At 48.1% G+C, this 54,159-nt stretch carries 46 protein-coding genes, 1 tRNA gene and 1 pseudogene; 19 read left to right on the forward strand and 29 right to left on the reverse strand.

All coding sequences use genetic code 11. The features are described from left to right. Positions 1-233: 233 nt before the first annotated feature. The 6 genes from JKP77_RS18340 to JKP77_RS18365 form a co-directional block, all read right to left on the reverse strand. Positions 234-1,334, reverse strand: a complete 1,101-nt coding sequence (locus tag JKP77_RS18340; RefSeq protein WP_218312622.1) for a GGDEF domain-containing protein — start codon at positions 1,332-1,334, stop codon at positions 234-236. A gap of 223 nt (positions 1,335-1,557) precedes the next feature. Then, entirely contained in the window at positions 1,558-2,754 is a 1,197-nt protein-coding gene (locus JKP77_RS18345) for an ABC transporter permease (protein WP_218312623.1), read from the reverse strand. After that, positions 2,751-3,953 carry an ABC transporter permease gene (locus JKP77_RS18350; RefSeq protein WP_218312624.1) on the reverse strand — a complete coding sequence of 401 codons (1,203 nt, stop codon included), beginning with the start codon at positions 3,951-3,953 and terminating at the stop codon, positions 2,751-2,753. Before JKP77_RS18350 ends, JKP77_RS18345 begins: the two co-directional genes overlap by 4 nt. Further along, entirely contained in the window at positions 3,950-4,615 is a 666-nt protein-coding gene (locus JKP77_RS18355) for an ABC transporter ATP-binding protein (protein ID WP_218312625.1), read from the reverse strand. Before JKP77_RS18355 ends, JKP77_RS18350 begins: the two co-directional genes overlap by 4 nt. Further along, on the reverse strand, positions 4,612-5,739 hold the full coding sequence (locus JKP77_RS18360) for an efflux RND transporter periplasmic adaptor subunit (RefSeq protein WP_218312626.1): 1,128 nt from the start codon (positions 5,737-5,739) through the stop codon (positions 4,612-4,614). Before JKP77_RS18360 ends, JKP77_RS18355 begins: the two co-directional genes overlap by 4 nt. Before the next feature lie 211 nt (positions 5,740-5,950). Then, positions 5,951-6,502: a coiled-coil domain-containing protein gene (locus JKP77_RS18365; protein ID WP_218312627.1), complete on the reverse strand. Its 552-nt coding sequence runs from the start codon at positions 6,500-6,502 to the stop codon at positions 5,951-5,953. Positions 6,503-6,747: 245 nt separating this feature from the next. Here JKP77_RS18365 and JKP77_RS18370 point away from each other — a divergent pair, with 245 nt between their 5' ends. From JKP77_RS18370 to JKP77_RS18385, 4 genes are all read left to right on the forward strand, one after another. Next, entirely contained in the window at positions 6,748-8,256 is a 1,509-nt protein-coding gene (locus tag JKP77_RS18370; RefSeq protein ID WP_218312628.1) for a putative bifunctional diguanylate cyclase/phosphodiesterase, read from the forward strand. Between the two features lie 335 nt (positions 8,257-8,591). Further along, entirely contained in the window at positions 8,592-9,629 is a 1,038-nt protein-coding gene (locus JKP77_RS18375) for a sensor domain-containing diguanylate cyclase (protein WP_218312629.1), read from the forward strand. A 71-nt stretch (positions 9,630-9,700) separates the two neighbouring features. Continuing rightward, positions 9,701-10,438, forward strand: a complete 738-nt coding sequence (locus tag JKP77_RS18380) for a Tim44 domain-containing protein (RefSeq protein ID WP_218312630.1) — start codon at positions 9,701-9,703, stop codon at positions 10,436-10,438. Positions 10,439-10,759: 321 nt separating this feature from the next. Next, the gene (locus JKP77_RS18385) at positions 10,760-11,632 is read left to right on the forward strand and encodes a hypothetical protein (protein ID WP_218312631.1); all 873 of its coding nucleotides are present in this window, start codon (positions 10,760-10,762) and stop codon (positions 11,630-11,632) included. Between the two features lie 166 nt (positions 11,633-11,798). Here the strand turns inward: JKP77_RS18385 and JKP77_RS18390 are convergent, their stop codons facing one another. Both JKP77_RS18390 and JKP77_RS18395 read right to left on the reverse strand, forming a co-directional pair. Further along, positions 11,799-12,380 carry a hypothetical protein gene (locus tag JKP77_RS18390; protein ID WP_218312632.1) on the reverse strand — a complete coding sequence of 194 codons (582 nt, stop codon included), beginning with the start codon at positions 12,378-12,380 and terminating at the stop codon, positions 11,799-11,801. Between the two features lie 680 nt (positions 12,381-13,060). Beyond that, complete coding sequence (locus JKP77_RS18395) at positions 13,061-13,852, reverse strand: peptidylprolyl isomerase (RefSeq protein ID WP_338024895.1); 792 nt, start codon at positions 13,850-13,852, stop codon at positions 13,061-13,063. A 395-nt stretch (positions 13,853-14,247) separates the two neighbouring features. On the opposite strand from JKP77_RS18395, the gene JKP77_RS18400 reads away from it, so the two are divergent. Both JKP77_RS18400 and rluF read left to right on the forward strand, forming a co-directional pair. Continuing rightward, the gene (locus JKP77_RS18400; protein ID WP_218312633.1) at positions 14,248-15,456 is read left to right on the forward strand and encodes a M24 family metallopeptidase; all 1,209 of its coding nucleotides are present in this window, start codon (positions 14,248-14,250) and stop codon (positions 15,454-15,456) included. 109 nt (positions 15,457-15,565) lie between these two features. Next, positions 15,566-16,303 carry a 23S rRNA pseudouridine(2604) synthase RluF gene (gene rluF / locus JKP77_RS18405; protein WP_218312634.1) on the forward strand — a complete coding sequence of 246 codons (738 nt, stop codon included), beginning with the start codon at positions 15,566-15,568 and terminating at the stop codon, positions 16,301-16,303. A gap of 106 nt (positions 16,304-16,409) precedes the next feature. Here rluF and JKP77_RS18410 read toward each other — a convergent pair whose 3' ends face one another. Further along, complete coding sequence (locus tag JKP77_RS18410) at positions 16,410-17,159, reverse strand: TrmH family RNA methyltransferase (RefSeq protein WP_218312635.1); 750 nt, start codon at positions 17,157-17,159, stop codon at positions 16,410-16,412. 95 nt (positions 17,160-17,254) lie between these two features. Between JKP77_RS18410 and rlmE the strand changes: the two genes are divergently transcribed. Continuing rightward, entirely contained in the window at positions 17,255-17,878 is a 624-nt protein-coding gene (rlmE, locus tag JKP77_RS18415) for a 23S rRNA (uridine(2552)-2'-O)-methyltransferase RlmE (protein WP_218312636.1), read from the forward strand. A gap of 267 nt (positions 17,879-18,145) precedes the next feature. Here the strand turns inward: rlmE and ylqF are convergent, their stop codons facing one another. From ylqF to JKP77_RS18430, 3 genes and pseudogenes are all read right to left on the reverse strand, one after another. Beyond that, positions 18,146-19,150: a ribosome biogenesis GTPase YlqF gene (gene ylqF, locus JKP77_RS18420; RefSeq protein ID WP_218312637.1), complete on the reverse strand. Its 1,005-nt coding sequence runs from the start codon at positions 19,148-19,150 to the stop codon at positions 18,146-18,148. Between the two features lie 182 nt (positions 19,151-19,332). Continuing rightward, positions 19,333-20,307: a hypothetical protein gene (locus JKP77_RS18425; RefSeq protein ID WP_218312638.1), complete on the reverse strand. Its 975-nt coding sequence runs from the start codon at positions 20,305-20,307 to the stop codon at positions 19,333-19,335. A 432-nt stretch (positions 20,308-20,739) separates the two neighbouring features. Continuing rightward, positions 20,740-20,910, reverse strand: a pseudogene (locus JKP77_RS18430) (ribosome biogenesis GTPase YlqF); the annotation flags it as partial. Positions 20,911-21,228: 318 nt separating this feature from the next. Between JKP77_RS18430 and JKP77_RS18435 the strand changes: the two are divergent. After that, positions 21,229-21,744 (forward strand): hypothetical protein, encoded by a 516-nt coding sequence (locus JKP77_RS18435; RefSeq protein WP_218312639.1) that lies wholly within the window; start codon positions 21,229-21,231, stop codon positions 21,742-21,744. 124 nt (positions 21,745-21,868) lie between these two features. Here JKP77_RS18435 and JKP77_RS18440 read toward each other — a convergent pair whose 3' ends face one another. Further along, positions 21,869-22,723, reverse strand: coding sequence for a transglutaminase family protein (locus JKP77_RS18440; RefSeq protein WP_218312640.1), 855 nt, complete (start codon positions 22,721-22,723; stop codon positions 21,869-21,871). Positions 22,724-23,110: 387 nt separating this feature from the next. Between JKP77_RS18440 and JKP77_RS18445 the strand changes: the two genes are divergently transcribed. Further along, entirely contained in the window at positions 23,111-23,599 is a 489-nt protein-coding gene (locus JKP77_RS18445) for a hypothetical protein (RefSeq protein WP_218312641.1), read from the forward strand. A 333-nt stretch (positions 23,600-23,932) separates the two neighbouring features. Here the strand turns inward: JKP77_RS18445 and JKP77_RS18450 are convergent, their stop codons facing one another. Further along, positions 23,933-24,373, reverse strand: a complete 441-nt coding sequence (locus JKP77_RS18450; protein WP_218312642.1) for a DUF3010 family protein — start codon at positions 24,371-24,373, stop codon at positions 23,933-23,935. 554 nt (positions 24,374-24,927) lie between these two features. On the opposite strand from JKP77_RS18450, the gene JKP77_RS18455 reads away from it, so the two are divergent. Next, positions 24,928-25,836 carry a MipA/OmpV family protein gene (locus JKP77_RS18455; protein ID WP_246601277.1) on the forward strand — a complete coding sequence of 303 codons (909 nt, stop codon included), beginning with the start codon at positions 24,928-24,930 and terminating at the stop codon, positions 25,834-25,836. 314 nt (positions 25,837-26,150) lie between these two features. Here JKP77_RS18455 and JKP77_RS18460 read toward each other — a convergent pair whose 3' ends face one another. Together JKP77_RS18460 and JKP77_RS18465 are read right to left on the reverse strand one after the other, a co-directional pair. After that, a complete protein-coding gene (locus tag JKP77_RS18460) occupies positions 26,151-26,396 on the reverse strand; it encodes a DUF4235 domain-containing protein (RefSeq protein WP_218312643.1) in 246 nt (81 codons plus the stop codon). A gap of 531 nt (positions 26,397-26,927) precedes the next feature. Continuing rightward, positions 26,928-27,014, reverse strand: a tRNA-Leu gene (locus tag JKP77_RS18465). 263 nt (positions 27,015-27,277) lie between these two features. Here JKP77_RS18465 and JKP77_RS18470 point away from each other — a divergent pair. Both JKP77_RS18470 and JKP77_RS18475 read left to right on the forward strand, forming a co-directional pair. Continuing rightward, complete coding sequence (locus JKP77_RS18470) at positions 27,278-29,482, forward strand: hypothetical protein (protein WP_246601278.1); 2,205 nt, start codon at positions 27,278-27,280, stop codon at positions 29,480-29,482. Between the two features lie 152 nt (positions 29,483-29,634). Then, the gene (locus JKP77_RS18475) at positions 29,635-30,186 is read left to right on the forward strand and encodes an RDD family protein (protein WP_338024896.1); all 552 of its coding nucleotides are present in this window, start codon (positions 29,635-29,637) and stop codon (positions 30,184-30,186) included. A gap of 120 nt (positions 30,187-30,306) precedes the next feature. Here the strand turns inward: JKP77_RS18475 and JKP77_RS18480 are convergent, their stop codons facing one another. From JKP77_RS18480 to lptF, 4 genes are all read right to left on the reverse strand, one after another. Further along, positions 30,307-30,507, reverse strand: a complete 201-nt coding sequence (locus JKP77_RS18480) for a hypothetical protein (protein WP_218312644.1) — start codon at positions 30,505-30,507, stop codon at positions 30,307-30,309. A 41-nt stretch (positions 30,508-30,548) separates the two neighbouring features. Then, positions 30,549-30,716, reverse strand: a complete 168-nt coding sequence (locus tag JKP77_RS18485; RefSeq protein ID WP_218312645.1) for a hypothetical protein — start codon at positions 30,714-30,716, stop codon at positions 30,549-30,551. A 455-nt stretch (positions 30,717-31,171) separates the two neighbouring features. Further along, a complete protein-coding gene (gene lptG / locus JKP77_RS18490; protein WP_218312646.1) occupies positions 31,172-32,233 on the reverse strand; it encodes an LPS export ABC transporter permease LptG in 1,062 nt (353 codons plus the stop codon). Further along, entirely contained in the window at positions 32,233-33,336 is a 1,104-nt protein-coding gene (gene lptF, locus JKP77_RS18495; protein WP_218312647.1) for an LPS export ABC transporter permease LptF, read from the reverse strand. Before lptF ends, lptG begins: the two co-directional genes overlap by 1 nt. A 267-nt stretch (positions 33,337-33,603) precedes the next feature. On the opposite strand from lptF, the gene pepA reads away from it, so the two are divergent. Genes pepA through JKP77_RS18510 form a run of 3 tightly spaced genes read left to right on the forward strand, consistent with a single transcriptional unit; the run spans position 33,604 to position 38,324 of the window. After that, positions 33,604-35,109: a leucyl aminopeptidase gene (pepA, locus tag JKP77_RS18500; RefSeq protein WP_218312648.1), complete on the forward strand. Its 1,506-nt coding sequence runs from the start codon at positions 33,604-33,606 to the stop codon at positions 35,107-35,109. A 6-nt stretch (positions 35,110-35,115) separates the two neighbouring features. Then, on the forward strand, positions 35,116-35,544 hold the full coding sequence (locus tag JKP77_RS18505; RefSeq protein WP_218312649.1) for a DNA polymerase III subunit chi: 429 nt from the start codon (positions 35,116-35,118) through the stop codon (positions 35,542-35,544). Positions 35,545-35,552: 8 nt separating this feature from the next. After that, on the forward strand, positions 35,553-38,324 hold the full coding sequence (locus tag JKP77_RS18510; protein WP_218312650.1) for a valine--tRNA ligase: 2,772 nt from the start codon (positions 35,553-35,555) through the stop codon (positions 38,322-38,324). 65 nt (positions 38,325-38,389) lie between these two features. Here JKP77_RS18510 and JKP77_RS18515 read toward each other — a convergent pair whose 3' ends face one another. The 4 genes from JKP77_RS18515 to JKP77_RS18530 all read right to left on the reverse strand — a co-directional run bounded on the left by JKP77_RS18515 (position 38,390) and on the right by JKP77_RS18530 (position 44,234). Beyond that, the gene (locus JKP77_RS18515) at positions 38,390-39,547 is read right to left on the reverse strand and encodes an iron-containing alcohol dehydrogenase (RefSeq protein WP_218312651.1); all 1,158 of its coding nucleotides are present in this window, start codon (positions 39,545-39,547) and stop codon (positions 38,390-38,392) included. A 271-nt stretch (positions 39,548-39,818) separates the two neighbouring features. Continuing rightward, a complete protein-coding gene (locus tag JKP77_RS18520) occupies positions 39,819-40,139 on the reverse strand; it encodes a hypothetical protein (protein ID WP_218312652.1) in 321 nt (106 codons plus the stop codon). Positions 40,140-40,277: 138 nt separating this feature from the next. Beyond that, positions 40,278-42,935 carry a hybrid sensor histidine kinase/response regulator gene (locus tag JKP77_RS18525; protein ID WP_218312653.1) on the reverse strand — a complete coding sequence of 886 codons (2,658 nt, stop codon included), beginning with the start codon at positions 42,933-42,935 and terminating at the stop codon, positions 40,278-40,280. Positions 42,936-42,950: 15 nt separating this feature from the next. After that, positions 42,951-44,234, reverse strand: a complete 1,284-nt coding sequence (locus tag JKP77_RS18530) for an ABC transporter substrate-binding protein (RefSeq protein WP_246601279.1) — start codon at positions 44,232-44,234, stop codon at positions 42,951-42,953. A gap of 218 nt (positions 44,235-44,452) precedes the next feature. Here JKP77_RS18530 and JKP77_RS18535 point away from each other — a divergent pair, with 218 nt between their 5' ends. After that, a complete protein-coding gene (locus tag JKP77_RS18535; protein WP_218312654.1) occupies positions 44,453-45,304 on the forward strand; it encodes an SPFH domain-containing protein in 852 nt (283 codons plus the stop codon). 182 nt (positions 45,305-45,486) lie between these two features. Beyond that, positions 45,487-45,702: a type II toxin-antitoxin system antitoxin gene (locus JKP77_RS18540; RefSeq protein ID WP_218312655.1), complete on the forward strand. Its 216-nt coding sequence runs from the start codon at positions 45,487-45,489 to the stop codon at positions 45,700-45,702. 273 nt (positions 45,703-45,975) lie between these two features. Here JKP77_RS18540 and JKP77_RS18545 read toward each other — a convergent pair whose 3' ends face one another. The 3 genes from JKP77_RS18545 to JKP77_RS18555 all read right to left on the reverse strand — a co-directional run bounded on the left by JKP77_RS18545 (position 45,976) and on the right by JKP77_RS18555 (position 49,096). Next, positions 45,976-46,680: a choice-of-anchor H family protein gene (locus JKP77_RS18545; RefSeq protein ID WP_218312656.1), complete on the reverse strand. Its 705-nt coding sequence runs from the start codon at positions 46,678-46,680 to the stop codon at positions 45,976-45,978. A gap of 433 nt (positions 46,681-47,113) precedes the next feature. Next, the gene (locus tag JKP77_RS18550) at positions 47,114-47,593 is read right to left on the reverse strand and encodes a Cif family virulence factor (RefSeq protein WP_218312657.1); all 480 of its coding nucleotides are present in this window, start codon (positions 47,591-47,593) and stop codon (positions 47,114-47,116) included. Positions 47,594-48,088: 495 nt separating this feature from the next. Beyond that, complete coding sequence (locus JKP77_RS18555) at positions 48,089-49,096, reverse strand: metal-dependent hydrolase (protein WP_218312658.1); 1,008 nt, start codon at positions 49,094-49,096, stop codon at positions 48,089-48,091. Positions 49,097-49,517: 421 nt separating this feature from the next. Here JKP77_RS18555 and JKP77_RS18560 point away from each other — a divergent pair, with 421 nt between their 5' ends. After that, entirely contained in the window at positions 49,518-51,038 is a 1,521-nt protein-coding gene (locus JKP77_RS18560; RefSeq protein ID WP_218312659.1) for a hypothetical protein, read from the forward strand. A gap of 361 nt (positions 51,039-51,399) precedes the next feature. Here the strand turns inward: JKP77_RS18560 and rraB are convergent, their stop codons facing one another. Together rraB and JKP77_RS18570 are read right to left on the reverse strand one after the other, a co-directional pair. Then, a complete protein-coding gene (gene rraB / locus JKP77_RS18565; RefSeq protein WP_218312660.1) occupies positions 51,400-51,792 on the reverse strand; it encodes a ribonuclease E inhibitor RraB in 393 nt (130 codons plus the stop codon). 33 nt (positions 51,793-51,825) lie between these two features. Continuing rightward, entirely contained in the window at positions 51,826-52,551 is a 726-nt protein-coding gene (locus JKP77_RS18570; RefSeq protein WP_218312661.1) for a 1-acylglycerol-3-phosphate O-acyltransferase, read from the reverse strand. A gap of 189 nt (positions 52,552-52,740) precedes the next feature. Between JKP77_RS18570 and JKP77_RS18575 the strand changes: the two genes are divergently transcribed. After that, entirely contained in the window at positions 52,741-53,880 is a 1,140-nt protein-coding gene (locus tag JKP77_RS18575) for an HD domain-containing phosphohydrolase (RefSeq protein ID WP_218312662.1), read from the forward strand. Positions 53,881-54,159 lie beyond the last annotated feature (279 nt).

The following is a 54,159-nucleotide window of genomic DNA, read 5'->3' on the forward strand; positions in this document are numbered from 1 at the left end:
CGCTGTGTAAGACTCAAACCTAAGAAGTATCCAGTGAAAAGAAAAATGCCAGTCAGTTCTTAACTGACTGGCATTAACCTTTAGGGTGCCTTTTTTGTACACCACGATGAAGGTTATTCCGGTTCTGTCCGTATGAATATCGCCTGAGAATTCCTGCCAATGGGGGCAAGCTCACTATAACGAGAAGCGAAAATAAACAAAGTGAGCGTCAGTATTTCTGCTGTACGACGCTGTCAGTCTTCAGATAATGTGACGGTATTTACAACCCGGTTTCTGCCTTGGCGTTTTGCCGCGTACAGCGCCTCATCAGCTTCAGACAATGCCTGATTCACTGTTTTCTGACTATTCATTTCTGAAATGCCGAAGCTGGCTGTCACTAAAAGTGATAAGTTTTCGGGGTCATAACGATGGGTGGCCAGTCTGTTGCGAACCGCTTCAGCCAGATGAGCTGCACTTTCTGCAGGAGTGTCAGGAACTACGATAAGAAACTCCTCACCACCCCATCGTGCAACGAGGTCCTGCTTTCTCACCGATGCACTCAGGGTCTCGGCGACATAGCGCAATACTTTGTCTCCACAGTCGTGGCCGTGTTCGTCGTTGACCTGTTTGAATTTATCGATATCACAAAGCACTACGCTACACGCAGCATTGTTGCGTGTAGCGCGAGCCAGTTCACGTGCGAGCTCTTCCTGAATAAAGCGCCGGTTGGGAAGCTCTGTGAGCACATCGTGCATCGCCAGATGCTCAAACTTATTATTGAGGTTCTGTATTCGCTGAATGCTGCGTTGTCGCGTGTATTCATATACAGCGGAAAACAGGATAGTGGTGAGCAGTGAGAGCAAAAAACGGATCTTAAAGCTTAGTGTATAGGTGGTTTGCAGTAGCTGGTTATCTGGATAGAAAAGCAATACGGTGATCGTGCATACAAATACGCCGAGTATCGACATGCCTATTTTCAGTCCGCCAAAAAACAGGGCGACCGGCGGGAGAATATAAATCCACATAACGCCTGAATTATCGTAACCACCAGTGACGATAAGCAATATCATCAGGGCGAAAAGAGAACCTATCAGAATAGCGGCGGGTAGCGGTTGTTCGTAGGGAGGGTCTTCGGGGTTGAGTACCAACCTGGCGACAACCAGAGCACCGCTGATGAGCAGCAGTAGCAGGCCCATGGACCAGAAGTCGATCAAAAACGAGTTAGCACCAAAGCACAGTGGAAGCAGCACTCCCACCACGGTGAATAAGTTAATCACCGCAATCCTGCGGTTGGTTTCTTCGTTGAACTGGCTTGAGCAACCTTGCTGTAGCAACTTCTGTATTTTTCTTAGCATGGTCAAACAGGTTGTCCGGTCATTCTGTATTACGCAACTCACGTACAATTGCCATCAGAGTGAATGATGTAAAACTCTTCAGGCCATCGCTTACCTACGCGGAATTGCGTTATATACTACTGCTATACGTAGATTATGCGAAAAATTTGGTCAAAAAAGTATCATACCTTAGATGTACCAAAGAATAATCGTAGTAACTACACTGAAAGTCCCTGGGGACGCGCTATTCTGCGCGTAACGCAGTGACCGGAGGCAGACTTGCAGCTTTATATGCAGGGTAGCTGCCGGCAATCAACCCGACTACTACCGATACACCCATTCCAAGACCGGCACTGGTAAGGGTAAATAAGGGGGGGAGCGCGGGTAAAAATGACCAGATGATGAATTGCGCCAGTAATACAAACAGCAAACCGAGTGCGCCTCCAAGCAAAGCAAGAAGCACAGCCTCGCCGAGAAAAAGTTTGACCAGCGCATGACGATGCATTCCAAGAGCTCTGAGCAAGCCAACTTCACTGCGGCGCTGAGCCAGCGTGATGGTGAGAATACTGTAAATACCTACCGAGCCGACCAATAGTGAAATGGCACCGATAGCGATGCCAGCGATCCTGACGACATTCAGGATAGCGTCGAGAGTAGCCAGCATCTGGTCCTGGGTCACAATCGTAAAATCCTCATCGCCGTGACGCTGCACCAGGTGCGCTCTGATACGCTCTGCGATGACCTGCGAGGAGGCCTCAGGGCGGTACATCACATCCACTTCCATTAACGACTCCCGGTTGAACATTGCCATCGCGCGAGCAGCAGGGATATATGCCATTTCATCCAGATCCATGCCCAGAAACTGACCTTTTGGCGCAAGAACGCCAACCACCAGGAAACGACTGCCAGCAATATGGATAAAACTGCCCAACGCGGGCTGGTTGTCGTACAAGGCGTTATAAAGTTTACTACCAATAACGGCATAGGCCCGTGGATGTGAGATATCATCTGCTGGCAGAAACCGGCCCTGAGCCATGCGGAGTTGCCAGGCTTCCAGTGCGGCATCACCGACACCCATAACATCTGTCGCCCGTGTTAAACCGGCGTGTCGCACCTGTGCTGTACCAGCGACAACTGGCACCACGCCATGAACTTGTGGCAGGGTTTGCAGGCTTTGTGCATCCTCCAGGCTGATCCCCCGGTTGGTGCGCAGAATACTTCCCACGCCAAACGTTTGATCCGTACCCGGTGATACCGCGACGATATGGCTGCCAAACTGCGTGAATTCGGCCAGAACAAATTGCTTTACGCTTTCTCCCATCGCGGAGAGTAAGGTCACTGCACTGACACCTACCGCGAAACCCAGCATGGTCAGAAAATTGCGGCTGCGTCCTGCCAGTACAGAGGTTTTAATCCATCTGAGCGTATCGGTAGTGTTCATCCCCTGAGTACCTCTACTGGCGACACGCCGGCTGCCCGGCGTGCAGGCAGGTAACTGAAAATGAGAGCCGTAAGGACTGCCACCGCGAATGCGGTAACATGAGCCCAAAGTGGGGCGGCAATGGGATAGGTGGGAAACTGGTTTGCCAGCAGAGCGACCAGCAACTGTGCCACCGCAAGCCCCACGCTGCTCGCCGCAATGACCAGCATCAGCGACTCTGCGACAAATAGCCTGATTATCAGTTTTCGACTGCTGCCAATGGCTTTCAGCAGGCCAATCTCCTGGCGTCGTTGCTGCACGGATACCAGGCTGAGGTTCATAATCAGTATCCCGGCAACCAGTAAACTGATCGCAGCGAGTAAACCGACAACAGCAGTCAGCGTGTACATAATATTATTGAATGCGCTTAATACCGATTGCTGCGTAATGACTGTGATGTCTTCCTCACCCTGATGGCGTTGTTTCACCAGGGCATAAATGGCCGATATCACTTGTTTTTCGTCTGCCATGTCGTTCAGGTCAATCAGCAGTCTGAACAGGGCTTCTGTGCTGAAAACAGCCTCGCTGGCTTTTACCGGAATCAGCAGCATATTTCCCAGATCCAGCCCCAGTGACTCGCCCTGATCTTGCAGGACGCCAACCACGCGAAACCGGTAACCATCTATTGAAATCATCGCGCCTAACGGTTGATTGTGACCAAACAGTGCTTTGGCCAGGCCTGCGCCCAGGACGGCTACCTGACGATGTACCCGTGCAGCGTCGTCAGGCAGACCGGTGCCCTGGGAAAATGCCATGTTGCGTGCAAAGATAAAGTCGTTAGTCGAGCCGATAACCATTGCATCCCGAGACCGGTTCATAAAGCTTGCCTGAGCGGTTCCGGCGATGATGGGGGCTACGCGTTTTACTCCCGGTAAGGCGGCGATGTGACTGGCATCATTCAGCGTCAGATCCCGGGTTGTGGTGCCGTAAAACGGAATCGAGCCGCCACTGGTTTGCTTTTTCCCGGGAAGAACAATGACCAGGTTGCTTCCCAACATTGCAAATTCCTGCTCGACATAGCGACGGGCACTTTCTCCGAGACTGACCAGCAACACTACCGACAGCACGCCTAGCGCTATGCAAAACACCAGTACGCTGGTTCGCCACCGGTGGCGGGAGAAAAGTTGTGCATTAAAACGCAGCAGATCGTAGGTTGTCATCGCTGACTCAGCACGCCGTCGACCATGGTGATTTTACGAAGGGCACGTTCACCAAGGGCATGATCATGGGTCACGACTACCAGCGTGATACCCTGACTATTCAGCGCTTCCAGCAGCGTAACGATATCGTTACCTGACTGTTGGTCGAGGTTGCCGGTGGGCTCATCTGCCAGAATGATTGTCGGCTGCATAACAATGGCTCTGGCAATGGCAACACGTTGCAACTGTCCGCCGGACAGTTGGCCAGGTTTGTGATGTGCACGCTCAGTCAGGCCTACCTTTGCCAGTAATTCGCTGACGCGTGCGTTTCGGGTTTTCGTCGGCACCTCTGCCAAGACCATCGGCAGTGCAATATTCTCGAACGCGGTCAGTCGGTCAATAAGCTGAAATGACTGGAAAATAAAGCCGATATAACGTGCCCTTAGCGAGGCTCGCTGTTCTTCATTTAGCTGACTGGTTGGGGTTTCTTCAAGGGTATATTCACCGCTATCAATGGTGTCCAGTAATCCAAGCATATTCAGCAGTGTCGACTTGCCTGATCCGGAAGGGCCCATAATACTAAGGTAGTCCCCCTGCTGAATCGTTAACTGAATGTCCTTGAGGACATGCAGCATACCCGCACCGGATGGGTAATACTTATTTATGCCGTCAAGCTGGATCATAATGCGTCCGTGGCAGTGTTTACCTGCATACCAGGCTCCAGTACTACGCCATTGCTACTGAGAACAACGTGTTCCCCCAGCGCCAGACCTTCAGTGATCTCCGTGACCTGCCAGTTCTCCAGTCCGACAGAAACGGTTCGCAGCGCAACCTGCCCGTCTTTCACAACCCACACCTGATTGTTATTAACAATGGCTTGGGTGGGAACAGATAACACATTCTCTGTTGCCTCAATTTCAATGCTGACATCGGCACTGTAGCCAACCAGCAAGGTGGCGAAGTTATCAATAATTTCCACCTCGATTTCAACAGTTCTGGCCTGTTTTTCACGGGCAAAAACATAAGGGGCAATTCGCTGAACCCGGCCTGCAAATGTCTGTCCGCGATAGGCATCCAGCGTAATGGCGACAGGTTGGCCAAGTGCCAGGGCGCCGGCATCGACCTCATCAATGGGGGCACTGACGTAAAAGCAGCTGTCGTCAATCAAATCTATCATCGGAAGCGTAGGGATCCCCGGAGGCGATGGCGTAGCAAATTCACCTACTTCGCCGTTAATTTCGGCGATTGTGCCGGTAAATGGCGCAAGGATTTGCGTTTTACTTAGTTGTGCCTGATACCACTCTATCTGCGACTTTACCTGATTGCTGTCGGCCTGACTGACGTCGCAAGCCAGCGCGCTGGCCCTCGCCCGTGACACACTGACATCAAGCTGCTCATCGCTGATCAGTTTTTTGGTGAACAGCGATTGATGGCGGTTGGCTTCGCGCTGATCGGCCTGTGCAATGACGCAGGCCCGTTGCTGGTTCAGCCGGGCCGCATCTAACTGATAGCGGGCTTGCCTCAGCTGCGCCTGAATGTCGTCATTAAACAGACTCAGGAGCACAGCATCTTTCTGGACCTTATCGCCTTCAGATACAGGAATACTGGCAATCTGCCCTCCAAGCGGTACTGACAATTTAGCCCGGCGACAGGCCTGAACCGAACCCGAACGCGTATTAGTGACGGTTTTCGCTACACGTTGTTTGCTTACCTCAACGGTTTGCACTGTGGCGATGTCTTGTGGCATGAATTTCCAGACACAGATGCCAGCGATGACACCTGCCAGAAGGAGTATCCACTTTTTCATTGCGACGTCCCTGGCGACCAATCATATGTTGATTATGGCAAAGTATTTACCGTTTACGCTTTGACCTTGCGCAAAAAAGCATTAATTCGATGATGTTGGGAACAGAAGTATTGGCAGTGGAAGAGACGGAATACTGGTTCGGCGCTTATGGTGCTGAGGGTTGTAAAAAGAGGACAGATCGGTGAATGCACCGGCCTGCCTCCGGGCTTTTCTACATCAAAATCATGGTGCTATCGCCATCACATTCGTAAGGGTCGCCGGCGTCATCAGGACCCACGATGCGCACAACGTCATGATCAATATCGTCGATCAGCGGGCGGATTTCCTTTTCAAACGCGTTGGCGGCGGTCTCAATTACGCGCGCCTCTTTCTCCAGTGCTTCAAACTGTTTTTCATGGTTTTTCATCAGCGCCTCAAGCTCCTGCGCCAGCGCTTCCTGCTCCCGTAGCTGCTTCTTATTGATACGTAAGGTGTCGCCATCTTCCTGAATCGCCTGGTGAGTAAGTTCACTTATTTTGTCAGCGTAGTCATCAATATCTGCGTCCAGGCTCTCAACCGGCTGCGTCAGTGCTTCCATTTTTTGCTCCGACGCTGTTAGTGCCAGGTAGGCATCGACCTGTGATGGGGTGAGTATTGATTCGCTTACGACATTGCAGTCTTCAAAGGCTATCAGCCGGTAATTGCTGGTATTTGCCAGAGTGAAATGGGTACTTAAGGCAACGATAGCTGACGCCGCAATCGCTATTTTTGTGAGTTTTAGCATACATAGCTCCAAAGTTATGTCGTGGTGTTTAATGTAAGTCGCAGGGAAAAGGCAAAAAGTTGTATGCAGCTAAAAATTTTTAATAATATCTAAAAAGCGCTGGTAAGGGCGTCATTACAGACTTTTTAAACGTTGTTGCGGATTTTCAAAACCCGGTTTTACCTCTTATTTGAGGTGAGTTCGCTTTTGGCTTTTAAACAGTGCTATGTTTATCATTGATTTAAGAAGAACTGACAGTAAACGTAATGGATAGAGCAGTAATTTCTGCGCTGAAAGTGTCTCTGATTTATGCTGGGTTTGCCGCACTCTGGATCCTGTTTTCGGATATAGCGGTAAATGCGCTTATTGACGGTGAAGGATTGCGTACGTTGGTGCAGACTTACAAAGGTCTGGGGTTCGTTACGATAACGGCGCTGATGCTTTTGATTCTGGTGTATCGTTCCGGAAAAACGCTGCAAAAAGTGAACGATGTCGACAGTCTGACGGGGCTCTTTAGTCTTAATATGTTTATCCGGTCTCTGGCAATGGCAATTGACCGCAAAAAGCCGGGATACCGGATTGTATTGGGATACCTGGATGTTGATAATTTCAAAAGCCTTAATCAAAGGCTGGGATATGAACGGGCCGATATTTTTTTGCAGGAGTTAGCTATCGGCATCCGCAACGTGTCGCTGCCAGGCTCTGTCGTTGCCCGGCTACACGCTGACCAGTTTGCCAGTTTCTCCGTCATCGAGAGCGACTTTGACGTCGAAGATCACGCACTTGCCTTCCAGCGCTTTTTTGCACATTGCGCAAAAAGGCTGGACATTGACGCCACCTGTAGCATTGGTGTCGCGATACTCCCCGATGACGGGGTTTCTGCCAAAGAGCTAATGGTGTCGGCAACTGAGGCCCTGAATGTCGCGAAGCAAACCGGCAACGCTATTCAGTTTCATGACAAGTCTCTGGCAGAAAAAGCCATGAAGCGTCGTCAGATGCTGCTTGAGCTTCGCGAAGCAATTGCCAGTGAATCGCTGAAAGTTGTTTATCAGCCAAAGTATGATTTACAGACGATGTCAGTTAGCGGCGCAGAAGTACTGGTTCGCTGGATCCATCCTGTTGAAGGGTTTATTCCTCCGGATGTGTTTATTCCGCTTGCAGAAGAAGTGGGCCTCACCAGCGCCATATCCAAGTTAGTGGTGAAGAAAGTCAGTGAAGAGCTCGATGATGTTGATTTGCTTGGCGACCCGCTCTCGCATGTCGCCATTAACATCTCTGCCACTGAATTTAATGATGCTGCCGAAATGCGGGCGCTGACAAGCTTTATTCTTGAGAAGCCCAGTCTCGCACCGTTTATTCGAATTGAAATTACCGAAACTGCGACGCTGAGTAACATGAAAAACAGTGTCGATATCATATCCCGGCTTCAGGCTTCGGGCCTTACCTTTTCCATTGACGATTTCGGTACCGGTTATACGTCGCTGGCCATGTTGAAAGATCTCACTGTGGATGAAATCAAAATAGACAGAAGCTTCGTCGCAGAATTGAGAGAAGACGAGCGGTCAAGAACTATCGTCGGTGCTATTATTGCCATGGCGCGCAGTTTCGGCATAAATATTGTGGCGGAGGGTATCGAAACGGCAGAACAGTTAGCGCTATTGCAAGAGTTTGGCTGCCTGGAAGCACAGGGATATTTTCTCGGCCGTCCCATGCCGATACATGAATTGATTGCGCATATTGAAAATGCGAAGACGCGCAAGGATATTGCTCATTAAACGTAGGGTGGGTCGCTACTTGCAACACCCAACAGCCCGCTGAATGCTGTTATCATTTCTTCAACCAAAAAGCATCAACAATGATCCTGCGCTGCTGGCTGGCATTCTGTGCTCTAAAGCAAAGTCACGCGCGAAAGTGGAAATTCCGCTGCCAACAGGTTAAATTGTAACCAGTTTGTTGCGCGATTTGCAGCATATGGATAAACGAAGTTGGGAAGACCGTAAACGCTTTATCTATCCGGCAATGGTCTCTCAGGCCTGTGACACGTCAATATCTGTTGTCAAAATCGGCAGGGAGCATGTTTGTAAGGCAGAAAGACTTACTCGAGGTGAAAATGCAAGCTGTTTCCGTCGAAAAACTGGGGAGTAACTGGCAGTCGCGTTGCAACAAGTTAAAGCAAGTTGTCGACATGCAAACCTCAATTGCCAAAGTGGGGATGGATCTCTCTTCTGTATTGCAAATCATTGTCCGCCATTGCGGCCAACTGGTGAATTGTGACGGTGCGGCGATAGAGTTTAAAGAAGGAGAGCGCATGGTATACCGGGCTGCGTCCGGTATCGCAGAGTCTTTTTTAGGGTTGAGTTTACCTATCTCTAACAGCCTGACCGGTTACTGTCTGGAGACGGGCAAAGTTCAGCTGTGCAATGATGTGTTTATTAATCGCCGGGTCAATCAGCCGGCTTGTGCCAAAATCGGCATTGCTTCTATGCTGCTAATTCCACTGCACCATGAAGAGCAGATCGTAGGAGTATTAAAAGTGCTTTCGCGAGAGAAGCACCAGTTTACGTCAGAGGACTCAGCGGCGTTGCGGCTAGTCTCAGAACAGGTAGCTGCCACACTGTATTATTGCCACCGGTTTGTTAAAGACACTCTGGTTTATCAGGCAACTCATGATTTTTTGACCGGGCTGTACAACCGCTCTGCGTTTATGGAGTACCTCCGATTGGAGCAGTCATTGTGTGATCCCTGTCTGGATCAGAAATTCAGTATTCTGGTTCTGGACATGAATGGCCTGAAAACAGTGAACGACAACCATGGTCATCGCGCCGGTGATGCGATGCTCAAAGAGCTCTCGAAACGTCTGCAGAAGGTTTTTCGTCCGTCAGATAAAATCGCCAGACTGGGCGGCGACGAATTTGGCATCATCATGGGGAATATTAAATCAGCAGAATGTATTGAAAGCGTTTTGGAACGTTTCCACCGCCTCACCGAGACCCCTTTAAATTTTGACAACATAACACTGACAATCTCTGCCAGCGCGGGCTGGGCCTTTTATCCTGAAGACAACAGTGGTGACGATTCACTACTGGATATTGCAGACAAACGAATGTATCAGCACAAACACGTGCATTATGCCTCAATGGAGGCATAAAATTTTCCTGCGACGACTCACTGATCGCTGTTATACTTTTTATTGTCAAAGATGTACTACAAGGATGTGTCATGTTTCCAAAAATACTTGCCTGTGTGGCTCTGTTTCTGCTGTTCGTGTGTTTTTCTGAGCCAGCATTTGCCGGTCCCGGAGGGAAAATTGCCAGCGCGGTATTTGATACCTTCCTGGGGAAAATCGTGCTTGGTCTACTGACGATTTTCTTTTTGCCGTTAATTCTGTTGATGGTATTTCGTGAGAAGATGGCCGAGAGGCGCAGCCGCAAAGATCTAAAGTTTATGGCAAAGCATCATTCAAACTTCGACTGGTTGATGCTGAAACATCGCGCTAAAGACTGTTTTATGAAGGTCCATTCCGGCTGGGAAAATGAAGACCTGTCAGAGGTTTCAGACTGGATGACAGACTGGTACTGGCAAAACCAACAGATGGCATATCTGAACCGCTGGCAAGAGGAAGGGCTGGTTAACATCTGCAAGGTGAAGAAGATTAATTATATCCGTCCGGTGCTGTTTGTTCATCGCAACGATCACGGCGAGACGCACGAAGGCTCTATGATAATGATAGCTATAGAAGCCAGGATGAAAGATTATCTGCAGGAAAGGCATACGTCGAAAGTTGTCGAAGGAAGTAAACGCTTTAAAGATATAGAAACGGTGTGGACTCTGATAATTGATCACGGCAAGTGGAAAGTGGCTGATATTGAAGAAGGCGCGATGACACAGTCATATTCGAAAATGATGAAGGACTTGCCAAAGATTGAAAGCACGCTGTTAAGCCAATCTGCTCTCTAATATTTACTTATTGTAGAATACTTTCTCAACCCAGCCAGTGGCGTTTCATTAAGTAAGTATATCCGGGAGTTACCCGCTGCCAGCAAGTCTTAAGAGCAAGGTAACTCGGGCGTTTACTTGTGTTGCGAGCGTAGTGGAATAAGAGCAGATACTGGCATTAGCAGGGACATGCCTGATACGACCAGAGAAAGTAGTAAGATAGAAACTAGTAGGTGCCGCGTGAATCGTTCTCTTTTTATCTCTGAGTCTCCGACTCGTTCATTTTTTAGTCTCAGTTGCAGCTGTCAGGACAGCTGGGTATAAAGGGATAGCAGCGAAGTTATGAAGTTCATATGGTCCTTTTTTGCCTGTTATTCAGCACTCTTTAGTCCGATTGCTTTCAGTCAACCCCTGGATGACATAGCAATTTATACTGACAGTAAACTGTTAATCAGTGAGTTTGAAAAGCAGCCTTACCAGAACGTATCGACAGCACTTGATACCGTGAAACTTCTTTTGGACGAGATGAATTACTCTCGTGAAGTGATGCTTACTTCTTTGCCCCGCGCATTTGCGCTTATGGATGATGGCGAAGCGGCCTGTGTGGTAAATAAAATACTGAATCCGCAAAGAAGAGAAAAGTATGCGCTCTCCTTGCCACTTAACTTTTTTCAGTCCGTGCGACTATACCAACTGGCATCATTACCTCCGCTTAGTGATGGGTTACTGAATGATAACCATCAGCTGCGCAGTCTGCATGAGGCACTGACGCAATATCCCGATGCAGCGATCATTCTTCCCAGTGATTTTTCTTACGGAAAGAAGCTGGATGACGACATCGCGCAGGCTGATCCTGAGCAAATCATTCGTCTACCCAATGACGTTTACTTTGAACGGTTTATGCAGTTATTTTTCAAACACAAAGTGGGATTTGCGCTGATTTTTCCGTCTACTCACGACCGCGCCATGCAGTATGTTTCTCCGGTTCCTTTCAGAGAGTATCAAGTTGAGGGCATTGAGGATTTTACCAGTGGGCATGTGCTCTGCGCTGATACGCAGCGAGGCAGGGAGGCAATTGCTGCTATCAACGACGCGATTGTATCACTGTACGCATCTCCGGCTTACCTTCAGGCGCACCTTCGATATTTACCGGAAAGCTCCAGACCCGTTCTGAAAGAAAAAATTCTCTCTGTCAGGGAAGCGTTCAATAACTAACGCTGACTGCAACTCTTACGTGCGTGTAATGACAGTTTGAACTCGCAGGCCTGTTGGCTGCTTTTGGCAGGTACGGGCGACAGGGGGAAAGTGGACAGGAGTGACGTACAACTATGATCGAAAAAAGGCGCTCGAAAGCGCCTTTTTCATAATAAGATAAAAGATCTTATTTACGACGTCTCATTGCCAATGCAACGAAACCCAGAGCCAGTAGTAAACCGCTGGCAGGAGCTGAAACTTCGGTATAACCGAATGTTGCTGAGCCAGCAGTGGGCGACGCGCTGTCGTAAAGACCCAGAAGATACTGGCCTGCCGCTAAGTTCAGAAATAACATTTCGCCTGGCTGAAAAGCCATACTAGTGCTGCCGCCCGACGCTCCGGTCAGGGAAATCAGGTTACAATCTCCTGCGATGTCACCTGTAGCACTATCGCAGAAGTCAGTGTCAGTAGTAAGACGCGTATAAACACCCCCACTGATAAAATCGAGAGTAAAGCCGGTGACATCAGAAAATGACCCATTGCTTACAAACGCATCCAAAGACAATGTGAAAGCGGTATCACTTTCAAACATTAATCCTAACGCGATAGGCGTGCCGCTCCATTCAAAAACAAACTGGTCCGCATTCAGAGTTGCAGAGCCTGATGTTGAGCCATAGTTGTATTCCGTTGTCGAAATGACAGCACTTTGCGCATTCCATGCAACGCACAGAAGACATGTGAAAGTGAAAACTAAAGATTTGAACTTCATAATTATCCTTTATTTTTTTACTGAGTTGTTTACGTCTTGCGCAGCGGGTTTAATTACTTTGGAGGTAAAATGCGCAGTACTTTTCTTTTTAAAATTCTTAAAGCAAAAATTGGGCCGATATTTTTTGTTTTCTAAAACAGTAAGATAGGTGCCATTTGATGAGATAAAAAATAGATTGTGTAAATTATTTCGACATAAAGATACCGGCATGTAAGCTGCCTGTTGTTGTCTTCAGGATTGCTTACCACATTCGCTGAGTGGCTCTAAGCGCAGTCGTATTTTTTCAGGTTTTGAAGGTGGCAGTGTTCTGTTGGCCTCAGATAAAAAAGCATCTGGCCCTGTCCAGAGAGACGATATGTTTTATGCTGTTTTAAAAATTCAATTGCGTGGCAGGTTTATCAGACACTTTCTTTTATTTAGTCTATGTTGTCTTTTCGTTGCTCAGACATCGGCTTCCGCCCAAACACGCGCGAAAATAATAAGTGATGCCTCGAAATGTACCTTCGATTGTCTTGAGGGCGCTGGTAATAAGGACCGTCAGATGCTGACATTGGCTTCGCTAACCCAGTCAAACGAATACCGGCTTGTTGACTATCGCCACTTTACGGTATTGAAGTATGCGGTTAACAGTCGTAATAAGGAGCCACTCTTAGATGCCAGGAGTGACTCTTTTATAGGTATTACGCTTTAGTGCGTCTGCGTCTGAAAATTGCCACGCCGAGTGCCATGACAAAAAGCGCGAAAGGATTCATTGCGCCGCCCGATGAACCACCGGTAGCGGGTGGGGTTGGATCTGCCCCATCCTCACTGTCAATCAGGGTGTTCGGAACAGGGTCTAGCTCAGGGTTGGTTACGGTAGCAGCATCCGTCACAACAACGTCTGTTATCAGCACAAAATTACCTTCCCCGGGCTCGTCTCCGTTTTCCGCATCTTCCGCGGTAAAGTCAACTAAGGGAATTGAACTGGCAGCCCCGCCCATATTGAAACGAGGGAGTTCATTAATCTCATCAGCCACATCCATGCCGTTATCAATGACCTGGCCAAACACGGTAAATCCGCCGTTTTGCACATCGAGATTCTCGCTGTTGTCTGCCAGGTTAATAAACCACTGTGAAGTCGCACTGTTGGGATCGCCAGATTGTTTTGCCATCGCTATGGTGCCACGAACATTCGATAGCACAGGTTCGTTTATCACCGCGACGCCGGTAGGCACGTTATCCATGGGTAATTCATTGTTATAAGTATAAGCGCCTGCCTGCATAACAAAGTCTGGAGCGAGGCGATGTACGACATTGTTGGCGTAGGCTCCTGAATTGACGTATTCAAGAAAGTTTTCAACGGTTTCAGGCGTATCTTCATCGAAAAGGTTTACAGTGATGGTTCCCAGGTTAGTCCGGATTTCCACTAAAGTGGCCTTGGCCTGGAAGCTGAACAGTGCAGCTACGGTGACAGTGAGTATGGCTTTAATCACGTTTAACTCTTGCTCTTGTTGGGTTAAAAACGAGACTTATGGTATGTAATGCGGGACACGCCAGACACTGGTTTCGTGTATCAAATTGTAATTTTTTGATAACAACCCGCTTTCGGTGACAACGGCTTTTCGTATTTGAATTGCGATTGATAATACTGTCTTGCTACGCAGGTTATTATGCACTGTAAATGTCAGCCCCATTAGAGTAACTGCACTGTGGAGGCAACATGAGACGAACCTGATGATGCTGTTGATGGTAAATCAGAGATCAGGTTCGTACTAAACGGACGACTGAACCGGTGTGTGCTATCGCGATAGTTTCGCCGGTTATCGAAGAAGTATCGATTCTGCAAATAACCTGTTTACACTACGCTTTTTTATGCTTTGGAGACACCATGACGAAAGGTATCGGCGGGAAGACAGCTGAAGAGGTGCTGGCCGGCTTATCTGATATGACCACACAGGCGCAGCCCATTCAAAAAGCGGAATATCTGGCACGAATGGAAAAAGCCCAGTTACTGATGAGAGAGCAGGGAATTGGCGCGCTGTATCTGAATGCGGGGACTAACCTGCAGTATTTCACCGGCATGGCGTGGTATCCCAGCGAGCGTCTGGTAGGCGCTGTATTACCAGCTAAGGGCGAAGTGATATATGTCGCGCCGACATTTGAAATTGACTCGCTGAATGAGCGTAAGCTAATGCCGGGTAAGATGGCGGGCTGGCAGGAGCACGAAAACCCGTATGCACTGGTTGCCAGAATAGTCGGTGAAATGGATAGCGCAGGGGGTGACAAGTTTGCCATTGATGAAGCTACCCCGTTTTTTGTTGTAGACGGAATAAAACAGGCGCTGCCGGGCATGGAGCTGGTAAACGGCGCTTCGGTATCGGCTGAGTGCCGGATGCATAAGTCAGCGGCTGAAATCGCGCTAATTCAACAGGCCATGGATATGACGCTTGCCGTTCACAAGGCCACGGCGAGCATGCTGCACGAAGGCATTACTACCACTGAAGTTGAGGCGTTTGTTGATGCAGCACACCGCAAAGTGGGCGCGAGCGGAAGCTATTTTTGTATAGTCCTGTTTGGCAAAGCGACATCGTACCCGCATGGAGTGAAAGACCCACAGGTGCTGAAACAAAACGACATGGTGCTGATAGATACAGGATGTCGTTTACATGGTTATTTGTCAGATATTACCCGGACTTACTGCTTCGGTGAGGCAACAGAAAAGCAAAAAGCCATGTGGGAGTGTGAAAAGCAGGCTCAGCTGGCAGCGTTTAACGTGGCGACGCCAGGCGTGACTTGCGGAGAAGTCGATGCCGCAGCGCGAACTTATCTGGAGGCTCAGGGGTTGGGGCCAGATTATCAGCTGCCGGGCTTACCTCACCGTACCGGTCATGGTATCGGCATGGACATTCACGAGTGGCCGTATCTGGTAAAAGATAATTCGCATGTGTTAGCTGAAGGTATGTGTTTCAGTAATGAGCCAATGATTGTGGTGCCGGAAGAGTTTGGGATCCGTCTTGAAGATCATTTTTATGTCACGGCGGATGGTGCCCGTTGGTTTACCAGGCCAAGTCAGTCACTGGACGCGCCATTTGATTAATGGCGCTGTTACGTAAAGCGCTGTCTGGAAAAATGAAAATCCGATATACTCTGCGCACCTTGTTATCCCGCCAAAGGGACTTTCTACGCTGTGAAAACGACTCGTTGATATGACTACTGAAGCACCAAAGCGACTGAACAAATACCTCAGTGATACCGGCGTTTGCTCTCGTCGCGAAGCCGACAAATTAATTGAGCAAAAGCGCGTTACCATCAATGGAGAACTGCCGGAGCTGGGGACCAAAGTGCAGCAGGGCGATACCGTGAAACTGGACGGGAAAGTCGTTGGGGGCGTTGCCAAAGACAAGTCTGACCGGATTTATATTGCTTATCACAAACCTGTTGGCATTACCTGTACAACGGAGCGTCATGTAAAGGGAAATATCATTGATGCGATAGGGCATAAAGAGCGGATCTTTCCCATAGGCAGGCTGGACAAACCTTCAGAGGGGCTAATCCTTCTGACCAGCGATGGCGATATAGTGAACAAGGTGTTGCGCGCTGAGAATGCGCATGACAAAGAATATATCGTTACGGTTAATCAACCCATCAGCGAGCGTTTCTTAACGAAAATGGCGAAAGGCGTGCCGATTCTGGGGACCGTCACTAAGCCTTGCCAGGTCAGTGCCCGTGGCAAGTTCCAGTTCAGCATTATTCTGACTCAGGGGCTTAACCGCCAGATCCGCCGCATGTGCGAGTTCTTAGGTTATGAAGTGACTAAGTTAAAGCGTGTACGTATCATGCATCTGCAACTTGGTAAATTGCGGCCAGGGGAATGGCGCAACCTGACAAAGCAGGAACTGCAGCAGCTTAACGATGCCGTTAAGCACTCCAAAAAAACGGCGTAAAGCAGAATAAACCGGGTACGCAAAACATCGCCGGTTAAGCAATTTAAGAGCCTGTAGAAAGCGTTTATCGTTTATCGCCAGTTAAGGTAATACTGACTGGCCCAAGTCACCGGGACTCTTGGGTTGATAGCTGGTAGGCGCAAATTGCCACTGAATTTGCCAGGTTGAGTGAGTCAATGGCGCCACTTCCTGCAATTGTAAATGCCTTGGCATGGCTGTCAGCTACCTTCTCAATGGGGACGCCGCGCGCTTCATTGCCAAAAAGGTAACAGTCGTACTCACCAAATTCAGACGCATTGATGTTTTTCCCTTTCAAATCCAGATAAGCCAGTTTCGTAAAGCGCTCTGGCAATGTGTCCAGTGGCACATCAATCTCTATGGGAAGGTGGAAAATTGCGCCCATACTGGCACGGACCACTTTCGAGTTGAATGGGTCAACGCTGTTGGGACTAAGCAATAAACGAAAACCACCAAACCAGGCAAGATTTCGAATGATGGTCCCCAGATTGCCTGGGTCCTGCACTTCATGCAGAAAAATACAGCGCTGCGTTACCGGCGACGAGTCCTGATTTAGCGCAGGTAATGGCACGCAGGCAACCACACCCTGAGGGGTTTTGGTGTCACTGAGTCTGGCCATTTGTTTTTCACTGACCACTACCAGATTATAATCAGCGTTAAGCGCCTGCGCCCAGTCCTGCCGGGACTCGGTAATGTACAGTGTGATCTGCTTTGCTGCTGATGGTGTTGTCAGCGCTTTTTGCAGCTCAATGATGAGATGCTCACCTTCAACCAGATAATGGCCAAATTCCGCACGGTATTTCTTCTGATGCAGTTTTTTCACATCATCTAGTTTCATGTTTACGAGCCTGTTTTAGGGGAAGTATTTTTGCAATTTACGCGGGCAAGTTTACAATAATCGCCCCTTTTGCGATACCGGAGCAGGCTAACTTCATGGCGCGATCAAAAACCAGTAAAAAGTGGATGGACGAGCACGTTAACGATCCCTATGTGAAAAAAGCGCAAATTGATGGTTATCGCTCTCGCGCCAGCTACAAGCTGATTGAAATCAATGAAAAAGATGCGTTGTATCGCCCCGGCAGTGTAGTGGTAGATCTTGGTTCTGCTCCCGGTGGCTGGTCTCAGATAGTGGCACCAGCGGTGGGTGAGCACGGACGGGTAATTGCGTCAGATATTCTGCCTATGGATTCGATTATTGGCGTGACCTTTATTCAGGGTGATTTCACCGATGAAGCTGTATATGAGAATATCCTTCAGGCACTCGATGGCGGTCAGGCCGATACAGTGATATCTGATATGGCACCTAATCTGAGCGGTGTGAAAACCACTGACCAGTATGCGGCGATGTACCTGGTTGAGCTGGCGCTAGATATGGCGCGAAACGTACTGAAGCCTGGCGGCAGCTTTTGCGCCAAAGTGTTTCAGGGCGTAGGCTACGATGAATACTTGCAAGACGTGCGTAGTTCTTTTCAGAAGGTGATTGTAAGAAAACCTGCGGCTTCCAGACCCCGTTCCCGTGAAGTGTACTTAGTGGGGAAAGGGTTTAAAAGCCAGTAATCTGGTATTGCTGCATTCGTCCGAGCAGCTTGTCGGGGTGCATGTAAAGCAAGTCATATGAGTTAGTATCGTTTGTGCAACTAAACGATACTGACATGTCCTTTGGGGAGCTTCCTGAGCCAGCCTGATAGCTCTGCATTGCCTATGGCTTATAATCTCTGCTGACAGGTGCGCGATAGGGAAGTGCACCTCTGTACCAGAGCAATTGTCGAGCAACAAAAACTGGCCGTGGAGTAAAGTAAAGAGCGGCGTAAAGTGGGCCGATGGTTATCTGCGGCCCTGCTTCATTCGTTTACTTTGCGCTTCACGCTTCTCGTTGCGTTTCTCTTTGCGATCATGTTTATCCGGGGTTGCTGAGCCTTCTTTAAACCGTTGCTTGCGCTTGGCTTTGTCCGCTGCTTTTTTCTCTGCGGCCGCAGCCATTTCCACTTTTTCTTGCGCAACCATTTTGGGTGTTTCAAGGCTTATTCTGCCAAGTTTTCCTGACTGCAACTCCGTAATCAGCACCTCGCAGATTTTATGCAAATTGACCCGACCGCCGCGCATGATAGCGCCGCGCTGTTTTGCTGCGGCTTCAAGAAACTCCAGTTCCGTTTCAGGTAACTCGTCAAGCTTGTAGCGCGTTGTCATTAGCTCTGGATAGGCTTTTATCAAATAGTCGGCAGCGAAAAAACCAACATCATCAAATTCCATTGCGGTGTTCTTCACCGCACCAGAGGCCGCCAGGCGATAAATAGAGTTGGGGTTTTCCAGCTTAGGCCACAGCACGCCTGGCGTGTCGTACAGCACAATTCCACTGCCAAGGTTAATGCGTTGCTGGCTTTTGGTCACGGCGGGTTCATTGCCCGTTTTAGCAATGATTCGGTCGGCCAGAATGTTAATAAGGGTCGATTTGCCGACATTAGGAATACCGGTGATCATCGCGTTGATCGACTTCACCGAGGCATCTTTACCGGCGCAGTGCTCGCGAATTAGCGGTATGATCTGTTTGGTATCAGCGGGCTGATTGCTTGAAGTGGTAATGGTGAATACACCACGCTGACTCTCAAGCTCTTCTTGCCATTGGCGGGTTATTTCCGGATCGGCCAAATCAAACTTATTCAGAATTTTCAGGCATGGCTTGTCGCCGCGTATTTTCGCAATTTCCGGGTTTTCACTGGAATAGGGAATGCGGGCGTCCAATACTTCAATCAGAATATCTACCTGACTTAAGGACTCTTTTATCTCTTTCAGGGCTTTATGCATGTGCCCCGGAAACCACTGTAAGGCCACGTCGGCTTTCCTCAAAAACGCAAATTTTGCATATTGTACTTGATTAGAGCTGTCGGCGGGTATGGAATTGAGTAAAGTAGGAAGAGGCAGCACTCAGAGCTTTTCCAAGAGCTGCGCAGCTTTGATTCGTGCGAGGCATTGCACTCAGGAGAAAAGTTTGCCTTCTCCTGAGCGTTTCAATGTTATTTCTTCTTCAACTTGCGGGATATTGCCAATAGCGCAAGTCCGAACAATGCTATGCCAGAAGGCGCAGGTACATCAGTAGTGGGATTATCAGGTAGATCAATCGTTGCTAAAGAACCGCCCATTACGTATGCGTAATTGACCGACACCGTGTTACCCGCCAACAAATTGCCTAATTCAAACGCAATTCCAATACCATCATCGGCAGTTGACGAGGAGAGATCACCTCCTGAAAGATATCTCAGTGGATCAGTTACGCTACAGCAATCGAAGACAATTCCGGTATTTTGAACAAAGTCTGTATCGGCAAACAAGCCGAGTGGTTGACCGCTGATGGTACCAATAGATCCAACAAAGTTTTCAGCAGCAACGTCACCAACATCTGTAGTGTCACCGTCACTGTTGTTGTCAATGCCTCTCTGATTTGCAGTAACTGCGCTACCTCCTGGATTGTTATCCGGGTCGGGGTCGACAGCTCTTGCAAACTGAAGCCCGATAAGGTCAATATTGGCCGTAATGCTAGTTAGGATATTAATACGTTCGTCGTCATCGTTGAAAAAGAATTCGTGGATAATCGACATCGAGCCATTTCGAGCACTTCCAGCCCAGGTTACGTAATTGTCAAAAATCGATGACGCACTCATGTCAGTGAGAGACGTAAATAAAAAGTCTTCACCTGAGCCGACACCTCCGTCTGACACGCTGTTTCGGTTTTCCAGCAATCCGGACCCTTCGTATCGAACGCCAAATCCTTCAAAAGGAGTTCCTGGAGCAATATAGTCGAGATTAGGATCAAAGCTTCCCGTACCCGTTGGGTCGTACTGTAAACCCGGTCTGGAACGTCCTTCACCTAATGTTCCGTCGTCACTAATTTGTGTCTGAATATAGTCACCGACCATAATGATGTTTGCAAAAGCTGAGCTGCTAAGCGTCAGCATTCCAACTGCAGTTACTGTTTGAAATATTGTTTTCATTTTATTTTCCATTCCAATTGTATTGGCTGTAATTCATTGATTGGCATCAATGTATTTGACTTTTTTATAACAGCGAACGCCATCCTGGCGATATTAATCAAGTCGGATGAAAACTAAGCAAATAATATGCCGTTGTGAAGAATTCTTAGCATTTTAAATATTTAGCCCAGGAAGCTCTCTCGTTTTGATTTAAAGTGTAAAATAACCTGACATGTGATCACACTACGTCAATGTTCAAGCGAGTAGGGTTACGGGCATAGTTTATTTTATTTTGGAAGTTGCATTGAAACGCAGTTAGAAGCGTTTTGATATGAAGGTATGGTCAGCGGGGAAAGTAATTGTTATAGGGCTTCAGGTGGTTGCTTTGGCAGTTAATTTACAAATGTCTGGTTCAGCAAAAGGCAACTTTGAGATCTACCCAGTCGAGTATTCGAGAATTTTCAAGCATGGCTTGTCGCCGCGTATTTTCGCAATTTCCGGGTTTTCACTGGAATAGGGAATGCGGGCGTCCAATACTTCAATCAGAATATCTACCTGACTTAAGGACTCTTTTATCTCTTTCAGGGCTTTATGCATGTGCCCCGGAAACCACTGTAAGGCCACGTCGGCTTTCCTCAAAATCTCACTTGCAGATATTGTACTTGATTCATCGTGTTGGTGTGCAATCAATTAAGAGCTGGCTGTTTTATGCGTAATAGATGCTGATTGATAGTCGTATTTCGGTTCGTTTTTCTCACTCATCCTCTACAACGGGTGAAACTGAAATATGCCTTATCTTTTTACGTCACAGGCACTTTTCTGCCACTAAATCGATGAGCCCACAAATCGCTTGCCTTTGAAGCATATTTCCATGTATTTCATTGACTTATATGCTCGCTCCCTAATAGGATATCTTTTCTAAAAATAATATGAAGTACAAAAATGAAAATAGTTAAACTGGTTCTCGCCCTGCTTGCCGCGTTTATCGTGGTGGGAGGGGTCTATATTGCCTACACAATTCACCTTCAGACAAAACAGCAAGAGCAAGAAACCGCCGCAGAAAATGAAATACTTAATCGTGAGTTCAAGCCGGTTGTCGAAAGTTATATCGATGCTTTTAACCGCTGCGAAATCAATGAGATGCACGCATTTCTTAATGAAAAAAGGCGTCTGAGTGAAGAAGCCTATGCGCAGTCAAAGAACGACCAAGATTATGGATTGTGGCTGTATTGTAAAAAACTGAGTTTTGATATTGTGAAGGTAAGAACGCTGCGACAAAGTAGTGAAAACAAAGCATCAGTCAGAGTAGATTTGAATGTAACTTACAGAGATTCGGGGGTAAATGAAGAAGCCAGCACAACGTATAATAAATGGAACTTTGTAAAAGAAGATGGCAAGTGGAGGCTAAGTAACGATTCCTTCAGAAGACTTGTGGGTACTTACAACGACGTATTGTAAACGCACAAGCTACACTGTCGCTTTACGTCGTTTAGCTAAAAACGAGGTGAAGCGGCTACGCATCGCGGTGAGAAATGGAGTTCCCAGGCATTGCGAATACCGCAAAACATTGGAGAGTAGATTGTTAATCTAATTGTGTTGTCCACACATTCACCTTCATGGCAGAGCCGGGTAACCCCCAAAACGCGCCTGAAACCGGTGGGACTAAGTCGGGCAGCCTACTGACTGCGACAGTAATGTGCTCGGCTCCGACCAGATTTCCATGCGTTGGGTCAAACCCTTTCCAGCCTGCTCCGGGGATAAAGACTTCTGCCCAGGCATGCGTAGTTTCAGCGATATTTTCAGAAGACTCTGTGTAAACATAGCCGCTCACAAACCGGGCCGCGAAGCCCAGATGACGAACCACATCAATGTACAAACTGGCCAGATCGCGGCAGGACCCGGACTTCGTGGATAAGGTGGTTATCGTGCTCTGCACCCCCTCGTCTTCCCTTACCGTATAGGTGATGGATTCATAAATCTGCTGATTTAATAACAGCAACAGTTCAAATGTCTGAACCTGTTTATCCTTGGTCCATACTGACTTTATCCAGTCATCCAACTGCGTGGTATGGGCGATGTTCCCATCATTTAAATAGGGCTTCAGCGTAATGCAATCCTCTTCGGGGTAGGCAAACGGGTAAGTCACGGCATAATCGGAAATTAAGAAATCCTGCGGTATTTCGTCGAACTTCTGGATCACGGTTGTGCTTTCTATCAGCAAACGGTCGGTAGGTTCAGAAAAGGTCGCCACGGCGACCGAGTTGCTTTCGACATCACGATGCCAGCGTAAATTAGCCGGCGGGCTGATATCCAGCAGAGCAGATTCAATGTGCTGATTATGATCTTCACGCGGCCGAAGCCTGAGTGTATGTGCCTCCAACTGAACACGGTCTGAGTATTCATAAATTGTCTGGTGTAACACTTTGAACCGTCTCATATGCGTCGTTTCCCGAGGTAGCCATGTTGTCACGGCATTTATTTCCGTAACTGGGTACATCCACGGTATCACTTTTCTGAGGATAAAAAGCATTAAAATGATATATTGCTCTGTATAATTTATAAACAGAACGCTTTTTTGGTTGGGCGGTGACCGGGCCTCACTTTTAGTACCAGCCGCTCGGTGGATTGAGCAGGTTAGTGACCGGCTCCCAATATCAGAACCACCCATTTGATGAATTGAGCATGTTTGGTTTTTATGGATGCCGCAAATTGCAATGGCGATAGCGCATCACTACCACGCCATCTGTATTCTGGCATCGAAATTGCCACCTTTCTCCCTAGTGTATCAATAGCGAAAGTCCACAGATAAATCAGGGAGCTGGTTATGATCGTCACGCAAGCAGACTACACCCGCTGGCAAAACATGTATGGCGAGCGCAACGATGGTGTTAAGGGGGCCGGAAATGTATCTGAACGTTCGGAGAGTGGGGGGCAGGAGTTTTCCCTCGGGAATGAAAAAGAAAATGATGTGAGGTCAGAACTTGCCGGTTCTTATCGTGAAAAAAGTTTTCTGGAAGTCGCTTTTGAGCGAACCCTGAATCATCGTTTAGGTATTGACCAAGGAAAAATGGATGAATTGAAGGAAGAGATAAAAAACACTGAAAACGCCATAGAGGCATTAAATAATCAAAAGCCTCACACAGAAAAACAACAGAAGGAGCTTCAGTCCCTGGAGGAAAAGCTTAAAACTCTGGAAGAAGCATTGAATGAATTGGTTAAGCAAGCAACTGAGCGGGCAAGAGAAAATACTGAGCCAGAACAAAAAGCCAGTCAGTTGCTGGAAAAATACAAATCAGTAGCATCACTTCTGTAATGAAATAGACGATTAAGGTGTGTCAGTTTCTGTCGCTCTAAAGATTTGCCTGGCAAAAAAAGACTCGATGACTGGCTTGGACAACCGGCGCGCTGTTCATTATTAAGTTGAAACTGTCAGGAGCAGCGAGCTGAGGAGTTTATATCGCGCTCCTGGATTTGCACCACTTTAAGCGGATTAACGGCAATGACGGACATGTAATCAGTGCCACGGCAGGGGACAATGTGGCATCGATATATTGAAAACCATTGTGTTGATAAAGTTTTAAGATGCCACTGTCGTCTAGTGCGAACCAGTATTCTGCTTGAATTAAAGCATCATACTGGTAACTGACTACTCATCCGGGGCGTAATGATTTTTCATCAGCCATGCGTACGCCGTTGTAAAAGCAGGCTCCTGAAACTGCTTCAAACCCGTCTCAGAGAACGGCACTGAAATAGGATTTCTGCGCAACGATTCTTTAATTTCTGTGGGGCCAAAGACAACAACGTTTAAATCTGCAATCAGCTCAATTGCCGCCTCAAGTTTAAAACCAATAGCACTGCCTGCAAATTTACCTTTACTCTGACGCTGACGAATGATCACAGCGTCAGCTTTATAGTCAGCAACCAACTTAGCAAATGTGCTTTGAAAGTTTTTTAGACCTTTAGCGCTGGTATCTGCCAGTGTTAAACGGCGGGACCGGCAATCGGGAATATGAAACACACCATCTGTTAATGACAACAGACACAACGTCGCCTCGTTGCTTTTTAGATCTACACCAAAGACTTTCATGCTATTTCCTTCAAGTATTTGCGCGCTAGTATACCGTTTTTCAGCTTGGATACAGAGAGTCAATTCTGCCTTTATCCTAACGGATTATTACAACCCCAGTCGGATTCTAGAGTATGAATTGTTGAGCATTGAGAAGTAATTTACTTTCAGGACCGCAAACGTACTGGCGAACCGCAACTCCAATTTTTAGTCACACAATAACCGACTTTCGTCTGCTTATGTAATTCTTCGTATTTGAATGTATGGTACCAGAGGGCGGTTTTTGCCTCAGGCGGGACGTCCTCGAAGACAGCGGAATTTTTAAACTGAAAGCGAAGTGTTTATCAGCAAGCGATGGAGCTTATCATTATGGGGTTCGGCGTTTATCTTGTTTCTGGATGGCTGAGTAACTGAAAGGACGCCTCAGGGGCCGATTCGTGCACCATTACTCTTAAAAGATATACAACCTTCCTGATTTAAAAATCTTTGACACAACTAAGTCAGTATTAAGACCTAGTAATCCATTTATGCTATCGGTACGCTCAACAGCGATGGCGTTTCCAGAGAGTTAAGTATTGCGAAAATTTAAATTAATCTTATGCTTCAAAGCATTAGCTATCATTAGTACAACCACATGGGCAGATCCCGGCGACGCTGGTGCTATCGATTCTCCTAACCGTAATTTAACCGGCTTTGAAGGGCTGAAAGAAACACAACCTCTTTGGGAAGTTGGCGTTGGCGGCGGTATGGTGGAGGTGCCCAACTACCCGGCATCTGGCGAGAGAAATGTCGTTTCATTAGCACTCCCTTACGTCATTTATCGCGGCGATATTTTCCGGATCGGAGGGGGAGGTGGTGCCCGCGCAGTGTTTGTCGAACAGAATGACTTTGAAGTTGATGTGAGTGTGGGTGGTGCTTTTTCAGCTGAAAGTGAAGAGGGGAGCGTACGTGAGGGGATGCCTGAACTCGACTACATGTTTGAAGTGGGTCCGCAACTTATCTATAAAATACAAGACTTTACCTTTGATGGCGGCGGTGAGGCAAGACTCAATGCCCGAATGCAGGCCAGGGCCGTGTTTTCCACTGATTTTGGCAGGGTGGATAGCAGAGGCTACGTTATTGAACCAACGATAAGGTATCAACAGCGTGGCGTTTTTCTGCCAGATACCGGATTCAGCCTTACGGCTCGGATGACTTGGGGGACAGAAAAACTGCACGATTATTTTTACGAGGTTGCACCACAGTACGCAACTGATTTCAGGCCAGATTATGATGCCAAAGGAGGGTATTTAGGCGCTGAAATTTCTGCCGGACTGGCATTCCCGATTGTTAAAAATGTACGCGGCTTTTTTGGGGCGTCAGTGCAATTACATAAAGGCTCCGCCAACGAGGATAGCCCGCTTTACGAGAAAGATGTGACTTACAGCATCGGGGTAGGGTTTGTCTGGCGTACATACGAGAGTGACGCAAAGGCGAACTGGTAATGAGGTTAAATTCTTCGTTAACCGTTATTTCTGGACAAGAATAGACTTGCTTCGTTTTGTGTAGACATATGAACATGGTCTCAGAGGCGGGATCTGATTTGGCTGAGACTTGGACTGCACAGAGCTACCCTCTGGTAAGCCAGTTTTTATTGGTACCCATGTCGCAACTGTGAAAGATAGGCAAGTACCTGTCACTGATTAGTTGCAGCAAGAAAGTGGACGATTACTGCTGAATCTATCCGCTGAAAAGCAATTATAGTTTTGATACCTCTTACAAGTATCGCCACTTGTAAGAGGTATCAATTGCTGGAACGTTATTTAGATTCGCGTTTGTTTATTACATATTGAACGGCCATTCGAGCAAGGCCGGCACCAATGCCTGACACGACTGCCCATGTTACTGCCTCTTTAAGGTCTGTATTTTCACTTTCCTTGTCTTTAGGCGCTGGTTCATTGGTAACCTTTTCCCATGACTTTTGTAACGATTTCCGTGCTAACATGCCTGCAGATGCAGCGGCAAGTCCAATACCCACGGTCGTAATTAGCTGTTTGCTACTCATTTTCTTCTCCATTGGTTAATAATTGCCGAGTTGCCACTTTGTTACTTTACGATTCGCAAAGGTAAACAATAATTACTCAGCAACTTATGTACCGATACTACGCATACCAACTGTTTATAAACGGGAAAGAACGCCAGAAGATGTATTAGGAAGTCGCGAACAGTTTTCAGGTCGCGCTGCTATTAAGACCAGGGGAGTCGTTGTGCAACCTCACATTAGTAGAAACCGTTATGCGTTTATCCTAAGACGATAAAAGTAATTGCCAACTCAATACTCTTCTCGTGAGTACCACTAGCGAAATAACAGCATTAAACTCCGATTCTGTAGTCTTAGGTGCTGAAGAGTAGGAGGTAACTATTGACGCCAAATTTTACTTTTTCGCTTTCACAGTTTTAACAGGTGTTACTGCGGGCGGGCGTTGGTTGGAGCGACAATTGGACGTCACTACACGACACTGAGTTATAAAATCCAGGCACAAAAAACCGACTCTCGTCGGCTTATTGATTCTCTTTTCTTTGAACGAGAAAAGAGTGGTACCAGAGGCCGGACTTGAACCGGCACAACCTTGCGGTCGGCGGATTTTGAATCCGCTGCGTCTACCAATTCCGCCACTCTGGCACAGAGCATGATGTTAAAACTGACCTGAGAATTGGAAACCAAATCAGTGCGGTGATTATAGTTATCGCAACCGTGCATGCAAGCTTTTTATCTTTCATAACTTGATGACTGGTGAAGAATTAGTCAGTATGGCAAAAGGAAAGTGAATAATGCCTTTATGCGTTTTGGTTGATGTTGCAAAGGCTTGTCAGAAGGCTTCCTCGCGAGATTAGGAATTTGACCTATATTTAATATGCGGGATTTTAGCGTTGTAAGGAAATAGCATGCCAAACAAGCCCTCTGAATTGAGCACACAGACTAATAAAAAGGCCATTAAAGGTCAGAACGAAAACGATGTAACCCAAGACAGTGACGTACTGGTAAAAGAACGAAAAAGTCACGTCACCCAATCAAGCCCTCAGCCTGACCGCTATTATACTGAATCAGATATAGCTCAGATCTTGTCCAATCTTGACGCGTTGCGTACGGATGTTTATCCCGCCGACATAAATGAAACCAGGCCCTCTGCCTCTGATCCGCATTTTCCCTCGGTTTGCCTCATAGGCCTGGGACGTTGCGGATCTAACATTGCTCTGGATGTGTCATCACTTGTCTATAATGCGCGTAAGTATTATCTGGATGAATTTCGTGATGAACAAAACCGTGCGCACGAAAAAGAAAGTCTGCCGGTCCGCTGGATCCATCGAAATCTTAACCTGGCTTCAAAAGAGGTGGTTAAGCCTGTCTTCTTAATTGAACCGCTGGTGGTGCTGGGCGATCTGGATAAAGACATTGAAGGGCGCATCCGCTTCTCATCTAAAAACTCCAGTGGCGACTTTCTTACAGACTACAATAAGCTGAAAATCATGGATCTGTCAGAGGTGCATGCAGGCGGCGCAGGTAATGCCCCTATTCTTGGGCAGTATCTGGCAAAAATTATTCTGAAAAAAGAGACCGAGCATTTCAGCAACAAACAGTGGAAGTTCATTCATTCCTATCTTATTGATTCCTGCGGTATCAAAGCAAATCAGTCACGACTTTATTTCTACATTTTCAGTGCTGGCGGCGGCACTGGCTCAGGTATGGCCTCTGAGTTCGGACTGGCGCAGCAATACTCTTATATGAGTAAAACGTTTGAAGTACGCAGCGAACGGGAACTTCAGAGTAAAAAACAGTCGTTTGTATTTGAGCCCATTTTTACCAGTGGTATTTGTATATTACCGAATATATCTGACCGCCATGCTGAAATGTCCGAAGCATTACATATCAATGCTGGACGCTTGTTATGTAAATACCTGTCGGAGGAGTGGAACTTCTCGTATAACTCTGATCAGGAAATTGAAAGTCACTCTAAAGATGTACTCGCACGAATTCGCCCCTGGAATGCCATGATGCTGATATCTAACGATATCATGCGCTACGCCGAGCAGAATGATGCCGATGCCAGCATTCAAAATATTGATGTTAATTCTATGGAGCGGTATGCCAATCAATACATTAGTCAGCAGATATTCAACATCCTGACCGCTCAGGCGGTGACTACTGATTACGATGAAAATTATTTCCGAAGGGCGGGCATCGACATTGGTGAAACCATTCGCATGGATGCCAATGATTTGTTCATGAGCCTGGCGGGCCCGGTTGCGATTGCCTATGCAGAATCAGTGACCGATGTACCAACAAATAATAGCCATGGCGAGCTGGATATCGACGATCTGTTCTTCCGCTCAATTGATTTGCCGCACTTTAATCTGAAAACACAGGCCATCGAGGGAATTAGCCTGTTGCCGGTAGAGTCAGGTAAGTACCGTAAAGCGCTGCAGCAGTATCGGGAGTCGAACTACAACCCAACTAATTTGCGGAAGTTACACTTCTTCCAGAACTGTTCATCGGTAGTGTCTATTGTGTCGTTGCCGAAAGACTACAAGCTTTCCTACATTGCACTTAATCGCCTGAAGGCGCATCTGAACTCGTTATTCCCGAACACGACGTTAAAACGATATGCACTGGTAATTGGTGCTTCAGCTAATTTGTCTCTGACTACGCTGATAGCCAAAAGTCCGTGTCTGAGTGATGATTTTCTGACTTTGATTGTGTCGTATATAAAACGTTGTTTTGCGCGCAATGAAGTGGGCTATGACGACACCATTGATAAAGCTATTGTGGAGTTTATTCAGGCGCCGGAATTTGACGAAGAGAAACTGGAAAGTATGCTGCTTCAGCACGAAGATCCAGCCAAAATTCTCGATACTAACTGGCACGCAATTAAGCCAATGTATGAGAAGAAATACCGCGAAATAATACGTGATGAGAAAAGCTTTACGTCAATTAACGATATTCGCCTGAATCTTAACAATGTGAAAGACACCATTCGTTATTTGCGCCATATCTACCGGCATCGCATCAGCAAAACCCGGGTTATCTCTCTTAACGAAGATTTTAACTTTAGTGATGCGCTGGAAAAAGGCAGCGAGCAGGAAAAGTCGTAAACCTGTATGCTTAGCTTACGCCCTCAGACGACTGAATCTTGAGGCGTGAGTGTCTATGGTGGTAACGGTATGCGCGAAATTACTGTGTTGGCATTGAGTAATGCCGCAGCTATGGCACACTATGCGAGCCTTAAAGACGCAGAGTAATAGCAGTGACCCGCCGATCTAAACCTAAATCGCATAAACCAACAGAGCCTACCCAACAGCCAACAGAACAGCCTGGCCAACAACGAGCCGGTTTTTTTCGTCGCTTACTGGCCATGGTGTACGACACGTTGGTGGCCGTTGCTGTAGGCATGTGCGCCGCGATGGTGCTTATCGTAACGCTGGTAGTTTTGCTTAAAAATGGCGTACTGGATTTACGTGGCTATGGCGAGCCCGCCGATCTTATTCAGAACTCACTGCTCTACAAGACCATCATTCAACTATGGGTGGGCGCCTGGGTCGCTGGCTTCTTTCTGTGGTTCTGGAAGAAGGGGGGGCAGACTCTTGGCATGCGGGCATGGCGGCTTCGCATTTACAGTACAGTAGAGCAGCCGGTTACCTGGCCTCGTCTGCTTTTACGTCTCATTGCTTCACTGGGTGGACTGGGCACCTTACTGGTGCTGTTTGATGTAAAAAACAAGCAATCACTGCAGGACAGATTGGCTAAAACTGAAGTGTTAAAGCTATCTAAAGAGGCGAACGATCACAAGAGTTGGTAAGTGCGTGGGTCACTGGTAAAAAGCCATCCATTTGTGACGTCGCTGCATGTTGCAACCTGCCTGCCGTTAGATTACTTGACCCGCGAACAGCTTTTTTGCTCGAGTGAAGGGGGCACAACGTCATTGCTCCACGTGCTTTTGAGACTGAAGCCTCCGGCCAGGTCTAAGCCTTTCAAGGTAACCCAATGCAATGAAAAGTAACCCTGTTTGCAAATAACTCAGGTAGATCTCCTTATTTTCCAGGAAGAACAGCGCGTAGACCGCCTGAGCGACATAAATACTGGCAGCAACAGCGAATCCTGTTTTGATTAATTTTTCCATACCACCCCCTAAATAGAGGCCGAATTCGGCCTCTGATTTGTTTACCAATGATGATTCATATTCGTATTCCCGTACTGGGCATAAATTGAATCTCCAGCGTTGGCGACGTCAGCGAAAAACGCGCCGAGGTCATAAAACAGACCAGCACCAGAAACTTCTGTCATCTCTTCATTAGTTAGAGTTACATCGTTTTCATAATATTTATTCATGTTAATTCCTTTTATCGTCTGTGATCAGAGTAGCCTTGGTAAAATTCGTATGCAGCGTCTGCGACTGCAATTCCTATTGCGACATAATTCCAAATACCACCACTAACGTGGTGTTGCTCTGAACGCGTTAATTCACTTAACATATTAATTTCCTTATAAATGTGTTTGATATCCCTGCAGAGATGATACAAGAGTAAATGGAAGCAGACTCGTCTCGCAACTGTACCTAAAGCCGGTATTTAAGTTGCCGAAATACGCACTCATTAACAATTAAGCAATAACATTATTGCTTTCATGTGGCCTGCTTACTGTGCCCGATGTACTTCGGTTACACGAAGCGGGAAATCGTCTTATGGTCTGATAGAGGGAAATGTAGCGGAGTAGAGGTGATGTTCTAACGCGTCAAAGCCTGTCCTTAGTAAAAAAAAACGGCGTCATATGCCCAGTTAGAAAAACTATCTCCGCAATAAAAACGCCGCTACAGCTGCGAACATGGCACTTGGGAGCAATGCGCCCAGGAAGGGAGGTAGTTGATATACCAGACTAAGCGGCCCGAATACTTCGTTGGTGATAAAGAAACCGAATCCGGTTAATACACCCATTATGACGCGGGCACCCATGGTAACGCTACGTAGCGGGCCAAAAATGAACGACAGTGCCATCAGCAGCATCACGCCAACCGACACGGGTTGCAGTATTTTGCGCCACAATGCCAGTTCGTAACGGCTGGCATCCTGATCGTTACTTTCCAGGTACTGAATATAATCGTTGAGTCCCTGAATCGATAAGGCTTCGGGTTTCACCGCCACTATGCCAAGCTTGTCAGGGGTTAAGCCTGAATCCCAGCGCATCCTGTCGGTAGGCTCGCGGGTGACTTTTTCATCCGTAAACTGCGTTGTTGCGACTTCTTCCAGCCACCATCCGTCGCCGTCAAAAACGCCTTCCTGAGCGTAAGTAATGCTGTTGAGCGTAAGGTCGTCGTTAAAATCATAGATGCTGATTTCACGCAGACTTTCACGGGATACCACCTGGCCAATGCTTACGAAATGATCGCCGTCCTTAGCCCATACCAGTTGATCAGAAGAGAACAGGCTGCCTCCTGATATTGCCTCGGTGCGGATTTCTTTGGCTTTTGATTCACTAAACGGGGTGACCCATTCTCCTATTGCCATGACGAACAGGATCATCACAACAGCCGACTTCATTGCTGAACCGATAATATTCCAGCGGCTTAAGCCTGATGCCTGCATGACAACCAGTTCCGAGTTGCTAGCCAGCAGGCCCATACCGATAAGGCCGCCCAGAAGGGTCGCCATTGGGAAGAACTGTTCGAGGTCGCGAGGCAGGCTGAGCACTACGTAGATAGCGGCAACTACCATGTCATAGTCACCTTCGCCGAGCTTGCGAAGTTGTTCGACAAATTTAATCAGGGCACTTAACCCGATAAGGACGGACAGCGTTACTGTAATCGTGCCAAGCAGGGTGCGTGCGATGTATAAATCGAGGATCTTAAACATTATTTCTTACCCAGAATCCAGGCACGAAACTGCGTACCGGTTTTCCGGTCACGGGCAATAAGGCCTACACCAATGATCAGCATGATGGCATGCACCCACCACAACCCAAGTTGCGGTGGCATTTTACCGTCTTCCAGCACGCGCCTACTTGCCAGCAGTAACAGAAAATAGCCCAGATACAGCAGAATCGCCGGGAACATCTTACCGAATCTGCCCTGTCTCGGATCAACAGCACTCAACGGCACGGCTATCAGAATGAGAAACGGAATCGACAACGGAATCGCAATACGCCACTGAAGCTCAGCGCGTGCCTCAATAGAGTCATCTTCCCAAAGTTCGGATGTCGGCAGCACACTGACTTTGCGACGGTCCTGCTCTGCAGGCTTGTCATTTATCTGAATCTGATACTCGTCAAACGCCACTTTACGGAAGCTTTTTTGCGCCTGCTCTCCTTCGTACTGGGTGCCGTCATTCAGCACCAGGCTTCGGGTGCCGTCTTCATTGTTCGATATGTGACCTTGCTGAGCATACACCACGCGTACCCGTGAGCTGGCACTGTCATTTTGCTGCTGCGATAAAAACACCCGGCGCAGGCTGTCATCTTCTGCGTCGGTGTCATGAACAAAAATAACGGCCTTGCCATTACCGGTTTGCTGGAAACGCCCTGGGATAATGGCTGAAAATCCCGCTTCTGAGCGCGCTTTCTCCCTGAGCTGATATTCATTTTCTGCCGCCATCGGTGCGAGGTAAAGCGTGATCACGCCGGTGACAATCATGATCAGTACGGAGAGAAACAGCATCACCCGAGTGATGTACCATTCGCTGATACCACAGGCTCGCATGACGGTCATTTCACTATCGACGTACAGGCGACCGTGAGCCAGCATAATGCCAAGATAGGCACTGATAGGCAGCACCAGTGAAGCGAGAATAGGGGCATATAACGCGAGAAAGCCTAGCACAAGGCTGGCGGGGATATCGCCGTCTGATGCATCGCCCAAAACACGGACAAAACGCAAGGTGACAAAAATCGCCATCAGGATGAGAAAAATTGCCAGCTGCGACTTTACCGTTTCCTTAAGTAAATAGCGGAATATCAGCATGTCACGCCTTCAGGAAAATTAGGAATTTTAGTGAAAGAAACCACAATTTTGAGTAAACTTAGTGTTTTTACAAGTTTTGCCTGCATTCAATAAACCGTTTGCATGGTCATACGGCGCCGGAGCGTTTGTGTATCATCCGATACCCTACATTGCGTCAATCGTAGCCTGCATGCAACTATGGCTGCGTATTAAACCATAAAGCAGTGCAAAACGTTATGCGAATTTCGTTACCATGCAAACCCGACAGGAAAAAAGCGAGGTGTTATCGTGGAGTTTAGTGTAAAAAGTGGCAGTCCTGAGAAGCAGCGCAGTGCGTGTATCGTCGTAGGCGTTTTCGAGCCACGACGCTTAACTGCGGTGGCTGAGCAACTGGATGAAATCAGTGAAGGCTACATCAGTAACCTTTTACGTCGCGGCGACCTTGAAGGCAAGGCTGGCCAGATGTTGTTGCTTCATCATGTCCCAAACGTGCTCAGCGAGCGCGTATTGCTGGTCGGTTGTGGCAAAGAGCGTGAATTAGACGAGCGCCAGTACAAGCAGATCATTGCCAAAACTATCAAAACCCTGAACGAAACCGGCTCGATGGAAGCCGTATGTTTTCTGACTGAGCTTCACGTAAAAGGTCGCGATACCTATTGGAAGGTTCGCCAGGCGGTAGAAGCCACGCAGGACTCTCTGTACACTTTCCTGCAACTGAAAACGAAAAAAGGCGAGCCACGCCGTCCACTGCGTAAAATTGTATTTAATGTACCTACCCGACGTGAACTGACAGTTGGTGAGCGTGCGGTGGAGCATGGCCTGGCTATTTCTAAAGGTGCCAAAGTAACCCGTGATGTGGCAAACATGCCGCCGAATATTTGTAATCCGGCGTATTTATGGGAACAGGCGCAGGCTCTGGCCAGCGAATACGACTCGGTTACCGCTGAAGTGGTCAACGAAGCGCAAATGGCTGAACTGGGTATGCAGGCGTATCTCGCGGTAGGTCGAGGCTCAGACAACGAATCCATGATGAGTATTATGCATCACCGTGGTGGTCCGGCCGATCAGCCTCCTATCGTACTGGTGGGCAAAGGCCTGACATTTGATGCCGGTGGTATTTCATTAAAGCCAGGCGAAGCCATGGATGAAATGAAGTACGACATGGGCGGCGCTGCCGGCGTGCTGGGTACCATGCACACCGTAGCTGCGCTGAATCTGCCAATTAACATCATTGGTGTGCTGGCTGGCTGTGAAAACATGCCTGACGGCAAAGCGTATCGCCCTGGCGATATCCTGACTACCATGTCAGGACAAACCGTTGAAGTATTGAACACGGATGCTGAAGGCCGTCTTGTGTTGTGTGATGCGCTGACCTACGTTGAGCGCTACGAGCCTGAGTTGGTGGTGGATGTGGCAACCCTTACCGGTGCTGCCATTATTGCACTGGGTCATCACGCTACCGGCCTGATGAGCACACACAACCCGCTGGCACATGAGCTGATGAACGCGTCAGAGCAAAGCTCCGATCGCGCATGGCGTTTACCTATCTGGGATGAGTATCAGGAGCAACTGGAAAGCCCGTTTGCCGATATGACCAACCTGGGTGGCCGTCCTGCAGGCAGTATTACTGCCGCGTGCTTCTTGTCGCGGTTTACCAAAAAGTACAACTGGGCGCACCTGGATATTGCCGGTACGGCATGGCGCAGCGGTAAGAACAAGGGCGCAACCGGCCGTCCGGTTCCTATGCTGTCACAGTTTCTGATGAACCGCGCTGGTACGAAGCAAGAGGACTAAGACAGTATGCCTCAGGTGATGTTCTATCAACTTGCTGCGACAGCGAAAAGCGCCGCCGAGCGCGCCTGCGAGCTGGTGGCTGACGCTTACGCGAATAAGCAGAAGGTAGCGGTGATGTGTGAGACGCAATCACTGGCAGAAGACGTTGATGAACTACTTTGGCAATTACCGGCGAAGCGATTTGTGCCTCACAACCTGCATGGTGAAGGGCCTCCATCGGGAACGCCGGTCGTCATCTGCTGGGAGGAATCCCAGCTTGTCCGCCGCCCTCTGGTGGTGAATCTGGGCGACACAATGTTGTCCAATCCACAGCAATATCAACGCATAATCGATTTTGTACCTGCCGATGACGCCGAGAAACAGGCGGCGCGGGTGCGTTACAAAAAATATCAACAAGCGGGCTGTAACATGCAGTTCACAGCCGCTGAAGATTGAGAGTAAGTATGGAAAAGACCTTCGAACCGCAGTCCATTGAAAAGCAGTGTTATCAGCAATGGGAAGAAGCGGGTCTGTTTAAAGCCTCTGGTGAAGGGCAGCCTTATTGTATCTTGCTGCCGCCTCCGAACGTGACCGGTAGCCTGCACATGGGCCATGGCTTCCAGCAAACCATCATGGACGCGCTAACACGCTACCACCGTATGAAGGGTGACAATACGTTATGGCAGGTCGGAACTGACCACGCCGGTATCGCCACGCAAATGGTAGTTGAGCGTCAGTTGAACGCCGATGGTAAAACCCGTCACGATTTAGGCCGTGAAGCCTTTATCGACAAAATCTGGGAATGGAAAGAGCACAGTGGTGGCACTATCACCAGCCAGATGCGCCGTCTAGGTACGTCACCAGACTGGGATCGGGAAGTGTTCACCATGGACGACAACCTGTCCAAAGCGGTGACCGAAGTTTTTGTGAAGCTTCACGAAGAAGGCCTGATTTACCGTGGTAAGCGGCTGGTGAACTGGGACCCGGTGCTACACACCGCGGTGTCTGATCTGGAAGTGCTGAACGAAGAAGAAGACGGCCACATGTGGCATATGCGCTATCCGCTGGCTGACGGCAGTGGTGAGCTTGTGGTCGCGACTACGCGTCCGGAAACCATGCTGGGCGATACCGCTGTTGCGGTTCATCCGGATGATGAGCGCTACCAGAGCTTTATCGGCAAAGAGATCAAACTGCCCATTACCGGTCGCTTGATCCCAATTATCGCCGATGATTATGTCGACCCGGAATTCGGAACGGGGTGTGTGAAGATCACGCCAGCCCACGACTTCAACGACTACGATATGGGTAAGCGTCACAGCCTGCCGATGATCAATATCCTGACTGCTGACGCTAAAATCAACGACGAAGCACCCGAAGCCTATCGCGGTATGGACAGGTTCGACGCGCGTAAGCAAATCGTGGAAGATTTGGATGCCAGCGGTAATCTGGTCAAAATCGACAAGCACAAGCTGAAGGTTCCGCGTGGCGATCGCACCGGTGCGGTTATCGAACCCTATCTGACAGACCAGTGGTATGTGGCCGTAGAGTCACTTGCTAAACCTGCCATTGAAGCGGTTGAAAGTGGCGAAATTCGCTTTATTCCGGAGAACTGGAACAAAACCTACTATCAGTGGATGCACAACATTCAGGACTGGTGTATTTCCCGTCAGTTATGGTGGGGACATCGTATTCCTGCATGGTACGACAACAACGGCAACGTGTATGTCGGCCGCACGGAAGACGAAGTCCGCGAGAAGCATAACCTTGGCAGCGATGTCACGCTGAACCAGGATGACGACGTGCTGGATACCTGGTTCTCCTCAGCGCTGTGGCCATTTGCGACCATGGGCTGGCCGGAGGAAACCCCGGAACTGGACGCGTTTTTACCGTCTTCAGTACTGGTTACTGGCTTTGACATTATTTTCTTCTGGGTTGCCAGAATGATCATGATGACCAAGAAGTTCACTGGCAAAATTCCGTTTAAAGACATCTACATAACTGGTCTTATCCGTGATGAGAACGGTGACAAAATGTCGAAGTCGAAAGGCAACGTGCTGGATCCTATCGATCTTATCGACGGTATTGATTTGGAGTCGCTGGTAAGCAAGCGAACGTCAGGCATGATGCAGCCACAGCTTGCCAAGAAAATTGAGAAGAACACGCGCAAGCAGTTCCCTGATGGCATTCAGGCCTACGGCACCGACGCGCTGCGCTTTACCTTTGCGGCAATGGCATCAACCAGCCGGGATATCAACTTTGATATGGGCCGGGTTGAGGGCTACCGAAACTTCTGTAATAAAATCTGGAATGCCTCGCGCTTCGTTCTGATGAACACCGAAGAGCATGACACCGGCCGTGACGGTGGCGAGATGACGTTAAGTCTGGCTGATCGCTGGATCTGGGCGAAGTTCCAGCAAACCCTGGTCGACTTCGAGTCTGCACTGTCTGACTATCGCTTCGATATTGCCGCGCAGACTATCTATGAGTTTACCTGGAATCAGCTGTGTGACTGGTATCTTGAGCTGACGAAGCCGGTATTAAACAACGATGCCAGTACTGAGGCGGAAAAACGTGGGACACGTCATACGCTTATCAATGTGCTTGAGCATACTCTGCGTTTACTGCATCCGTTTATGCCGTTTATCACCGAAGAAATCTGGCAGCGCGTCGCGCCGCTATCTGACGTGAAAGGCGACACTAAGAGCATCATGGTACAACCATTCCCGGTACAGGATACGTCACTGCAGGATGCGCAGGTACTCAGCGATATTGAGTGGGTGAAGAAGTTTATCGTGGGTATTCGTAATATCCGCGGAGAAATGGATATCTCTCCGAATAAACCGCTGAATGCGCTGCTGAAAAATGTCAGCGATGAAGATGCGCGTCGACTGGATGCCGCGAAAGCATTCTTAGATAAACTGTCCAAACTGGAAACCGTAACTATTCTTAAAGACGGTGAAACAGCGCCGCCTAGCGCCACAGCGCTGGTGGGGGATATGGAAATTCTGATCCCAATGGCCGGTCTTATCGACAAAGAGGCGGAACTGGCTCGACTGAACAAAGCCATTGATAAAGTTCAGAAAGACGTTAGCCGGACTGAAGGGAAGTTGTCGAATGAGAAATTTGTCAGCAATGCCCCTGAAGCGGTTATCGCCAAAGAGCGAGCGAAGCTGGAAGATGGTCAGAAACAGCTTGAGAAATTGCATGCTCAGGTAGAAACCATTCAGTCGCTTTAATCGCTTGCACTGAATAAGTAACAGCATAAAAAACGGCCGCATCTGCGGCCGTTTTTTTGTCTTTATTATATTCCCTGGTACGCCTGACGATAAATGGTCTCTATGTCATCCACTGTCAATGTGCGTGGATTGTTACGCAGCAGGCGTGTCACCTTGCTGGCGTCGATCGCAAGAGAAGGAATATCTTCCTCCGGAATACCGAAATGCTTCAGGGTGGCGGGTATTTCCACATCGCGACAGATCGTCTCAATCGCCTCCAGCACTAAAGCAACACTCTCTGAAATGGAGCGACCGTGTATGTCTAACTTCATCGCATTGCCAATATCAACAAAGCGCTTCTGGCTTACCACGGCATTGGCTTTCATTACATGCGGTAACATCACTGCATTGCTCATACCATGGGAAAGGTGATACCGGCCTCCGAGCGGATAGGCCAGCGCATGAACAGCGCCTACGCCCGCATTACCAAACGCGAGGCCTGCAAGCAAGCTGCCGGTTGCCATATCATCACGCGCCACTAAGTCATTGCCATTGGTAAAGGCTTTGGGCAGTGCAAGATAAATAAGCGTGATTGCTTTGATTGCCAGCGCATCGGTTATCGCACTGGCATTTACAGAAAGGTAGGCCTCTATTGCGTGTACCAGCGCATCAATACCGCTTGCAGCAGTGACCGTAGCGGGGCAACTTACTGTCATTTCTGCAGAAACAATAGCAACATCCGGTAGCAGGTACTCACTTACTATACCTTTTTTCAGCTGATCTACCGGGTCTGACAAAATCGCAATATTGGTTACCTCAGAGCCTGTCCCGGCAGTCGTGGGGATCGCAACAAGTGGAATATCGCGTGACGCAACATTATCTTCACCAAAAAGGGCTGAGATTTTACCGTTGTGTCCCATGGACACAGCCAGTACTTTTGCACTGTCTATAGCACTGCCGCCGCCGACCGCGATAATGCCGTCTACATCTTTGCCGCGAAGTTCAGCGACACAGTTTTCGATAACCGAGATCTCGGGTTCCGGCGGAATGTCATCGTAAACCAAAAAACTGTTCGGCTGGAGTTGATCGGTTACCATAGATAACCCACCGGACTGGCTCACACCCTTATCCGTAATGACAGCGGGCTTTGTCACGCCAAGACGGGACAGCTCGTCTTTCAGGGTGTTCACAGCGCCGTTGCCGGTAATTAATTTCTTTGCTGACTTAAAATAAGCTATCTGCATGTTATTCACTTTGCGTTGTGCTGCACGTGTTCACCAAGTGCCACAAACAAAATTCACTCGCTACCTGAGAAGTGTAACGTCTTACGTTTTTAGTTTGTTTAGCCGTGGCATGAGGTATTCGCTGGTTGAATTGATGACATAATGCGGCAATGGATGCAATCACTAATCGCCTATGACATACCGCGACTGACCTAAACGCAGCGTAATATGGAAGCATTATGCACAGGGTAGAAAATCGTGCACAGCGCGGTAGCGCCGAACCAGTGGCGATTTATCTCACACTCTCCGGAAGCTGATTTCGCTTTCTCAGAAACAGCAAAATAAAGGCAGATAGGATCGGCAGGGAAAAGTGGATAAAAAACATCACGGTTGTTATCAGACTGCGGTTCTGCGAATAGCGGCCGTGAGACAGTACGCGTGCTGTCAGCAACGTCATAACGCTCGCATAGACAAAAAGCAGTAGTAGCTCAATAGAGGTCCCCGTCTGCATTTCTACTCCCTGAATTTCAGAAGGGCAGTCATCATAGTCAGAGCGAAAGTTGTCGTCAACGACTCGCCTGACAGGAATACCGCTGGTACCCACAAAAAGCATTGCTCATCTAACCAGAACTTGCGCATTCGTATTACGTCATTCCTTTTGCGAAATCGTCGTCACGAATGCTCCTTGTGGTTCGCTCGCATAACTTGTGAAAGGGGGATTACGCTGGCAGGGCGTTGGCGGATACAGAGATCAGGAGTTCAGATACTGTTTAAGCGCTTTGCTGAGCGCCTCTCGTTTTATCGGTTTAGTAAGGTAATCGTTCATGCCGGCTTCCTTTGCCTGATGTTGATCTTCTTTCATCGCGTTTGCTGACAACCCAAGAATAGGTATTTCGCTGAAGCCTTTATCTCGAAGTTCCCGTGTGGCCTCGTACCCATCTTTCACTGGCATTTGCACATCCATCAGGATGAGGTCGTATACCGGTGAATTCATCACTTTTCTGACAGCCTGCAACCCATCTTCCGCGATATCGTATGTCAGGCCAAGGCTGGACAGTAGTTCTCCGGTCACTACCTGATTAATATTATTGTCTTCTACCAACAGAATATGCCCTTCAAGCTCAATGTGTTCTGTCTGGCTATCGTAAACCACGGGCTCAGATTCAATCTTATTCAGCTCTTTGATAAAACGTTCAAACTGAATAGGAGAGAAGGGATGTACAAGTACGGAGCCTCGCCAACCTTTAAGTAACTTTTCGTGGATAGCGCCAACCTGTGTGGCCATCACCAGTCCAACGCGAACGTTTTGAGTCTGCAGCGTGTGAAGGGTATCTATATTCGATTTCAGATCGGCGGGCTGATTGATGTCTACCAGCACGCAGGGTGGGTGATCTGAGATCTGTCCCAGAGTGTCCAGCGGCAAACCTGACTCGCGGATACCAATTAATTTGAGGTAGCTTCGGGACAATAGCGGCATGTCGCTGAAATATTGTGTGCCCTCGGGGATGCTGGGTATTCCCTCAAGGACCCCGGTTTGATTCTGAAATACGCGCAGGGGGATCATTACTCGGAACAGACTGCCTTTTCCGGGAGTCGATTCGACTTCAAGGCGGCCTTTCATCAGTTCGGTAAGTTGTTTTACGATGGTGAGACCCAGACCAGTGCCACCATAGCGCCTGTTCGTCGATCCATCAGCCTGAGTAAATGGCTGAAATATTCGCACTAACTGCTGATCAGACATGCCAATACCAGAGTCCTGAATCTCAATGACCAGATTAATCCGATTAGCGGCGTCGTTGCGTTGACCACGAAACACGATATTGATTTCGCCTTGTTCGGTAAACTTAACCGCGTTGGTACCAAGGTTCATTAAAACCTGCGCTAACCTGAGAGGATCACCTATCACCTGAGGCGGTAGCGAAGGCTCAACGTTCAGCTTGACTGACAGGTTCTTTTCCTGTGCACGCAGGGCGATAACCGCAATCAGATTGTCGAACAGAGAATGAAGTGAAAAGCTCACTTCTTCAATTTCCAGCTTGCCCGCTTCGATTTTTGAAAAATCCAGAATATCGTTTATTACCGTCATCAGGATCTGACTTGAGTAGGCGGCTTTATCCAGATAACTTCGCATCGTCGATGACATCGGTTGTTGCTGTGCCAGCTCGATAAGCCCGATTATGCCATTCATCGGAGTACGAATCTCATGACTCATGTTGGCAAGGAATATACTCTTTGACGCGGTAGCCTGCTCGGCCCGGAGTTTCGATTCCACCAGTTCTTTATTCAGCGCTTCCATCTGAATATTAGACTCTCTGGCCGCTTCAAGTAGCTGCTCGGTTTCGCGGTTCTTATCACTGAAAACATAGGCGGCTTTTGCCAGTTCACCGATTTCATCGTTGCGGTTGATACCCGGTATGGTTTTCAAATTCTCCCCCTCTGACAGGCGATTGAAAACTTCGGTAATGGAACGAACCGGGCCAAGAATTCTGACGATGGCAAAAATAGCCGCAGCCAGAGCCAGCAAAATTGCTATCAATGAAAACAATTCGCCGTTTGACTGGGCTGCATCTGCTTGTTGCTGGGTTTGCATGCGGATTTGATCCGAATAGCTGGCTACCTGCTCGGCCAGTTCACCGCTTAGATAAAGGAACTCGTTTGCAGAGCCCGCCATCACGACATTCACTAAGTAAAGGTTGCCCTGGGTAATTTGTGTAAGGTTAAAAAATCGGGCCTTGGCATTTTCTATTTGCGAAATCATCGTCTCTACCGGAAATGGCGCCCCCGCTTCAAGCTGTGTCTGCATCAACTGCATGGCCGAATTAAACGCGGTAATGTGCTTAAGACTGGGTGAAATCAGGTATTGCAGAGAAGCACTTTCTGCGGCATCCAGCTTCAGGCTTAACTCATTAATATAGGAAGCAGGCACGCTTTCTGACGTGGCCAAGGACTGCAGCAACTTACGCAATTCCAGAATGTCAGTTAATGAGCCGGAGCGGACCAAATTATCACGTTTGGTCCGCGCCTCGATCACATCTATGAAGTTTTCCCGATAGTTCTCCAGATGTGAACGCATCCGACTGAGCACATCGTCATCTGAAGTGTTGCCTGTAGACGTGCCGGGTGACTCGCTTAGTTGTTGCAACTTGTCTTCAATTGACTGCATCAGTCGCTCGAAACGGTTTACTGCAGACAGACTTGCCGTTTCTTTAAAAATCAGAACATTGCGCTGTAAATCCAGTACATCCCGTTCCAGTTCCTTCACCAGGCTGACATCATTAATTGCCTGCCTTGTTAGCTCCAGACCATCATTCAGCACCTGTTGATTCTGACGGGCAAGCATACCCTGGATTAACAGCAGTGAAACCAGCGCTACCAGTACAATAATGAGTTGCGTACGAATTGACGACATTACGCGCTTTCCTGTTTACGAAGTAATAAACTCATACCACTTTTGCAGGCTGTATTCATAGGTAGGCATTACTGTATTCCAAACAGCAACATTACTAAACCGGCTTTCATAACTTCCGCCGCTGCGTTGCTCACCTTTGCTTACAGACGGTTTGCCGTCAGTCCCGAGTAAGGTTTCTGCAGCCGGCTTGCCCTGATACCAGTAATCCCATTCAGCCTGGGTAAGGTATTGGGCTGAACGTTGCGGATTTGAAATGTAGTACCCCTGTCGGGCGATAAATGCGCCGGGCCAGCCTGACAACCACCAGTTCATGTATTCATAGGCGGCATCTTTATTTCTGCCTTGCGTCGCAGCAGAGAGGCACATTACTCCGTGCCAGCCCCGATATCCTTCTTTCGGAGCGGCAAAGCGAACGGGGATCTGCTGTCCGTTTAGTGCAGAAACCGCGGGTGAGAACATGCTTTCAATTAACACTCGTCTGCTTTTCATAAAGTGAACTGATTCAGGTACCGAGGTCCAGAAGCCGCTAAAATGATGTAATTGCTTCAACTCAATCAGGATGGTGAAAAGCTCATCCAGCTCCGACTCTGTCATCGCGCCGATATCGTCAAACTGCATAAACCCTTTAGCCTGAGCGGCAAGGGCAAGATCGAAAAGCCCGATAGTGGGGTCATTGACTACACCTACCTGGCCAGAGAACCGGCTGTCTAACAGCCAGCCCCAGCTTTCATTATCGATTTCGATACCCTCAGGAAGACGGCTGGTATCGTAACCAAACGAATCAACATTATGCACATAGGGAAGAAAGCTGATGACATCGGTATGCTGTGTACCCAGAGTGCCATCATCCTGAATATTTAGAATTTTATGCGGGGCATCTCCCGCGCCCATTCTGGCGTTCTCGACGATTTTCCCTGTTTTGCTCAGTGAGTTGATTTCGTCCCAATAACGCAGACGCTTCTTTTCAATAGGCTGAATTGCCCGTGAACGCCACAAAACGTTGATGCTGTTTGACCACTGTTCGTATAGATCAAAGCTGCCGGGGTTCATAGAAGCTTTCTGAAGTACTGCTGCACTGCCATTTGGCTCAAACAGCAGGTTGATGCCAAGGTCCTCCATCGCACGTTGACGCAATATTTCCTGAAGCGTCACATGAGTACCCATCACTCTCACCGTCGGTTTGGGCTTTCCAATAGCAAAGGGCACACAGCCCGCCGCAAGGCACAGCACACCGCCTTTTAAAAGTGCGCGGCGTCGGCGGTTCATACTTTTAGCGCTAGAGGAAGTAGAGCGATTCATCAGGCCCCGCAGTCAGAATAAGTACAAGTCTGAGTAGTTTGGCACTGATTTGCTGATGTTTCCAAAATATCCACCTTTAATAACAAGAGTTTCATGTCTGGGGTGCGTCAGAGCTTATAGATCTCTGTAGCAGGGAGCGGGAACACACCGATTCTGATTGCATTATCTAAAATATTGTCTATAGTGATATCAAATTGATATCACTATTAGGGTGTGTGATGAACGAAAAACAAGGATTTTCCATTAATGGTTACGTGATGGCGCTGGTGGTATTGCCAATCTGTCAGTTGCTTAGCGTGTATTGGTTTATTCAGCAGGCAGGAGTTGTACCCATGGTTGCCATAATTCTGGTGGCGGTGCTCTGGCCTGGCTTTTTTATGGTGCAGCCTAATCAAGGCAAAGTGCTGACACTGTTTGGTAGTTATGTGGGCACGGAGAGACGGGACGGGTTGCGCTGGACGATACCACTGTTTTTGCGTCGAACCGTGTCGCTACGGATACGAAATTTCGAAAGTGCGAAAATTAAAGTCAATGACAATCAGGGAAATCCTATCGAGATTGCAGCCATCATCGTATGGTCGGTCACCGATACGGCTGAAGCTGTGTTTGAAGTTGACGATTACGAGAGCTTCGTGACCATACAGAGTGAATCTGCGATCCGCCATATGGCCAGCAGTTTCCCTTACGATCCCCGTGACGACGAACAGGCGGAAGTAGCATTGCGCAGTCATCCATCGGAAATTTCCGACAGCCTGCAAAAAGAAATTCAGGCACGATTGGCCAAAGCCGGCATTACCGTGCATGAAGCACGCATTAGTCACCTTGCGTACGCACAGGAAATTGCCAGTGCCATGCTACAACGCCAACAGGCCGCTGCAATTATTGCCGCTCGCTCACAAATCGTCGATGGGGCGGTGGGTATGGTTCAGATGGCACTAAATAAATTGTCTGCAGATAATATTGTTGAGCTCGATGATGAGCGAAAAGCGCATATGGTCAGTAATTTATTGGTTGTATTGTGTGGTGATAAAGCGCCGCAGCCCGTAGTTAATTCGGGCAGCTTGTACTAAACACGCATAGCGTCGGCACAGCAATCAGGGGAGCAACTCACCTGGCGCGGTCAGTCGCTCAGGAAACTTGACTTGCCTGGGACTGTCGACGCTGCTATCGCTATCAGCATAGTGTGCTGTTTGACTACCATTTCATGCTGCGTCAGGTAGTGCTGGCGACAAACCGCCACACCGGGGAAATCATGGCAGATAAAAAAAAGGCGTATCCACTACGTATTAACGAAAAAGTCCTTGCCGCGATGCAGCGGTGGGCGGACGACGAACTGCGCAGCGTAAACGCACAAATTGAGTATGTGCTGCGTGATGCGTTATTAAAACATAAGCGAATAAAGCTCACTGAGAAAGTGATAACCGAAGTTGAACTGCAGGACAAAGACGCAGACGGCCAGGATAAGTGACAACGCTTGCGACTATGGTTAGTGAGACAGTAAAACAGTGAGCTACTAAAAAGGTTACATTGTGAGGTTGTAAGGCAGCGCGACTCGGGGGCCACCGCGCTACTGCCTTGTGTGTGCTTACTAAGCGCATCCTGCGCTGCGTTGCTCGTCATTTATTTGGTCTTACTAAACCCCACGCCTCGTGCCTTGCTCAAAACCCGCTTAGGTCGCACAAACATTCGTATGTCAAACGTCAACAGACCTACGATATTGCGTTTCGCAAGGCGATAACGGTTATTGCTTTCTGCGGTATAACGCGACACCGAAGAGGCCCAGCAGGGCAGGAATGAACAGCGCACCACCATGCTCTTCCACCACCACAACGGTTTCTTCAACGACATCATAATTTTCGCTTTCCAGGCTAACGTAAGCCAGATCGGCATCCCAGTACCCATCAGAGGCGGCTACCAGCACATCATGATCGGCATCATACAGTTCGATAAGGATCTCGTAATCGTACGGTGGAAAACCGGATACCAAATCGCTTTCAATAATGAACGCATCGTTGCTGTCGTCACCATAAATATTGAATACCGATGTGACATGTATCGAGTCGAACACCTCATTTTTGCCTAAGTAGATAACGGCATAAACGGGAACCTGAGAAAATACCGTGTCAGCATCAAATTCAACATTTAAGGTGGTGTAGTAACCGTCATAATCGTAATCGTTCTGTACAGTTACCCAACTGTCGTATATCCAGAACTCTGTATCGTTCAGCGACTGACTACTTTCTCTGGATTTGCCTTTTATGGTTTCCAGTGCCTGCTTCTTCGTCGAGATGCTTGCGGTAGTTTGCACCGTCGATGTTTTTACCGGTTCTTTGAACTGATACTCTTTCGTCGTGACTTTGATATCTTCAGCCAGCACTGCTGTGGGACCCGACAGTGTAAGTATGCCGGCCGCGATGAGTAATTTCGTAAACGTTAACTTTTTCATAACTCGTTCCTCTTCGGAAAATCCCTTTCGGGTGACGTTATGGCAAATTGTGACGCTAACAACATGAACGAAAACTGAAACGAAACTTAATTTTCTGAAAGCTGCACGACGCCTTGCAACGTTCAATACACAGAATGGCGGGTATTTTGAAGCTCCCCGTGGAGTGAAGATCGTAGTGGGTACGCGCAGATTTCAACGATATTTCGGTAATTGCAAGGAGGAAGCAATGACGCGCTGGCGCAGAACGCCATTTTTCAGGAGTGAAACTACATGACAAATTGTAGCCTGCAGGGTAACGGCTTATGAACTATTGCTGCTCTTCGGCATTCAGCAGCACGCTATATTCCGGGCTGAGTATCAACCTCGGTATTTTCAGTTAAACAGTGAGGGCTGCTGAATACTCAAACGTCAGTATGCCAGCAGCAGGCGCATCTTAATCTACGGTCGTTTGACTGGTCCCTGCACCGCCAGTGACCGGAGAGTAGTGTGATGCTCTGACCTTCCAGTTACCGTCTTCTTTGATGTATACCTCAGTTACCCGCGTAAAGTAATGTGACACCTTTTCGCTGCCTTTGGGGTGAAAACTGCCTTCTGAGTAATACATTGCAACGGCATACTTGCCCTCTTCAAGCGTAATCACTTCAATATGTTTGGGCTGCAGCCCGAACGATTCGAACTCAGCATCCGGCACATCAGCGGGGATATGGTGGAGTAGGCCACCACTGGACCAGAACTGATGAGAGCCCGCTTTAGGGATACCACCGCGGGGTGATTTGAGGTTTTTCAGCGTATAGGCATTGTCGTCTTTGATAAGTTGGGTAATTTCATCGGCGGTATCGGCAAGGACAGGTCCGGCAAAAAGTGCTGTGCAAAGTGCAACAGGAAGTGAGAACTGCGTTATTGATGTGGACATGATGTGTTGTTCCATCAGAGTAAGGAGACTGAGTGTAGGTGGTGAGTCAGTTTTTTGCGTTAGATTGTTTTTATCGAAAAACAGGAGGGGTTAGACGATGTGATGATTGTGGTGGCTGGTTATCACGCCACACTTCGCTGAAGCGTCTTTTTTCCAGCAAAGGGGCTGTGAGCATCAAAAGAGGTTTCTGAACTAAAATGCCTGAGAAAGCGTTTGGGGTACTGTCTTACGACGCTGTTGCTCAATTCATTGTATTAAATCGGTGCAAATGAGCCAGCAGTCGATCGGGAAACAGTATTGAGGCTTCAGTAACGAGTGAGTTTATTTGCTTCTCGCTATGGATATAATCACTTGTAACGTACATGAGTTTATAAACAGGCAACGTGTGGGTATCGCAGGTGCTTTTATCCGGACTGCTTCAGGATTCGCTGAGGTCTAAAAACTTATTTGTATCTCTTTTGGAAAAAGCGCGAACGCCCTTAAAAGTAAGCCTTTCTAATCGGAGGAAGAGTCAAAAATTTTATCAAAGGGGATAATGTCACGGTCGCCTTCGGATAGACCGCTGAGATACTTCACATGCTGATGCTGTTTTGTGGGATCCAACCGGATACTCCACAAGGGGTTGATGCCTTCGACTTGCGCAGAATAACGCAAGTCGGCAATTCTGTCAGAATGTTGCGGATCAACCACCAGCCAGTTATTAGTAAACCACCTGAATCGGTTGACGTCGTTAAATTGAACCGAATCTTGCTTGATTTCAGGAAAATCGCGTTCCATGTTCAATTTTTGTACCGTCGGGCCAGGATAAACTCTGGGTTCCCCAAAAATCGGTACAGCCACCGCGTTGACATAATATCGTCCACCCGCTTCATGCAACGTGCGCCACACAATCAGATTGCCAATAGTGGGCATAGCCTTGATCCGATCCACCTCGAAGGAGCCTTGTATAACCTGTTCCTCAACCGTCTCTAGCGCCCGTTGGTGTTGAACTGCACCAAATCCCATGTACGCCATAAAGAACCCCACCGCAGCGCCGACTCCTGTTTTTGTATTGGTAACACAGGTGAAAATGATGCCAATTAACAAGGGAATAGTGACGAAAAAGTCTATGATACCGATGAGATCCCATGCCACCCGGTAGTCAGTAAAAGGCCAAAACAGTTGTGTTCCGTACGACGTGCACGAGTCAATGAGTCCGTGTGTCGCATACCCAGCTGTGGCGTACCAAAAAATGGGGCTAAACGGCTGTTTTCGGTAAAACAGCAGCCAAAAAAATGCTGCAACGATAAGACCGCCGAACGGAATAAACACTAATGAATGCGTAAATTGGCGATGTAACTCCAGTGCAAATAGCGGGTCCTGGCTGGACTGTAGAAGGATATCTAAATCGGGAGCCATACCAGCAGCAGCCCCAACAAAAGCAGCATGCTTCAACTTCTTTCTATTTTTCGCAACAATCAATGCTGCCGATGCCCCTAAAACCCATTGAGTTACCGGATCCATTACTTCTCTATAAAGTCTCTATTTGGTTACTATTCACTTGTACGATCAATTTACGTGTTTTAGATTGAAATAGCCTGCAAGTGTGAAGGTAACTTCAGACTGCTCGGTTTTGACTGCAGTGCTTTGCGGTAATCCATCGCTTCTGTTTCCACAGTGATAACTATGATTTTTTCTTCATGCTGGCGAAGTAGGGGCGACTCTGATGAAGTCATTGCTTGCAGGGAGCGCGTTGAAAAAGTCGCTATTTCGTATAGTAAATAAGCCCAAACTCACCTCATTAAGGCGGTGAATTACTATGAAAAAGCGCGCCGGTTTGGTGAATGGCCAATCTGCAGTTGCGATTACTTTTCTTCCAAAACACACTATAGTCTAAGTACAGGGTTTGAAGTCCTCATTCACTTTCACGAATGGATATCATCATATGGATCTCCGGTTTACTGGCTTCAGGTTTACGCCATACCTGTTGCTTCTCACTCTCTGTCTTCTGATATGCGGTGCTGACAGCGCCGCCAATCCACTGTCAGAAAGGAACCTTCCTGAAGGAGAATTACTGTACACCGATGGCACTGATGCCTATTACGGAGTGTATCTTACCGACAGCTTTGAAATTTGCCCGCATCTGGACATCACAGATAAAGATGTAACGCTTCGGGTAGTGGCTTTTCGTAAGGCCGCACCGGACGGTACGTTGGTTCGTTTCCAACCGGCTACCGTTAAGGATTATCACGGTAACCCCATTGAGGGAAAACGCTATGACCATAGTGAAGTAGCGTTAATTAATCAGCATATTATTGATGTTGTTGATGAAAAATATCCCAAACGCAGGAACAAAAACTACCTCAGGATATTGGTTTACGCTAAAGGCGAGTATTTTAGTGGCACCCCGGTAAGAGGACAGTTTGAAGATGCAGATCTGGAAGCGCCTGAAATGTGGGTGACGGTGTTGAATTTTGAGCGGAAAAATGAGAACTCGCCGATGCGTCCCGCTTATGAAGCCCGAGGAAATACGGGGCTGCCAAAAACACGATTTGCAGCGGGCACGCAGGACCTCAACAGAAAACCGCTAGCTGCCGATGTCGCGGCTAGCCGGGTGCAGCGTAATGCGTTGAAGGTAGTGCCCGAGCCAGTTGTCAAAACTGTTTCTGTCAAGCAGGTTGTGAAACATCAGGAGTTCTGGGATCGCCTTCAATTCAGTGGCACTGTGAAAGCGGTATTTGAAGGGGATTTTAGCATCGCCGCCTCCGATACATTTAAAGTCTATTTTTCAGCTATGCAATGGGCCTATTCAGACTCCTGTAAGCAGTATTTACCCGCCGGTTCGGTGAAACGGGGCTACATATCGCAAAACGTTTACAGTGATGGTTATCGCGATGCACCAATAGAGCGTAGTGCGTTTATCGCGCCGCAGTACGTAATCTATTACGATGCCTATGCCCAGGATGTATCCAGCGCCATGCGGAAGACAAAAAATACCCTGCAATCTCAGGCCAATACCGCCATATCCAGAGGCGTCGGTTTGTTTGACATGTTGAAGTCGGTGGTAAACAACGAGCCTATACATCAGTTAAATCGCTTTATCGCTGCCGCTGGTGGATGTGAAACCGCTGCCGTGTACCAGTTACGGGAAAACTACTTGCGTGCGGCAAAAGGCCAGCCTTCACTACAGGAGGCTAAGGTAGAACTTGCTAATGCTGTGGCTGAAAGCGCGCCCCCGCCACCCTCGTTATACGGAGCGTGTAAAGATACCAGTGACGCTACGAAAAAATACTGTTTGTGTTTTGAACGTGAAGCGCTGAAGGTGCTGACGAAAAGTGAGAGGCAACGTTTTGAAGCGGATTTGGATGAATACTACAAGATAGTACAACGTATAAGCAATCAGCCAAGACCGCCAGCCTCAGACAGAGCATGGGCTTTGAGTGATATCCGGACAAGGTGCTACTAGTGGAGCATTGTCGCGATGACGAAAGTGGTGACAAAAGAAGCTCTGCTTACAGTTAATTTTTAGTTTTTTGTTTCTGATTAAATTCCCGTAAAACGTATTTGTCGTTTTGGATAGCGTAAGAGCGCCTGCAAATAAACGATCTGTGCTGAGCATAAAAATCACACCTGCTGATGTTACTAACGACGATGCCTCAAAATGAGTATTGCGTTACGCTTTCCATTCAGGCTCACAGCACAAAAGTGACAGTAAAGTACGAGCAGTAGCAATAATGCAGGTGTCAGAGGGAAGTGCGGGTAGGCAAAGCAATAAAGGTCGGCGACAGGCGGTTATCACGCTGTCGCCCCTTTTTAATGAAACGGAATTACTCGAAATCGCCTTCGTCGTCCATTTCATCGTCGCCGCGTGGCATAAAGTAAGTGCCCCAGCCGTCGTAGTGCACGCCATGTTTGTCCGCAATTTTTAAAAGCGCGTCGGTGTCCTTGTCCAGCGTTTCGCGGGATAGTTTGCGCTCGACAATCGCGTCAAAGCAGAAAATCGTGCCACCATCATCAAGCATAAGTTCTTCGGCATCCGTTACCTCAAAGCCTGCCTTAAACGCATCAACGGCGGCTTTTTCCAGCACGTCAAAATCATTCGAGGCTAAATGGTGTTCAATCGAGTAGTTGGCATCTGCCTCACTGCCGTCTTCCAGCAACGCGTCAATGGTTTCCTGATTAAACTCGTACCACTCTTCTCTTTCGTCAAATTGGCTCATTGTCATTATTCGTTTTGAAATTCTGCGCCAAGTTTAACTGGTTTTATCCATTTCAGCGACACGTGCATCCAGCTCAGCTTGCTTTTCTTTCATGCGAGCATGGAAAAACTGCATCCATTCCTTAATCGTTTTGTCATCGGTCATTTCTACCGGTTCATCGATGCTGATAAGCACGGTGCCGTTATTCCAGCGGTTCCATTTTACTTTTTCGTGCATGTTACTGGCGGTGACCATCACTACGCGCTCCTGCGTGGTTTTTGCCAGCCTGAATGCACCTTGTTTGAAGGGGAGCAGGCCACGTCCATTACTTCGTGTGCCTTCCGGGAACAGCCAGACCGATGTGCGCTTTTTCTTTATCTTTCTGGCTGCAATATCTAACGTTCCGCGCGCTTTACCCGAATTCTTTCGGTCGATCATGATATTGCCGGACAACCAGTAAATCTGGCCAAACACCGGGATCCACTTCAGGCTTTTTTTACCTACCGTGACAACCCCGGGCTGAGCTGCTTTACTGATGGTAATGATATCAAAGCTATTCTGGTGATTGGCAATATATACGTAAGGCTCGTCTGCTTTCAGCTTATCGGATTTTTCCATCACGATTTTAAGGCCAACGATACGTGCCATTGTCGAATAAGCACGGCCTGCAAAATTAACATTGTCCTTATGAAAAGGGCGGGCAATGCACACCAGCAGTACCACCAGATTAATGATAAGGAAAGCAGCAAACAGAACAATAATGCGGATAAGTGCGAGCACGGGGTCTCCTTTTTCAGATTTGCGGCGCAGTATAAGGGAAACCATGCCCTTCACATGTCCGATCAGTCGTGATGTTGTTTTTTCGCGTTCTCTGGCTTAGAAAAAGTTAAAGCTGGAATTCGCGGTACCGATAGTAAAATGATATAAACTTCATCAGCGTTCTATTCTCTTTTTAAGCGGTAAAGCACCATGCAGATCTTTGTTCCTGAAGAACTTGAAGACGATATCCTCACCGATTTGATGGAGGAGATTAATGAGCTCTACGAAGCCAGCGAGCAAACGCTGATCGAGCTTGAGCTGCGGCCGGAAGATAACGAGCTTCAGCGCGCCTTATTCCGCTCAATTCACACCATCAAAGGGGATTTGGGGCTGGTAAACTTTTCCCCACTCATCCCTTTGCTACAGCATGTAGAAGACTTGCTCGACTTTCTTCGTAAGGGACAGGTGGAATACACCAGCACCATGAGCGATCTGGTACTGCTGACTATGGACCGTGTAAAAGCTTTCGTTGAGTCTGTGATGGCAAACGGGAAAGCCGAATACGACGCCAGATTGCACGAACAACTGGTTTTGGCTATCGACAGAGTAAAACCGGATAACCATAAAGAGCATGAGCGGCTTCTTACCGATGCCGTACTGCTATTAAATCCCGCGCTGGATGTCAGAGAGAATGATGCGGGTGAGCCTGAAGTCGTAAAGCCACCAACACTGGCAACTACGGCCTTACCGAAGGACATGAGTTCAGAGAAGAAGCTGGATATTCTGTTCTTTCGCGATCTTATGCAGACCATCGAACACCGCTCTAACTACTGGGCCGGGCGTGGCGACCGTATTGCCAAGCTGGCGCTATACATTAACGAGCTTGCCGGCAGCCCGATTGAAGAAGATCAACTGGCGGTTGCCTGTTATGTCCACGATTTTGGAATGGCATTCATGCCGCTGAAATTGCTGCATAAATCAGAGCCGCTGACGGATATCGAGTTTAATCTGATGCGCTCTCATGTCTACAAAAGTTCACGCTTGCTGGAACACCTGGACCAGTGGGACCTGGCACGCAAAATCGTGATGCAGCACCACGAACGCTCTGACGGCACAGGTTATCCGCTGGGCCTGAAAGAAGATGATATTTGTGACGGCGCTAAGCTGCTGGCAATTTTAGACACTTATGATGCAATGACCCACTCACGTGCGCACAATAAAGAAAACCAACTTTCAAAAAAACAGGCTGTGATCCAGATAAACCGTTCTGCGAAAGGGCAGTTCAGCATGAAGTGGGTGCGCTTGTTCAATCAGGCAATGACAGGGCTTCTCACGAAGGGACATTCCTAGGCCTAGGGACGATGCGAAATAAGTCTGTAGCCACTCAGCGAGCCCTGAAGCATTCAGTGGTGAAAAGACATTACCGTCTCTCATGGTGGGTTGCCATTTCGGCATCGTGATAAAAATCATGGCCAGCAGTGATGCTGACATTGCAACCGTATACGGTACCTACAAAAAAAGCAGGAAAATGAGATCCTGCTTTTTTTGTAAGATGTGTCCCGTCCTGAAATACGTAGACATAAAGAGGACTTCTTTATGACAACTTCAAGTAATCAAAGACCTAAGCGC

The organism is Alteromonas antoniana (assembly GCF_019249295.1).
GTDB lineage: Bacteria > Pseudomonadota > Gammaproteobacteria > Enterobacterales > Alteromonadaceae > Alteromonas > Alteromonas antoniana.

Bases quoted from the DNA above. Each gene is read 5' to 3' on its own strand.
- JKP77_RS18340 (WP_218312622.1), bottom strand. From the start codon at position 1,334: ATGCTAAGAAAAATACAGAAGTTGCTACAGCAAGGTTGCTCAAGCCAG.
- JKP77_RS18345 (WP_218312623.1), bottom strand. From the start codon at position 2,754: ATGAACACTACCGATACGCTCAGATGGATTAAAACCTCTGTACTGGCA.
- JKP77_RS18350 (WP_218312624.1), bottom strand. From the start codon at position 3,953: ATGACAACCTACGATCTGCTGCGTTTTAATGCACAACTTTTCTCCCGC.
- JKP77_RS18355 (WP_218312625.1), bottom strand. From the start codon at position 4,615: ATGATCCAGCTTGACGGCATAAATAAGTATTACCCATCCGGTGCGGGT.
- JKP77_RS18360 (WP_218312626.1), bottom strand. From the start codon at position 5,739: ATGAAAAAGTGGATACTCCTTCTGGCAGGTGTCATCGCTGGCATCTGT.
- JKP77_RS18365 (WP_218312627.1), bottom strand. From the start codon at position 6,502: ATGCTAAAACTCACAAAAATAGCGATTGCGGCGTCAGCTATCGTTGCC.
- JKP77_RS18370 (WP_218312628.1), top strand. From the start codon at position 6,748: ATGGATAGAGCAGTAATTTCTGCGCTGAAAGTGTCTCTGATTTATGCT.
- JKP77_RS18375 (WP_218312629.1), top strand. From the start codon at position 8,592: ATGCAAGCTGTTTCCGTCGAAAAACTGGGGAGTAACTGGCAGTCGCGT.
- JKP77_RS18380 (WP_218312630.1), top strand. From the start codon at position 9,701: ATGTTTCCAAAAATACTTGCCTGTGTGGCTCTGTTTCTGCTGTTCGTG.
- JKP77_RS18385 (WP_218312631.1), top strand. From the start codon at position 10,760: ATGAAGTTCATATGGTCCTTTTTTGCCTGTTATTCAGCACTCTTTAGT.
- JKP77_RS18390 (WP_218312632.1), bottom strand. From the start codon at position 12,380: ATGAAGTTCAAATCTTTAGTTTTCACTTTCACATGTCTTCTGTGCGTT.
- JKP77_RS18400 (WP_218312633.1), top strand. From the start codon at position 14,248: ATGACGAAAGGTATCGGCGGGAAGACAGCTGAAGAGGTGCTGGCCGGC.
- rluF (WP_218312634.1), top strand. From the start codon at position 15,566: ATGACTACTGAAGCACCAAAGCGACTGAACAAATACCTCAGTGATACC.
- JKP77_RS18410 (WP_218312635.1), bottom strand. From the start codon at position 17,159: ATGAAACTAGATGATGTGAAAAAACTGCATCAGAAGAAATACCGTGCG.
- rlmE (WP_218312636.1), top strand. From the start codon at position 17,255: ATGGCGCGATCAAAAACCAGTAAAAAGTGGATGGACGAGCACGTTAAC.
- JKP77_RS18425 (WP_218312638.1), bottom strand. From the start codon at position 20,307: ATGAAAACAATATTTCAAACAGTAACTGCAGTTGGAATGCTGACGCTT.
- JKP77_RS18435 (WP_218312639.1), top strand. From the start codon at position 21,229: ATGAAAATAGTTAAACTGGTTCTCGCCCTGCTTGCCGCGTTTATCGTG.
- JKP77_RS18440 (WP_218312640.1), bottom strand. From the start codon at position 22,723: ATGAGACGGTTCAAAGTGTTACACCAGACAATTTATGAATACTCAGAC.
- JKP77_RS18445 (WP_218312641.1), top strand. From the start codon at position 23,111: ATGATCGTCACGCAAGCAGACTACACCCGCTGGCAAAACATGTATGGC.
- JKP77_RS18450 (WP_218312642.1), bottom strand. From the start codon at position 24,373: ATGAAAGTCTTTGGTGTAGATCTAAAAAGCAACGAGGCGACGTTGTGT.
- JKP77_RS18460 (WP_218312643.1), bottom strand. From the start codon at position 26,396: ATGAGTAGCAAACAGCTAATTACGACCGTGGGTATTGGACTTGCCGCT.
- JKP77_RS18470 (WP_246601278.1), top strand. From the start codon at position 27,278: ATGCCAAACAAGCCCTCTGAATTGAGCACACAGACTAATAAAAAGGCC.
- JKP77_RS18480 (WP_218312644.1), bottom strand. From the start codon at position 30,507: ATGGAAAAATTAATCAAAACAGGATTCGCTGTTGCTGCCAGTATTTAT.
- JKP77_RS18485 (WP_218312645.1), bottom strand. From the start codon at position 30,716: ATGAATAAATATTATGAAAACGATGTAACTCTAACTAATGAAGAGATG.
- lptG (WP_218312646.1), bottom strand. From the start codon at position 32,233: ATGTTTAAGATCCTCGATTTATACATCGCACGCACCCTGCTTGGCACG.
- lptF (WP_218312647.1), bottom strand. From the start codon at position 33,336: ATGCTGATATTCCGCTATTTACTTAAGGAAACGGTAAAGTCGCAGCTG.
- JKP77_RS18505 (WP_218312649.1), top strand. From the start codon at position 35,116: ATGCCTCAGGTGATGTTCTATCAACTTGCTGCGACAGCGAAAAGCGCC.
- JKP77_RS18510 (WP_218312650.1), top strand. From the start codon at position 35,553: ATGGAAAAGACCTTCGAACCGCAGTCCATTGAAAAGCAGTGTTATCAG.
- JKP77_RS18515 (WP_218312651.1), bottom strand. From the start codon at position 39,547: ATGCAGATAGCTTATTTTAAGTCAGCAAAGAAATTAATTACCGGCAAC.
- JKP77_RS18520 (WP_218312652.1), bottom strand. From the start codon at position 40,139: ATGCTTTTTGTGGGTACCAGCGGTATTCCTGTCAGGCGAGTCGTTGAC.
- JKP77_RS18525 (WP_218312653.1), bottom strand. From the start codon at position 42,935: ATGTCGTCAATTCGTACGCAACTCATTATTGTACTGGTAGCGCTGGTT.
- JKP77_RS18530 (WP_246601279.1), bottom strand. From the start codon at position 44,234: ATGAATCGCTCTACTTCCTCTAGCGCTAAAAGTATGAACCGCCGACGC.
- JKP77_RS18535 (WP_218312654.1), top strand. From the start codon at position 44,453: ATGAACGAAAAACAAGGATTTTCCATTAATGGTTACGTGATGGCGCTG.
- JKP77_RS18540 (WP_218312655.1), top strand. From the start codon at position 45,487: ATGGCAGATAAAAAAAAGGCGTATCCACTACGTATTAACGAAAAAGTC.
- JKP77_RS18545 (WP_218312656.1), bottom strand. From the start codon at position 46,680: ATGAAAAAGTTAACGTTTACGAAATTACTCATCGCGGCCGGCATACTT.
- JKP77_RS18550 (WP_218312657.1), bottom strand. From the start codon at position 47,593: ATGTCCACATCAATAACGCAGTTCTCACTTCCTGTTGCACTTTGCACA.
- JKP77_RS18555 (WP_218312658.1), bottom strand. From the start codon at position 49,096: ATGGATCCGGTAACTCAATGGGTTTTAGGGGCATCGGCAGCATTGATT.
- JKP77_RS18560 (WP_218312659.1), top strand. From the start codon at position 49,518: ATGGATCTCCGGTTTACTGGCTTCAGGTTTACGCCATACCTGTTGCTT.
- rraB (WP_218312660.1), bottom strand. From the start codon at position 51,792: ATGAGCCAATTTGACGAAAGAGAAGAGTGGTACGAGTTTAATCAGGAA.
- JKP77_RS18575 (WP_218312662.1), top strand. From the start codon at position 52,741: ATGCAGATCTTTGTTCCTGAAGAACTTGAAGACGATATCCTCACCGAT.